The organism is Mesorhizobium sp. ZC-5, assembly GCF_025753855.1.
GTDB lineage: Bacteria > Pseudomonadota > Alphaproteobacteria > Rhizobiales > Rhizobiaceae > Neomesorhizobium.
In genome coordinates this window covers 171913-224842 of sequence record NZ_JAOWPT010000009.1, presented here as the reverse complement: position 1 = coordinate 224842, position 52930 = coordinate 171913, and the positions used below count along the sequence as shown (strand labels likewise).

The 52930-nt window shown below is 62.8% G+C and carries 51 protein-coding genes; 34 read left to right on the top strand and 17 right to left on the bottom strand.

Translation table 11 applies throughout. The features are described 5' to 3' along the window. Positions 1-170 precede the first annotated feature (170 nt). The 3 genes from OHD58_RS21960 to OHD58_RS21950 are packed head-to-tail and all read left to right on the top strand — an operon-like array spanning position 171 to position 2514. Entirely contained in the window at positions 171-986 is an 816-nt protein-coding gene (locus tag OHD58_RS21960; RefSeq protein WP_412177269.1) for an ABC transporter ATP-binding protein, read from the top strand. Positions 987-1000: 14 nt separating this feature from the next. Next, positions 1001-1861 carry an ABC transporter permease gene (locus OHD58_RS21955; protein ID WP_263805618.1) on the top strand — a complete coding sequence of 287 codons (861 nt, stop codon included), beginning with the start codon at positions 1001-1003 and terminating at the stop codon, positions 1859-1861. Then, positions 1861-2514, top strand: a complete 654-nt coding sequence (locus OHD58_RS21950; protein ID WP_263805603.1) for a hypothetical protein — start codon at positions 1861-1863, stop codon at positions 2512-2514. Before OHD58_RS21955 ends, OHD58_RS21950 begins: the two co-directional genes overlap by 1 nt. Before the next feature lie 41 nt (positions 2515-2555). On the opposite strand, the gene OHD58_RS21945 is transcribed toward OHD58_RS21950, so the two are convergent. Beyond that, positions 2556-3524: a LysR family transcriptional regulator gene (locus OHD58_RS21945; protein ID WP_263805602.1), complete on the bottom strand. Its 969-nt coding sequence runs from the start codon at positions 3522-3524 to the stop codon at positions 2556-2558. Positions 3525-3649: 125 nt separating this feature from the next. Between OHD58_RS21945 and OHD58_RS21940 the strand changes: the two genes are divergently transcribed. The 10 genes from OHD58_RS21940 to gph all read left to right on the top strand — a co-directional run bounded on the left by OHD58_RS21940 (position 3650) and on the right by gph (position 13910). After that, positions 3650-4696: a class 1 fructose-bisphosphatase gene (locus tag OHD58_RS21940; RefSeq protein WP_263805601.1), complete on the top strand. Its 1047-nt coding sequence runs from the start codon at positions 3650-3652 to the stop codon at positions 4694-4696. 32 nt (positions 4697-4728) lie between these two features. Next, positions 4729-5601, top strand: a complete 873-nt coding sequence (locus OHD58_RS21935; RefSeq protein ID WP_263805600.1) for a phosphoribulokinase — start codon at positions 4729-4731, stop codon at positions 5599-5601. A gap of 208 nt (positions 5602-5809) precedes the next feature. Beyond that, a complete protein-coding gene (gene tkt / locus OHD58_RS21930; protein WP_263805599.1) occupies positions 5810-7816 on the top strand; it encodes a transketolase in 2007 nt (668 codons plus the stop codon). Positions 7817-7828: 12 nt separating this feature from the next. Next, positions 7829-8908 (top strand): class II fructose-bisphosphate aldolase, encoded by a 1080-nt coding sequence (gene fba / locus OHD58_RS21925; RefSeq protein ID WP_263805598.1) that lies wholly within the window; start codon positions 7829-7831, stop codon positions 8906-8908. A gap of 30 nt (positions 8909-8938) precedes the next feature. After that, entirely contained in the window at positions 8939-10423 is a 1485-nt protein-coding gene (locus tag OHD58_RS21920) for a ribulose-bisphosphate carboxylase large subunit (RefSeq protein WP_263805617.1), read from the top strand. A gap of 14 nt (positions 10424-10437) precedes the next feature. Then, positions 10438-10872 (top strand): ribulose bisphosphate carboxylase small subunit, encoded by a 435-nt coding sequence (locus tag OHD58_RS21915; protein ID WP_008836341.1) that lies wholly within the window; start codon positions 10438-10440, stop codon positions 10870-10872. A 69-nt stretch (positions 10873-10941) separates the two neighbouring features. After that, a complete protein-coding gene (gene cbbX / locus OHD58_RS21910; protein ID WP_263805596.1) occupies positions 10942-11883 on the top strand; it encodes a CbbX protein in 942 nt (313 codons plus the stop codon). Positions 11884-11946: 63 nt separating this feature from the next. After that, positions 11947-12633, top strand: coding sequence for a ribulose-phosphate 3-epimerase (gene rpe / locus OHD58_RS21905; protein ID WP_263805594.1), 687 nt, complete (start codon positions 11947-11949; stop codon positions 12631-12633). A gap of 21 nt (positions 12634-12654) precedes the next feature. After that, positions 12655-13212 carry a thioredoxin family protein gene (locus OHD58_RS21900; protein ID WP_263805593.1) on the top strand — a complete coding sequence of 186 codons (558 nt, stop codon included), beginning with the start codon at positions 12655-12657 and terminating at the stop codon, positions 13210-13212. Further along, positions 13209-13910: a phosphoglycolate phosphatase gene (gph, locus tag OHD58_RS21895; RefSeq protein ID WP_263805592.1), complete on the top strand. Its 702-nt coding sequence runs from the start codon at positions 13209-13211 to the stop codon at positions 13908-13910. The genes OHD58_RS21900 and gph overlap by 4 nt, the downstream gene beginning before the upstream one ends. Positions 13911-13970: 60 nt before the next feature. Here the strand turns inward: gph and OHD58_RS21890 are convergent, their stop codons facing one another. Beyond that, on the bottom strand, positions 13971-14348 hold the full coding sequence (locus OHD58_RS21890; protein WP_263805591.1) for a c-type cytochrome: 378 nt from the start codon (positions 14346-14348) through the stop codon (positions 13971-13973). A 350-nt stretch (positions 14349-14698) separates the two neighbouring features. Here OHD58_RS21890 and OHD58_RS21885 point away from each other — a divergent pair, with 350 nt between their 5' ends. From OHD58_RS21885 to OHD58_RS21860, 6 genes are all read left to right on the top strand, one after another. Beyond that, positions 14699-14908, top strand: coding sequence for a hypothetical protein (locus tag OHD58_RS21885; RefSeq protein ID WP_263805589.1), 210 nt, complete (start codon positions 14699-14701; stop codon positions 14906-14908). A 45-nt stretch (positions 14909-14953) separates the two neighbouring features. Then, entirely contained in the window at positions 14954-15949 is a 996-nt protein-coding gene (locus OHD58_RS21880; protein ID WP_263805588.1) for an ABC transporter substrate-binding protein, read from the top strand. Further along, entirely contained in the window at positions 15946-16755 is an 810-nt protein-coding gene (locus OHD58_RS21875) for an ABC transporter permease (protein WP_263805587.1), read from the top strand. The genes OHD58_RS21880 and OHD58_RS21875 overlap by 4 nt, the downstream gene beginning before the upstream one ends. Further along, positions 16724-17464 carry an ABC transporter ATP-binding protein gene (locus OHD58_RS21870; RefSeq protein WP_263805615.1) on the top strand — a complete coding sequence of 247 codons (741 nt, stop codon included), beginning with the start codon at positions 16724-16726 and terminating at the stop codon, positions 17462-17464. The genes OHD58_RS21875 and OHD58_RS21870 overlap by 32 nt, the downstream gene beginning before the upstream one ends. Positions 17465-17477: 13 nt before the next feature. Beyond that, positions 17478-18449 carry a quinoprotein relay system zinc metallohydrolase 2 gene (locus OHD58_RS21865; protein WP_263805585.1) on the top strand — a complete coding sequence of 324 codons (972 nt, stop codon included), beginning with the start codon at positions 17478-17480 and terminating at the stop codon, positions 18447-18449. 102 nt (positions 18450-18551) lie between these two features. Then, positions 18552-19412, top strand: a complete 861-nt coding sequence (locus OHD58_RS21860) for a quinoprotein dehydrogenase-associated SoxYZ-like carrier (RefSeq protein WP_263805583.1) — start codon at positions 18552-18554, stop codon at positions 19410-19412. A 142-nt stretch (positions 19413-19554) separates the two neighbouring features. On the opposite strand, the gene OHD58_RS21855 is transcribed toward OHD58_RS21860, so the two are convergent. Continuing rightward, positions 19555-19902: a hypothetical protein gene (locus OHD58_RS21855; protein ID WP_263805582.1), complete on the bottom strand. Its 348-nt coding sequence runs from the start codon at positions 19900-19902 to the stop codon at positions 19555-19557. A 781-nt stretch (positions 19903-20683) separates the two neighbouring features. Here OHD58_RS21855 and OHD58_RS21850 point away from each other — a divergent pair. The 10 genes from OHD58_RS21850 to OHD58_RS21805 all read left to right on the top strand — a co-directional run bounded on the left by OHD58_RS21850 (position 20684) and on the right by OHD58_RS21805 (position 29044). Then, entirely contained in the window at positions 20684-22459 is a 1776-nt protein-coding gene (locus OHD58_RS21850) for a methanol/ethanol family PQQ-dependent dehydrogenase (RefSeq protein ID WP_412177273.1), read from the top strand. Positions 22460-22639: 180 nt separating this feature from the next. After that, positions 22640-23167, top strand: a complete 528-nt coding sequence (locus OHD58_RS21845) for a c-type cytochrome, methanol metabolism-related (protein ID WP_263805580.1) — start codon at positions 22640-22642, stop codon at positions 23165-23167. A gap of 3 nt (positions 23168-23170) precedes the next feature. Further along, entirely contained in the window at positions 23171-24034 is an 864-nt protein-coding gene (locus tag OHD58_RS21840) for a substrate-binding domain-containing protein (protein WP_412177268.1), read from the top strand. A 55-nt stretch (positions 24035-24089) separates the two neighbouring features. Further along, positions 24090-24659, top strand: a complete 570-nt coding sequence (locus OHD58_RS21835) for a PQQ-dependent catabolism-associated CXXCW motif protein (protein WP_263805579.1) — start codon at positions 24090-24092, stop codon at positions 24657-24659. Beyond that, positions 24656-24865 (top strand): hypothetical protein, encoded by a 210-nt coding sequence (locus OHD58_RS21830; protein ID WP_263805578.1) that lies wholly within the window; start codon positions 24656-24658, stop codon positions 24863-24865. The genes OHD58_RS21835 and OHD58_RS21830 overlap by 4 nt, the downstream gene beginning before the upstream one ends. Positions 24866-25025: 160 nt before the next feature. Next, complete coding sequence (gene pqqB, locus OHD58_RS21825) at positions 25026-25961, top strand: pyrroloquinoline quinone biosynthesis protein PqqB (protein WP_263805612.1); 936 nt, start codon at positions 25026-25028, stop codon at positions 25959-25961. Beyond that, positions 25958-26719, top strand: a complete 762-nt coding sequence (gene pqqC, locus OHD58_RS21820; protein ID WP_263805577.1) for a pyrroloquinoline-quinone synthase PqqC — start codon at positions 25958-25960, stop codon at positions 26717-26719. Before pqqB ends, pqqC begins: the two co-directional genes overlap by 4 nt. Next, a complete protein-coding gene (gene pqqD / locus OHD58_RS21815; protein WP_263805576.1) occupies positions 26716-27012 on the top strand; it encodes a pyrroloquinoline quinone biosynthesis peptide chaperone PqqD in 297 nt (98 codons plus the stop codon). Before pqqC ends, pqqD begins: the two co-directional genes overlap by 4 nt. Further along, positions 27009-28145: a pyrroloquinoline quinone biosynthesis protein PqqE gene (gene pqqE / locus OHD58_RS21810; RefSeq protein WP_263805575.1), complete on the top strand. Its 1137-nt coding sequence runs from the start codon at positions 27009-27011 to the stop codon at positions 28143-28145. Before pqqD ends, pqqE begins: the two co-directional genes overlap by 4 nt. 23 nt (positions 28146-28168) lie before the next feature. Continuing rightward, entirely contained in the window at positions 28169-29044 is an 876-nt protein-coding gene (locus tag OHD58_RS21805; protein WP_263805574.1) for an aldose 1-epimerase family protein, read from the top strand. Here OHD58_RS21805 and mtnA read toward each other — a convergent pair. After that, on the bottom strand, positions 29041-30150 hold the full coding sequence (gene mtnA / locus OHD58_RS21800; RefSeq protein WP_263805573.1) for an S-methyl-5-thioribose-1-phosphate isomerase: 1110 nt from the start codon (positions 30148-30150) through the stop codon (positions 29041-29043). The genes OHD58_RS21805 and mtnA overlap by 4 nt on opposite strands. Further along, positions 30147-31475, bottom strand: coding sequence for an S-methyl-5-thioribose kinase (gene mtnK / locus OHD58_RS21795; protein ID WP_263805572.1), 1329 nt, complete (start codon positions 31473-31475; stop codon positions 30147-30149). Before mtnK ends, mtnA begins: the two co-directional genes overlap by 4 nt. Before the next feature lie 198 nt (positions 31476-31673). On the opposite strand from mtnK, the gene OHD58_RS21790 reads away from it, so the two are divergent. The 3 genes from OHD58_RS21790 (at position 31674) to OHD58_RS21780 (ending at position 35501) form a co-directional block, all read left to right on the top strand. Beyond that, the gene (locus tag OHD58_RS21790; protein ID WP_263805571.1) at positions 31674-33185 is read left to right on the top strand and encodes a sugar ABC transporter ATP-binding protein; all 1512 of its coding nucleotides are present in this window, start codon (positions 31674-31676) and stop codon (positions 33183-33185) included. A 232-nt stretch (positions 33186-33417) separates the two neighbouring features. Beyond that, entirely contained in the window at positions 33418-34413 is a 996-nt protein-coding gene (locus OHD58_RS21785) for an ABC transporter permease (RefSeq protein ID WP_263805570.1), read from the top strand. 35 nt (positions 34414-34448) lie between these two features. Next, a complete protein-coding gene (locus OHD58_RS21780; protein WP_263805569.1) occupies positions 34449-35501 on the top strand; it encodes a substrate-binding domain-containing protein in 1053 nt (350 codons plus the stop codon). A gap of 67 nt (positions 35502-35568) precedes the next feature. On the opposite strand, the gene OHD58_RS21775 is transcribed toward OHD58_RS21780, so the two are convergent. From OHD58_RS21775 to OHD58_RS21745, 7 genes are all read right to left on the bottom strand, one after another. After that, entirely contained in the window at positions 35569-36360 is a 792-nt protein-coding gene (locus OHD58_RS21775; protein WP_263805568.1) for a phytanoyl-CoA dioxygenase family protein, read from the bottom strand. Between the two features lie 173 nt (positions 36361-36533). Further along, positions 36534-38591: a bifunctional aldolase/short-chain dehydrogenase gene (locus tag OHD58_RS21770; protein WP_263805567.1), complete on the bottom strand. Its 2058-nt coding sequence runs from the start codon at positions 38589-38591 to the stop codon at positions 36534-36536. A 93-nt stretch (positions 38592-38684) separates the two neighbouring features. After that, the gene (locus OHD58_RS21765) at positions 38685-39653 is read right to left on the bottom strand and encodes a sugar-binding transcriptional regulator (protein ID WP_263805566.1); all 969 of its coding nucleotides are present in this window, start codon (positions 39651-39653) and stop codon (positions 38685-38687) included. A gap of 126 nt (positions 39654-39779) precedes the next feature. Beyond that, complete coding sequence (locus tag OHD58_RS21760; protein WP_263805565.1) at positions 39780-40664, bottom strand: NAD-dependent epimerase/dehydratase family protein; 885 nt, start codon at positions 40662-40664, stop codon at positions 39780-39782. A 45-nt stretch (positions 40665-40709) separates the two neighbouring features. Further along, positions 40710-41786 (bottom strand): tartrate dehydrogenase, encoded by a 1077-nt coding sequence (locus OHD58_RS21755; RefSeq protein WP_263805563.1) that lies wholly within the window; start codon positions 41784-41786, stop codon positions 40710-40712. 75 nt (positions 41787-41861) lie between these two features. Next, positions 41862-42575 (bottom strand): FadR/GntR family transcriptional regulator, encoded by a 714-nt coding sequence (locus OHD58_RS21750; RefSeq protein ID WP_263805610.1) that lies wholly within the window; start codon positions 42573-42575, stop codon positions 41862-41864. A 140-nt stretch (positions 42576-42715) separates the two neighbouring features. Beyond that, positions 42716-43711 (bottom strand): substrate-binding domain-containing protein, encoded by a 996-nt coding sequence (locus OHD58_RS21745; protein WP_263805562.1) that lies wholly within the window; start codon positions 43709-43711, stop codon positions 42716-42718. A gap of 410 nt (positions 43712-44121) precedes the next feature. Here OHD58_RS21745 and OHD58_RS21740 point away from each other — a divergent pair, with 410 nt between their 5' ends. Next, entirely contained in the window at positions 44122-44904 is a 783-nt protein-coding gene (locus OHD58_RS21740) for an ATP-binding cassette domain-containing protein (RefSeq protein WP_263805609.1), read from the top strand. A gap of 20 nt (positions 44905-44924) precedes the next feature. Then, positions 44925-45923 (top strand): ABC transporter permease, encoded by a 999-nt coding sequence (locus OHD58_RS21735; RefSeq protein WP_263805559.1) that lies wholly within the window; start codon positions 44925-44927, stop codon positions 45921-45923. 39 nt (positions 45924-45962) lie between these two features. On the opposite strand, the gene OHD58_RS21730 is transcribed toward OHD58_RS21735, so the two are convergent. The 5 genes from OHD58_RS21730 to OHD58_RS21710 form a co-directional block, all read right to left on the bottom strand. Beyond that, entirely contained in the window at positions 45963-49121 is a 3159-nt protein-coding gene (locus OHD58_RS21730; RefSeq protein ID WP_263805557.1) for an efflux RND transporter permease subunit, read from the bottom strand. 69 nt (positions 49122-49190) lie between these two features. Beyond that, on the bottom strand, positions 49191-50402 hold the full coding sequence (locus OHD58_RS21725; protein ID WP_263805556.1) for an efflux RND transporter periplasmic adaptor subunit: 1212 nt from the start codon (positions 50400-50402) through the stop codon (positions 49191-49193). 66 nt (positions 50403-50468) lie between these two features. After that, complete coding sequence (locus OHD58_RS21720; protein WP_263805554.1) at positions 50469-50726, bottom strand: hypothetical protein; 258 nt, start codon at positions 50724-50726, stop codon at positions 50469-50471. A 135-nt stretch (positions 50727-50861) separates the two neighbouring features. Next, positions 50862-51227 carry a hypothetical protein gene (locus OHD58_RS21715; protein WP_263805553.1) on the bottom strand — a complete coding sequence of 122 codons (366 nt, stop codon included), beginning with the start codon at positions 51225-51227 and terminating at the stop codon, positions 50862-50864. A 115-nt stretch (positions 51228-51342) separates the two neighbouring features. Further along, complete coding sequence (locus tag OHD58_RS21710) at positions 51343-52491, bottom strand: porin (protein WP_263805552.1); 1149 nt, start codon at positions 52489-52491, stop codon at positions 51343-51345. Positions 52492-52930: the final 439 nt, after the last annotated feature.

The window sequence follows — 52930 nt, the reverse complement described above, 5'->3', positions numbered from 1 at the left end:
CTCGAATTCGACGCCGACGGCACCATCCAGGTGCAGTTCACAACAATCCGACCAGGCATCTACACATGGTCCGTCCCAGACCTCGCCGACAAAGGCATGAAAGGTACAATCACAATCAAATAGGTGCCTGAAAGTAGAACCTGCAGGACAGAGCCTGGTGCGCTAGATTGATGATCGAATCCGGGAGCCAAGCCACAGTGCAGCATGTGAGAACAGGCGATGGAGCAAATGGCGTGGCGGCGCTCGACGTCTCCACGGTGAGCCATTCCTACGGAGCAAGGCGCGCGCTGAACGACGTGTCGTTCCAGATCGCACCGGCAAGCTTCACCGTATTGCTCGGCCTGAACGGCGCCGGCAAGACGACGCTGTTTTCCCTGATCAGCCATCTCTACGACACGCGGCACGGATCGATCCGCATTTTCGGGCACGACATCCGCCGCGCGCCGGGCGAAGCGCTCAGGCGTCTCGGCATCGTTTTCCAGGCCCGCACGCTCGACCTCGATCTCAGCGTCTACCAGAACCTGTCCTACCATGCCTCCCTGCATGGCATCGGCCGTGCGGAAGCCAGACGGCGCATCGACGCGGTGATGGAAACCGTCGAGATGAGCGGAAAGCTGCACGACAAGGCCCGCAGCCTTTCGGGCGGCCAGATGCGGCGTGTCGAGATCGCCCGCGCGCTGCTGCACCAGCCGCACCTGCTTCTGCTCGACGAGGCGACCGTCGGCCTGGATGTCCAGTCCCGCGCCGGCATTCTCGCCAACATCAGGAGGCTGGTGGCGACCGAAGGCATCAGCGTCTTCTGGGCGACGCACCTGATCGACGAAGTCGGCGATGGCGATCACGTCGTCGTACTGTCGAACGGCAACCTTGTCGCCAAAGGGTACGTCGCGGAAGTGGTTGCGGCGACGGGCGCCAAAACGATTGGCGAGGCCTTTGCCAAATTGAGCGGCAAGACGCCGGCAGCCGGCGAGGAGCCGTTGCCATGACGATGCCGCTGCCGATGGAAACGAACGGAAGCGGCACCCTGCCGCTCAAGGCGCCGGCCTTCGGGCTTGCCAACTATCTGATTTGTCTGAAGGGCGTCCTTGTTCGCGAAGGATTGCGCTTCCTGCACCAGCGCGAGCGCTTCATCTCCTCGCTGGTGCGGCCGCTGCTGTGGTTGTTCATTTTCGCCGCCGGCTTCCGCCAGGTGCTCGGCGTGTCGATCATCCCGCCCTACAAGACCTACGTGCTCTACGAAGTCTACATCACGCCCGGCCTGTGCGGCATGATCCTTTTGTTTTCCGGCATGCAATCGTCGCTGTCGATGGTCTACGACCGCGAGATGGGCAACATGCGCACCCTGCTGATCAGCCCCTTCCCGCGTTGGTTCCTGCTTGTCTCGAAACTGCTGGCCGGCGTCACCGTTTCGATCGCCCAGGTCTATGTGTTCCTCGCGGTGGCCTGGTTCTGGGGCGTCAAGGCGCCGCCGCTCGGCTACCTGATGGTGTTGCCGGCGCTGTTCCTCGGCGGCCTCATGTTGTGTTCGCTGGGCCTGCTCCTGTCGTCGATGATCCGGCAGCTGGAGAATTTCGCGGGCGTCATGAACTTCGTGATCTTCCCGATGTATTTCGCCTCGCCGGCGCTCTATCCGCTGTGGCGTATCCAGGAATCGAGCCCGCTGCTCCACAAGATCTGCTTGGCAAATCCGTTCACCTACGTCGTCGAACTGATCCGCTTCGCCTTCTACGGCCAGATCGACTGGATGTCGCTCGGGGTCGTCGCCGGCTTCACGGTGCTGTTTCTTGGCGGCGCCATCATCGCCTACGATCCATCGCGCGGATTGATGACCCGCAAACAGGACACGGGAGGAAACGCCTGATGAAGTATCCAGTGCTCAGGTCATTCAGGAAGACCCCCAGACTTGCGCTGCTCCTTATCGGATCGGCTTTCATTTGCCAGCTCGCCGATGCTGCGCAGAGCCACGATCCGGACTGGCCCTGTATCCAGCGCAAGGTGCCGGAACTGTCGCTCGGCCAGATCTGGAACGGACCGGAATTGCCGGAAGCGGCCAAGGACTGGCAGAAGGACCCGGATATTTCCGGCCTCGTCACCGAACTTGCGGCGCGGCGTGTGCCAATTGCCGACGCGCAGAAGGAAATCCACGATTTCGCCGCGACCTTGACCGGCGACAAGCCCGACGAGCAATTGACGAAGCTCGTCCAGGGACTGTTCGACCATATGAACGCCGAGCGTTCTCAGGTAATCTCCGGCATCGCCCGCTATGCGCACAATCAGGTCGAACTGGCGAAGCGGCTGCGCAAGGAAGCCTCCGAACTCGACGCGTTGCGGGCAAAGGCGGATGCGAGCGCCACCGAGATCACTGATCGCACCGACAAGCTCAACTGGGAAACCCGGATATTCGATGAGCGCGTGCAGTCGCTGACCTATGTCTGCGAAGTGCCGACGCTGATCGAGCAGCGGCTCTATGCGCTGGCCAAGACGGTGGCTGAAGTGATGAAAAAGGGGCAGTAGGCAGTCGGCAGTCGAAATGCCGTGCGCCAAGCGCGTCCAAACTATTTCCCGAGTGCCGACTGCCGACTGCCGACTGCCCCTTTTTCCGGATAGAGCTTTCCGAACAGCGGCAGATACATCGCACCCTTGCGCATCAGGAAATCGTGGAAGGTCGCCATCGCCGGCGAGATCGCCCGGTCGGTGCGCATGACGGCGAACCATTGGCGGCGGATCGGCATGCCGACCACGTCGAGGATGACTAGGCGGCCGGATTCGACCTCGGAGGCGATGGTGTGGGCCGAGATGAACGCGATGCCGAGCCCGGCCATCACCGCCTGCTTGATGGTTTCGTTGGAACCCATCTCGACACCGGGGTCGTCGAGGCGACCCGGCAATTCGCTCAAGAAAATCTCCAGCGAGATGCGGGTGCCGGAGCCGGGTTCGCGGATGAGGAAATTTTCCTCGGCGATGCGTTCCTTGGAAATATCGCGCAGCCTGGCCAGCGGGTGGTCGGGCGGCGCGATGATGACCAGCGGATGGTCGCCGAAAGCCGTGGCACGCACCGGCACATCCTTAGCCGGCCGCCCCATCAGAGCTATATCGAGATCGTGGTTCTTCAGGTTGGCGATGGTTTCGGCGCGGTTGCCGACGATCAGCCGCATGTCGATGTCGGGATATTCCTTCATGAATGCCGCCATCAGGCTCGGCGCGAAATATTTCGCGGTCGAGACAACGCCGAGCCTGAGGCTACCGGTGCGCACACCCTTGATGGCATCCATCTGGTCTTGGAGCAGGCGCAACCGCTCGTCGATCGCTTGCGCTGCGTCGACGAAGGCCAAGCCTGCGGCAGTGGGACGCATGCCGTCGGCGGTACGGTCGAAGAGCGCCAGGCCGATCTCTTCCTCGACCTGCCGCAACTGGATTGTCACAGCTGGAGGAGAAAGGCCTAACACTTTGGCAGCGTTGACGATTTTGCCGTGATCGATGATCGCCTGCACGGCCTTGAATTGCTTGAAAGTGACGTTACGCATCCAACATAATAAGAATTTTTTACTTCGGTCGTAAAGTTATTAAAATTTACTTATGCAAGATCGCTTGTTCAGATGATCCCGAGCCGGTCAGCCCGTGAGGAGGCGCCCCGGCTCGGGAGGACAAGATGGCAGCGGCGACACTCGATGCGTTCCTGAATTCATATATCGGCGGAGAAGACACTCTGCGCTCCGCCGTGGCCGCGACGATCCATCAGCTCGCCGAAGCCGCGGTCAAGGTCCGCCACACGATCAACCAGGGCGCGCTGGGCGCGGCATTCGCCGGCACTCGCGGCGCCAACAGCGACGGCGACGTGCAGAAGGATCTCGACGTCTACGCCGACGATATCTTCCTCGACGCCATGCGCCATGCGCCGGTCGCCTTCTACGCCTCCGAGGAACTGGAGCAGCCGGTGCTGCTGAACCGCGACGCACCGCTGGCGATCGCTATCGATCCGCTCGACGGATCCTCCAACATCGACACCAATGTTTCGATCGGCACGATTTTCTCCCTCCTCCCTGCAACTGGCGCGCCGGGCGCAAATCCGGCCGCCGTTTTTTTGCAGGCGGGATCGAACCAGCTCGGCGCCGGCTTCTTCATCTACGGCCCGCAACTGGCGTTGGTGCTGTCGCTGGGCAGCGGCACCCATGTCTTCGTGCTCTCCAACCGGCTCGGCGCCTTCGTCCAGGCCTATGAGAGCCGCATCATCCCGGCGCGTGCGCATGAATTCGCCATCAACGCCGCCAATTACCGCCATTGGGACGAGGCGGTCAGGCTCTATGTCGACGATTGCCTGAAGGGCACCGACGGGCCACGCGAGCGCGATTTCAACATGCGCTGGATCGCCTCGCTGGTCGCCGACTGCTACCGCATCCTGATCCGCGGCGGCGTGTTCCTCTACCCCGGCGACCAGCGCAAGGGCTATCACCAGGGCCGGCTGCGGCTGGTCTACGAGGCTAATCCGATCGCCTATCTCGTCGAGCAGGCGGGCGGCGCTGCCACCGACACGGTTTCCCGGATCCTCGACATCGAACCCGAGGGCCTGCACCAGCGAACGCCCGTGGTGTTCGGCTCGTCGCGGGAAGTCCACCGCATCACCCGTTACCACACCGACCCGTCGAGCATCGGCGAGCGGGCGCCGCTATTTTCCAATCGCGGCCTGTTTCGCGCCTGAAGCCCTCATTCTGATCTGAGATCGAGCCCGCCATGTCAGCCAAGCACCCCATCATTTCGATCACCGGCTCATCGGGGGCGGGAACCACTTCGGTGAAACGCATCTTCGAGCTGATCTTCCGCCGCGAAAACATCGAGGCCGCCTTCATCGAGGGCGACGCCTTCCATCGCTACGATCGCGCCGCCATGCGGAAGAAGGTTGCCGAGGAAGAGAAGAACGGCAATCCGAACTTCACCCATTTCAACGTGGCGGCGAACGAACTCGAGACCCTGCAGGAGGTCTTCGAGCAATACGGCCGCAAGGGCACGGGAAAGACCCGCACCTACGTCCACGATGAGGAAGAAGAAAAGCTCTACAAAACGCCGCCCGGCGCCTTCACCGAATGGCGGGATTTCGAGCCGAGCGACCTTTTGTTCTACGAAGGCCTGCATGGCTGCGCCGTGACCGACAAGGTCGACCTCGCCAAGCACGCCGACCTCAAGATCGGCGTCGTGCCGGTGATCAATCTCGAATGGATCCAGAAGATCCACCGCGACCGCACGACGCGCGGCTACTCCACCGAGGCGGTTATGGATGTGATCCTGCGCCGCATGCCCGACTACACGCGCTATATCGTCCCGCAGTTCTCGCTGACCAACATCAACTTCCAGCGCGTGCCGATCGTCGACACTTCGAATCCGTTCATCGCTCGCTGGATCCCCACACCGGACGAATCGATGCTGGTCATCCGCTTCGCCAACCCGCGCGGCATCGATTTTCCCTACCTGCTGTCGATGATCCATGACTCGTTCATGTCGCGGGCGAATTCCATCGTGGTGCCGGGCAACAAGCTGGATCTCGCCATGCAGCTGATCCTGACCCCGCTGATCCTCAATCTGGTCGAACGTAAGCGCCGCGTGTCTTGAAGGAGATGACTATGGTCAACCGTCAAACGCCCCCTCGCCTGGCCTCCGCTTCGAGGAGACCCTCAACAATATCGGTTCGCGTTCAGCGCGCCCTTGAGGTGCTGGCGGAGAGGCTAGCGAACCTCCTCCCCCCGCCGAGTGAGAAGGTGGTGCCGATACGAATCCGGAATGCATCCGCTCATCGCGCGCCCAAGTGGAGGAATTTCTCATGAGCCAGGTCGCCATCAAATCCGCGCCCGAAACCGCCGTTTCCGAACGCGACATGGCCAACGCCATCCGCGCGCTCGCCATGGATTCGGTGCAGAAGGCGAATTCCGGCCATCCCGGCATGCCGATGGGCATGGCCGACGTCGCCACCGTGCTTTTCAACCGCTTCATCGACCTCGACCCGTCGACGCCCGACTGGCCGGACCGCGACCGCTTCGTCCTGTCGGCCGGTCACGGCTCGATGCTGCAGTATGCGTTGCATTACCTGCTCGGCTACGCCGACATGCCGATCGAGGAATTGCAGCGTTTCCGCCAGCTCGGCAGCCGCACGGCCGGGCACCCGGAATATGGCCACGCGCTCGGCATCGAAACGACCACAGGGCCGCTCGGCCAGGGCATCTCGACCGCCGTCGGCATGGCGCTGGCCGAAAGCATGCTGGCCGCGCGGCACGGCGCCGATCTCGTCGATCATTTCACTTACGTGATCGCCGGCGACGGTTGCCTTCAGGAAGGCATTTCGCACGAGGCGATCGACCTTGCCGGACACCTGGGCCTCAGCAAGCTGATCGTCTTCTGGGACGACAATTCGATATCCATCGATGGCCCGACCTCGCTGTCGACCTCGATGGACCAGCCTGCCCGTTTCAAGGCGGCGGGATGGCATGTGCAGTCGGTGGACGGCCATGACATGGAGCAAGTCACCAACGCCATCGAGGCCGCGCATCAATCCGACCGTCCCTCGCTGATCGCCTGCAGGACGGTGATCGGCAAGGGCGCGCCCAACCTCGGCGGCTCGGAGAAGACGCATGGGGCGCCGCTCGGCGACGCCGAGATCGCGGCGACCCGCGACAACATCGGCTGGCCGCACGCACCGTTCGAGGTGCCGGATGAAATCCTCGCGGCCTGGCGCGAAGTGGCGGACCGCGGAAGCGTTGCACGTCACGCATGGGAGCAGCGGTTGGCCGACTCGCCGCAACGCCAGGCTTTTGTGCGAGCGATCGCCGGCAAGTTGCCGGAAGCGGTGTTCGAGGCGCTGGCCGACTTCCGCAAGGAGCATGTGGAGAAGGCCACCAAGGTCGCCACCCGCAAGGCATCCGAAATGGCGCTCGGCGTCATCAACGGCGCCACCGACCTCACCGTCGGCGGCTCCGCCGACCTGACGCACTCGAACCTGACCATCACCAAGGGCATGAACCGCGTCGCGCCTTCCGATTTTGCCGGCAGCTATGTCCACTATGGCATCCGCGAGCACGGGATGGCGGCGGCGATGAACGGCATCGCGCTGCATGGCGGCTTCGTGCCCTACGGCGGCACCTTCCTCTGCTTCGCCGACTATGCGCGCGGCGCCATGCGGCTGTCGGCGCTGATGGGCCAGCGCGTCATCTACGTGATGACCCACGATTCCATCGGCCTCGGCGAAGACGGCCCGACCCATCAGCCGGTCGAGCACCTGGCGATGCTCAGGGCAACGCCCAACCTCAATCTGTTCCGTCCCGCCGACATCATCGAGACGGCGGAATGCTGGGAACTAGCGCTGAAGACCGAGGGCCGGCCGAGCGTGCTGGTGCTGTCACGCCAGAACCTGCCGATGCTGCGGCAGGCACATGTGGACGAAAACCTTTCGTCGCGCGGCGGCTATGTGCTGCGCGAGCCGACCGGACATCGCGCGGTAACGCTGTTGGCCACCGGCTCCGAGGTCGAGATCGCGGTCGCCGCGGCGGAAAGACTGGAGGCCGACCACGCCATCGCCGCAGCCGTCGTCTCGATGCCGTGCTGGGAACTGTTCGAGGAACAGGACGCCGATTACCGCAAGGCCGTCCTCGGCTCGGCACCGCGCGTCGCGGTCGAAGCCGCGGCGCGCCTGGGCTGGGACCGTTGGATCGGCGACAACGGCGCCTTCATCGGCATGACCGGCTTCGGCGCCAGCGCCCCTGCCCCCGACCTTTACCGCCATTTCAACATCACGCCCGAAGCGGTCGCCGATGCGGCCCGCCGGCTGATCATCTGAGAGGACAAGGCCATGGCCCGCATCACACTTCGCCAACTGCTCGACCACGCCGCCGAGCATGGCTACGGCGTGCCGGCGTTCAACATCAACAACATGGAACAGGGCCTCGCCATCATGGAGGCGGCCAAGGCCTGCGACGCGCCGGTGATCATCCAGGCCTCGCGCGGCGCCCGCTCCTACGCCAACGACATCATGCTGGCGAAAATGATCGACGCGCTGGCCGAGATATACCCGCAGATCCCGGTCTGCATGCACCAGGACCACGGCAACAACGAAGCGACCTGCCTGACCGCGATCCGCCACGGCTTCACCTCGGTGATGATGGACGGCTCGCTCGAAGCAGACGCCAAGACGCCGGCGAGCTACGACTACAACGTCGAGATCACCGAACGCGTGGCGTGCATGGCCCACTGGGTCGGTGCGTCGGTGGAAGGCGAACTCGGGGTGCTCGGCTCGCTCGAAAGCGGCCATGGCGAGGCCGAGGACGGCCACGGCGCCGAGGGCGTGCTGTCGCACGACCAGCTTTTGACCGACCCCGACCAGGCTGTCGACTTCGTCGCCCGCACCAGGGTCGACGCATTGGCGATCGCCTGCGGCACCTCGCACGGCGCCTACAAATTTACCCGCAAGCCCGATGGCGACATTCTTGCCATGCGGGTGATCGAGGAGATCAACCGCAAGCTGCCGAACACGCATCTGGTCATGCACGGCTCCTCCTCGGTGCCGCAGGAGTTGCAGGACGTCATCAACAAGTTCGGCGGCGAGATGCCCCAGACCTACGGCGTGCCGGTGGAGGAGATCGAGCGCGGCATCCGCCACGGCGTGCGCAAGGTCAACATCGACACCGACTGCCGCATGGCGATGACCGGCCAGTTCCGCCGCATCGCCACCGAACATCCGAATGAGTTCGACCCGCGCAAATTCCTGAAACCGGCGATGGACGCCATGCGCGACCTCTGCCGCGACAGGCTGGAACGCTTCGGTACCGCCGGCAACGCCTCGAAGATCAAGGTCATCGCGATGGACGAGATGGCCAAACGTTATGCCGCGGGAAAACTCGACCCGCAGATTGCAACCGCAAGGGCCGCCTGAACAACCAGCAGGAGATTTGTCATGAACAAGATGGACACACATACGACCGGAACCCTCAAGGAAGGCAAGGAGCGCTATCGCTCCGGTGTCATCCCTTACAAGCAGATGGGTTACTGGGAGCCGGACTACCGGCCGAAGGACACGGACCTGATAGCGATGTTCCGCATCACGCCGCAGCCTGGTGTCGACCATGAGGAGGCGGCCGCTGCGATCGCAGGCGAAAGCTCAACGGCGACCTGGACCGTGGTGTGGACCGACCGGCTGACCGCCTGTGAACTCTACCGGGCAAAGGCCTATCGTTCCGAACCGGTGCCGAACACCGGGCCCGGCACGAAGACCGAGCAGCAATATTTCGCCTACATCGCCTACGACCTCGACCTGTTCGAGCCCGGCTCGATCGCCAACCTCACGGCATCGATCATCGGCAACGTCTTCGGCTTCAAGGCGGTCAAGGCCTTGCGTCTGGAAGACATGCGCATCCCCGTCGCTTATCTCAAAACCTTCCAGGGCCCGGCGACCGGCATCGTGGTCGAGCGCGAGCGGCTGGACAAGTTCGGCCGGCCGCTGCTCGGCGCCACGACCAAGCCCAAGCTCGGCCTCTCCGGCCGCAACTATGGCCGCGTCGTCTATGAGGCGCTCAAGGGCGGGCTCGATTTCGTCAAGGACGACGAGAACATCAACTCGCAGCCCTTCATGCATTGGCGCGACCGCTTCCTCTACTGCATGGAGGCGGTGAACAAGGCGTCGGCCGCGACCGGCGAGGTCAAGGGCCACTATCTCAACGTCACCGCCGGCACCATGGAGGAGATGTACGAGCGCGCCGAATTCGCCAAGCAGCTCGGCTCGGCGATCATCATGATCGACCTCGTCATCGGCTACACGGCGATCCAGTCGATGGCGAAGTGGGCACGCAGGAACGACATGATCCTGCACCTGCACCGCGCCGGAAACTCGACCTATTCGCGCCAGAAGAACCACGGCATGAATTTCCGCGTCATCTGCAAGTGGATGCGCATGGCCGGCGTCGACCATATCCATGCCGGCACCGTCGTCGGCAAGCTCGAGGGCGACCCGCTGATGATCAAGGGCTTCTACGACACCCTGCGTGAGGAACGCACGGCGAAGAATCTCGAGACCGGGCTGTTCTTCGACCAGGAATGGGCTTCCCTCAACAAGGTGATGCCGGTGGCCTCCGGCGGCATCCATGCCGGGCAGATGCATCAGCTCATCCACTACCTCGGCGAAGACGTGGTGCTGCAGTTCGGTGGCGGCACCATCGGCCATCCGGACGGCATCCAGGCCGGCGCGACGGCCAATCGCGTCGCGCTGGAAGCGATGATTCTCGCTCGCAACGAGGGCCGCGACTATCTGCGCGAAGGGCCGCAGATCCTCGAAGACGCGGCAAAATGGTGCTCGCCGCTGAAGGCTGCGCTGACGACCTGGAAGGACGTGACCTTCAACTACGAATCGACGGACACCGCCGATTTCGTGCCGACCGCCACCCCGAGCTTCTAAGAAGGACCACAGCCATGATGACCAATCCCGGAAACAAGGTCACCCAGGGGCAATTCTCGTTTCTGCCCGACCTGACCGATACGCAGATCTCTGCGCAGATCAAATACGCGCTGAAGAACAACTGGGCCGTGAGCGTCGAATATTCCGACGATCCGCATCCCCGTAATACCTATTGGGAGATGTACGGCAATCCGATGTTCGATCTGAAGGATCCCGCCGGAATCCTGATGGAGGTCAATGCCTGCCGTAAGGCGTTGCCCAATATGTACATCCGCGTCACCGCATTCGATTCCAGCAAGGGCTGGGAAGCGCCGCGCATGTCGTTCATCGTCAACCGGCCGCCGAACGAACCGGGCTTCCGCCTGCTGCGTCAGGAGCGCGACGGCCGCAGTCAGGGTTACACCATCGTTCCCTACGCGACCGATCGGCCGGAAGGCGAGCGATCGTAGCAGCCGTTTGCAACGCTGCTCCAATTGGAGCAGCGTTGCCGGACGGTTCCCAGCAAACAGGAGGGCGCCATGCTGAACAGCCTGGATAAGGCGGCCGTCGGCGACGGTGAAACGGTCGATCTGCAGGAGGAGTTCGAGGCAGCGAGCATCGATGACGTGTTCGACAAGCTGGACCGCGAGCTTGTCGGGCTGAAACCCGTCAAGACACGCATCCGCGAAATCGCAGCACTTCTGCTCGTCGACCGCTTGCGCCGCAAGTTCGGCATTTCCGCCGAAACGCCAACCTTGCACATGAATTTCACCGGCAATCCCGGCACCGGCAAGACCACGGTGGCGCTGCGGATGGCGGAGATCCTGCACCGGCTGGGCTATGTGCGCGAAGGACACCTGGTTTCGGTCACCCGCGACGATCTTGTCGGGCAATATGTCGGCCACACCGCGCCCAAGACGCGTGAAGTGATCAAGCGCGCGATGGGAGGCGTTTTGTTCATCGACGAGGCCTATTATCTCTACAAGCCCGAAAACGAGCGGGACTACGGCCAGGAATCGATCGAGATCCTGTTGCAGTGCATGGAAAACAACCGCGACGATCTCGTCGTCATCCTTGCCGGCTACAAGAACAAGATGGACCGCTTCTTCGAGAGCAATCCGGGCATGCGTTCGCGCATTGCTCACCATCTTGATTTCCCCGACTACAGTCCTCCTGAACTCAAATCGATCGCCGACATAATGCTGGCCGGCCAGAATTACCGGCTGAGCGAAGGTGCGGCGGCAGCACTGGAGGAATATATCCCTCTCAGAATGAAGCTGCCGCACTTCTCCAATGCCCGCTCGATCCGCAACGCGCTCGACCGGGCACGCCTCCGGCAGGCCAATCGCCTGTTCGCCGCGCGGGGCGAAAAGTTGACCAAACTCGACCTGATCACCATAGAGGAGCCGGATATTCGCGGCAGTCGGGTTTTCGTGGAAGGGAAGCTCGACGGCGATCCGGTTGACGGCGCGGTCACTTGAGACGTCGCAATCGGTAAGGCAATGTGACTGGCGAACGCCGTGCAAATAAGGTGAGAACGAGACATGACCTCCCGCAGCATCATCGCGCCCTCAGTCCTGTCGTCGGATTTTTCGCGGCTTGGCGAAGAAGTCGAGGCAGTCGTCGCCGCAGGCGCCGACTGGATCCATCTCGACGTGATGGACGGCCATTTCGTGCCCAACATCACCTTCGGGCCGCAGATCATCAAGTCGATCCGCAACCGTACCGACAAGACCTTCGACTGCCATCTGATGATTACCCCGGCTGATCCGTATCTTGCCGCGTTCGCCGATGCGGGCTGCGACATCATCACGGTGCATGCCGAAGCCGGACCGCATCTCGACCGCTCGCTGCAGGCGATCAGGAATCTCGGCAAGAAGGCCGGCGTCTCGCTCAACCCTTCGACACCCGAAAGCGTCATCGAATATGTACTCGACCGGCTCGATCTCGTGCTGCTGATGACCGTCAATCCGGGTTTCGGCGGCCAGGCCTTCATTCCAGCCGTCATCGAGAAGGTGAAGCGGGTCAAGGCGCTGATCGGCAGCCGGCCGATCGATATCGAGATCGACGGCGGCGTCACGCCTGAAACAGCACCGCTGGTCACCGCCGCCGGCGCCAACGTGCTGGTCGCCGGCTCGGCGGTGTTCAAGGGCGGCGGCACCGAGGCTTACCGCGCCAACATTTCCGCCATCCGCAGCGCCGCCGACGGCGCCATCCGCAAGGCGGCGTAAGGTCCGTTTCAGGAGACGACAATGGCTTCAAACCCACCCGTCTGCGATTTCGGCTGGCCGGCGGTCGACGCCACCTTGCCCGGCGTCGATGGCAAGCAGCATTCCATCCTCGGGCAGGCCGGACCGAACGGCCTGGTCGTGGCCTTCATCTGCAACCACTGCCCCTATGTGAAAGCGGTGATCGCCCGCATCGCGCGCGACGCCGCTGACCTGAAGAAGGAAGGCATCGGCTTCGTCGCCATAAGTTCCAATGACGCCGGCAGCTATCCGGAGGATTCCTTCGACAACATGAAGCTGTTCGCCGCCTCCCACGGGTTTTCCTTCCCCTACCTCTACGACGAGGACCAGAAGGTTGCCGCAGCCTACAAGGCCGCCTGCACGCCGGATTTCTTCGGCTTCAACAGCGACCTGACTTTGCAATATCGCGGCCGGCTCGACGCCTCCCGCAAGGAGGCGGGCGCTGAAAACCTCCGCCGCGACCTCTTCGAGGCGATGAAGCAGGTCGCCCGCACCGGCAACGGACCGCAAGACCAGATCGCCTCCATCGGCTGTTCGATCAAATGGAAGGAACCCGCATGAGCAACGGTGCCGCGACCACATTGCGGATGCCCAAGGCGATCCTGTTCGATCTCGACGGGACGCTCGTCGATTCGGCAGCCGACATCGCCGCCGCCGTCAACGAACTGCTCGCCGGGCGAGGCTTGCCGTCCCTGACGGTTGCGCAGGTCACCGCGATGATCGGCAACGGCGTCGAAAAGCTCCTCGAACGCGCCTTTGCCGCTGTCGGCACGCCCCTTTCGGCGGCCGAGTTCGAGCAGGCCAATCGCGAGATGGCGCCGATCTACCGGCGCCACACGACGCGGCTGACGCGGCTGATGCCGGGCGCGGCGGAAGCACTGGCGCAGTTGCATGTCGCTGGTGTCCGCATGGGCGTGGTGACCAACAAGCCGCAGCTTGCAACCCGCGAGGTGCTGCTGCATTTCGGGATCGCCGAACGGCTTGGCGCTATCGTCGGCGGCGATGCGGTGACGCGCAAGAAGCCGGCCCCGGATGCCTTGCTGCTGGCTCTCGATAGGTTGAAGGTCGAGCCGCAGGATGCGCTGATGGTCGGCGACAGCGTCACCGACGTGGAGGCTGCGCGTGCCGCGAACATGCCAGTGATCATCATCCGGGGCGGTTATACCCAACAGCCGGCTGAACTGCTGGGCGCTGATCTCGTCTGCAACAGCCTGTTGGACCTGCAGGCGGCACTGAACGGGCTGCGCAGCGCCGCATAAGTTTTGTCATGGAGATCTTTGCCCGGGCCGACTGGCCCGGTGCGCGGATCGCGACTGCGATCAAGGGAACTGCTTGAGATAGGCTTCCAGATTGACGATGTCGGTATCGTCCTTGAGCCCGGCAAAAGCCATCTTGGTGCCCTTCACCATGGCCTTCGGGCTGTGCAGGTATTCCTTGAGTTTTGCCTCGTCCCATACCAGGCCGGCTGCGCCGGCATCGATCATCGCCTTGGAATATTTGAAGCCAGGATGCGTGCCCGCAGTCCGGCCGAACAGACCTTTCAGGGACGGCCCGATCTTGTTCTTGTCGTCTTCAACGACATGGCAGGCCTTGCATTTGGCAAAGACTTTTTCCCCGGCCGCCGCGTCCTGGGCCAACGACTGCCCGGCCGACAGGCCCGCTATGGATAAGGCAGCAAAAAATGCGATTACGCGCATGACGTTTCCTCTCGATCGTCTGGGTGCCCTGACGATTTTTTACGCACGCCGATGCATCGACCCGCCGGAATGCGCTTTTGTGCGGGCAAGCGGGCTGTCCGTCATGTGGGTTGCCGGACCGCGGCGCCTGCATGCCGTGTGAAGCTAGACTGGGACCACAGGAAGTCAACGGTACGAAGGGTCACACCGCCCATCGCGCCGTTATTGTTGACGACCTCTGGCGGAAACATTAGCTTTCCCTTGCGGTTTCTCATCGGGCACCTTGAGCTAAACCAGCCACTATCGATCTTATCCTGGGCGAGTCGCGCCGAGGTTGGGATAATCGCCTCAAGGCGTCGAAAGGTGCTGTCATGGACATGGTCGATCTCGTGCTGACGGTTTGCCTGATCGCAAATCCAAGCAGTTGCCGGGACGAACATCTCTATTTCGAAAGCCGCGGCTCGCTGAACCAATGCATGTTCCTCGCGCCTGCGGAGATCGCGAAATGGATTGGCGAACATCCCGGCCGCAAGGTAGTGCGCTGGAAATGCGCCCTTCCGGACCATGGGCGTGATATCTGACCGGCAAACTGGCCCCTGACCCGTCTTTGGGAGGAGACGCGAAAAATGACCATATCCAGACGCGACACGCTCGCAATGATGGCCGCCGGCACGGCCGCTGCCGTTTTTGCACGCGGCTGCCGCGCCTATGCCTCAGCCGGCAAGGCACGCATCGGCGCACTGAAGTTCGGCACGGTGAGCTGGGAACTCGATGCGCTGAAACACCACCGGTTCGACGCGGCGAACGGCTTCGACCTGGAGGTCGTCAATTTCGCCGGCGAGGACGCCACCAATGTCGCCATGCTGGCCGGCGAGATCGACATCATCGTGTCCGACTGGCTGTGGGTTTCGCGCCAGCGCACCGAGGGCAGCGATGTGACGCTGATCCCCTACTCGACCGCCGTCGGCGCCATCATGGTCAAGCAGGAATCGCCGATCAAGTCGGTTCCCGACCTGAAAGCAAGGAAGATCGGTGTTACCGGTGGGCCGCTCGACAAGAGCTGGTTGCTGATTCAAGCCCTGACCAAACGCGACCATGGCTTTGATATCGTTGTAGAAAACGAAATCGTGTTCGGCGCGCCGCCGCTGATTTCCGAAAAGGCCATGCAGGGCGAACTCGATGCCGTCCTGAATTTCTGGCATTTCTGCGCGCGGCTCGAAGCCAACGGGTTTCGCCGGGTGATCAGCGCCAATGATGCCGCCCGGGCGCTTGGCGCTACGGGCGACGTTTCCGCTTTGGGTTATGTCTTTCACGACAAATGGGCGGCCGAAAACCACGAGACGGCATTGGGGTTCGCCAAGGCTTCGGCGGCGGCCAAGGACTTACTGGCCAAATCCGACGAGGAATGGCTGCGCCTCGCGCCGCTGATGAAGGCAGAAGGCAAGGAACTCGAAGTGCTGCGCGACCGCTATCGCGAAGGCATTCCGAGGCGTGGGGCAGCCGAAGAGCAGGCCGATGCCGCAAAGCTCTATGGCATCCTGGCTGAGATCGGCGGCGAGAAGCTCGTCGGTTCCGCCACCGAAATGGCGCCTGGCACGTTCTGGCCGGATCTGGCGAAATGAACCAGCCAGACGGCACCGGGACGCCGGCGCATCGCCCGACGTCGAGCCTTGCTCCTGCCCTGCCCGCGCTGACGGTGATCGCGTCGCTGCTCGGCTTGCTTGTCCTTTGGAGCCTCGCCGCCACGCTGTGGCCGAGCCGTGCCTTTCCGCCGCCGCAAGCCGTGTGGCAGGTGCTGGTGCAGGATGGCGCCAGCGGTGAGCTCCCCTACCATCTCGGCGTGACGCTGGCCCGCGTTGCCGCGTCCTTCGTCGTCGCCATGGTGCTCGGATCGGTGATCGGCGTGCTGCTCGGCAGCTACCGCCGCGCGGATCGCTTCTTCAATCCCTGGGTGATCCTGTTTCTCAACATTCCGGCGCTGGTCATCATCGTTCTGGCCTATATCTGGTTCGGGCTGAACGAGGCGGCGGCAATCGGCGCGGTCGCCGTCAACAAGATCCCCAATGTCGTCGTTACCATGCGCGAAGGCGCCCGCGCCTTCGATCCGCGCTATGCCGAAATGGCGACGATCTACCGCTTCAGCCCGCTCGACCGGCTGCGCCATGTCATCCTGCCCCAGTTGCAGCCTTACATCGCCGCGGCTTCCCGCTCCGGCATCGCGCTGATCTGGAAGATCGTTCTGGTGGTGGAACTGCTCGGCCGCTCCAACGGCGTCGGCTTCCAGATCTATCTCTATTTCCAGCTTTTCGACGTTGCCGCTATCCTTGCCTACACACTGGCCTTCGTCGCCGTGATGCTGGTTATCGAACTCCTTCTGGTGCAGCCCCTTGAACGACATGCAACCCGTTGGCGCCGGCGTCCCGCTTAGGGTCGACATCGCCGAGAAGACTTTCAAATCCGCTGAAGGCGTCTCGGTGACGGCGCTGAAAGAGCTGTCCTTCGAGGTGCGGCAAGGCGAATTCGCCTGCTTGCTCGGACCGTCGGGTTGCGGCAAGTCGACGACACTGCGCATCCTTCTCGGCCTCGATCGCGATTTTCAAGGTTCTTTCCAGATGCCGGTCGGCGGCGGAAACCGCACCGCCGTGGTGTTCCAGGAACCGACGCTGCTGCCTTGGCGTACTGTCGAGCAGAACGTGCGGCTGGCTTTGCCAAAAGACATGCGTGGCGTCGACCTCGACAGGCTGTTCAAGACGCTCGGCCTTTCCGACATGCGCACGCTGTTCCCGTCCGAACTGTCACTCGGGCTGGCGCGCCGGGCAGCACTTGCCCGGGCGTTCGCCACCGAACCGGCGGTGCTTTTCCTCGACGAGCCATTCGTCTCGCTCGACGAGCAGACGGCCGAACGGCTGCGCCACCTGCTGCTCAGCGTATGGTCGGCGCGGCCGACGACGGCACTGATGGTCACCCACAATCTGCGCGAGGCTATGATGCTGTCGGACCGCATCATCGTTCTGTCGCCGCGACCGGCGCATGTGATCGGCTATTTCGACGTCAGGCTGCCCAGGCACTATCGCAATCCACAGGTGATGAGCGATCTTCTGCGCTCATTTCACCAGAAGTTCCCCGGCGCGGTTTGAGGCGGAGCGAGCGATGCCCACCGATCTTTTCCGCCGCAGACTGATCAAGGGTTTCGCCTGCATCGGGGCCGGCGCCGCCGTGCTTCCCTGCTGCCTCAGTCATGCGTCGTATGCGGCCGGTACGGGAGCAAAATTCGCCCTTAAAGAAGTAGCCGACGGCGTCTACGCCTTCGGCGGGGTCAATGAGCTGATGACCGACGCCAACCAGGGCGCCATCTGCAATGTCGGGCTGGTGGTCGGCGATGAAGCGGCGGCGGCCGTCGACAGCGGCGGCAGCATGGTCGAGGCACGCGCCTTCCTCGCGGCGATAAAGGAGGTCACCGACAAACCGGTCCGATATCTCGTCAACACCCACATGCATCCCGACCACATCTTCGGCAACGCAGCGTTTCGCGACATCGGCGCCACCATCGTCGGCCACCGCAATTTGCCGCGCGCACTGGCGGCCCGCGGCGATTTCTACCTGCAAAGTTATCACCGCCAGATCGGCGACGCGTTGATGCAAGGCATCGAGATCGTGCCACCAACGCAGACGGTCGACGATCGGCTGGAACTCGATCTCGGCGGTCGCAAACTGGAACTGCGCGCCTGGAAGGCCGCGCACACCGACAACGATCTCACCGCCTACGACCCGGCAACACGGACGTTTTTTGCCGGCGACCTCGTGTTCATGGGCCATCTGCCGACGCTTGACGGCTCGCTGCTCGGCTGGATGCGACAGCTCGACGAACTAGCGGCTATCGACGCCGCCGTCACCGTGCCCGGCCACGGACCGGTGCCATCGGCATGGCCGCAGGCACTGGAGGACGAGAGGCGGTATTTCGAGGTGCTGGCAGGCGACCTCCGCAAGGCGATCGCCGACGGTGTTCCGCTCGACAAGGCGGTGCAGACCGCCGGGCTTGGCGAACGCGGCAACTGGGCGCTGTTTGACGACTACAATGGGCGCAACGCCACCGCCGCCTATGCCGAGCTGGAGTGGGAGTAGCAGGGAGCGGGTTCACGAGAGCGTAATTTGCCAACCTTCGCGCGAAGGATTATGGGTAATCCAGCCTGGGCACCACCTTTCACATCGGTGGAGGCAATGAACATGAAGAGCCAAGCTCTCACGAACCGGCGCTGGTTCTCGCCGATATCCTATTCTTTGGCCATCGCTGCCGTCGCCTTCGCGCTGCTCGGTGGATCGACGGATATCGCCGGCGCCCAACAGACCATGGCCTCCTCGGACAAGATCTGGGCCAGTTTCAAGGGCGACGTTTTCGGCGAGCGGCAGATCATATCGGACACCGGCCTGGTCAGGATCGAAGCGCCCAAGCGCGCGCAGGACGCCGCACTTGTTCCCGTCGACATCTACATTGACCCCGCCAAGGCGCCGGACGGCGTAAAGGCGGTGACGCTGATCATCGACGTCAACCCGGCGCCGCTGGCGGCGACCTTCACGCTCGGCAAGGATGCGGGCGTCACCCATATTTCGACGCGCGTACGCGTCAATGACTATTCATGGCTGCGTGCCATTGCCGAAACCGGCAGCGGCCAGCTCCACATGACGCAGACCTTCGTCAAGGCGTCGGGAGGCTGTTCGGCTCCGGCGGTCAAGAACACCGACGAAGCAATGGCGTCGATGGGCAAGATGAAGCTCAGGCAATTTCCCGAGCCGGCGATGAGCCAGGTGCAGGAACTGCAGTTGATGATCCGGCACCCCAACAATTCGGGATTTCAGCGCGACCCTATCACCCAGTACTTCATCCCGGCGCATTTCGTCCAGAAACTGTCTATTTCGCAGGATGACAAGCTGATCCTCGCCATGGAGGGCGGCATCTCGATCTCCGAGGATCCCAACTTCCGCTTCGACTTCAAGGCCAATGGCCCCGGCGAGATCAAGGTCGAGGCGACCGACACCGACGGAAAGGTGTTCCAGGATCAATGGCCGCTGGAAGCCGCGGGGCTCTGATTGGTGCGTCCTTCGAGGCTCGCCGTCAGTCTTACAGCAAATCTTCGAGGGCGAGCTTGCACCTCAGCATGAGGGCCGTTGGTGCCACCGCCAACCCTGCGATGTCGGCGACTATTGATACGTTGCTGAAGGACACACGATATTAGAAGCAGCGTATCTCGGCTTCCGCCTGGGCGCGCTTCAGCTCGCTGCCGGCGGCCTTGGCGGGCGCGCTCTCGCGGAACAGCCCGCTCTTTTCACCCGTCGTCTGCGACATGCGCTTGAACGTCTCGGCGGTGACGTAGTGGTCGTACGGGATGATCGACGCGATGACGTCGATCGAGCACGAACAACGCTCCAGCATGTCGCGTGTCTGGCCGTTGGAGCGCATGCAGCCGAGCACGTATTCGGCGAGCGTCGCTGTAGGGTAGTGCGCGGCCGCCTGGGCGGCGGCATTCTGTGGGGCGGCGAGCGCAAGGCTCAGAATCGCGCCGGCAATCGATCCTCTCATGATCAAACCTCCATTTCGGCCCAGTTGGCGACAAACAAACGGGACAGTCAACTTGCCATATAGGACCAAAGGAGGATGATGGAGCGAGGCTTCCGAAACGCGATTTGGCCACCTCGTTCCGCCTTTTTTTCCGCGCAGTTGCACCACCGAAAACCTGCATGGCGCAGACGTCGTTCCGTATCGTCATGTCGTAATCGGGGGGAACGCAAACCGCCAGAGCTGTGTTGAATCAAACAATAATAATAAGCCTTTAGATTCGAGAATAAATACATGCCTGACTTGCTTTCAAGTTTCCGCAGCCATTTCACGAGACTTCATCACCAAGCAAGCATGCCGTTTTTTGAGGGATTATTTGTATTATTTTGCGGCGCACTATTTGTTTGCTGCAACGCACAAAGAAAGGGGCGTTTTTGCTTGCACCCCGGTTTTTAATGACATAGCCTTTCCCTGTTTCCGGCTTCAAAGGGCGTCACCGTCATAGGGAGCGGCGACTGTCTTTCGTAGGCCAAGTGGGTGGGCAGTAATGGTGCCCTCTGCTCATCTGGCTTAGGTCGTGACACGCTGCCGGAAATACTTCCCACCACATGAATCGCTTGGGCAAGCCCTTGTGGGCTCAACGGTCGATTCCTGATTGTGAACCCCGGGAGGATATCGAATGCGTGTACTCAAAAATACCATCTACAGCCTATCGACCGCGGCGTTGCTCACATGCGCCACGGCTTACGGAGTATCGGCCAACGACGATCTGCAGAAACTTGCTTCCGACCCCAAGAACTGGGCAATGCCGACGGGCGATTATGCCAACACCCGTTATTCGAACCTTGATCAGATCACCAAGGACAATGTGAAGGATCTGCAGGTCAAGTGGACGTTCTCCACTGGCGTGCTGCGCGGCCATGAAGGCGGCCCGCTTGTGATCGGCGACGTGATGTATGTGCACACGCCGTTCCCCAATATCGTCTATGCGCTCGATCTCAACAATGACGGCAAGATCCTCTGGAAATACGAACCGAAGCAGGATCCGAACGTTATTCCGATCATGTGCTGCGACACGGTCAATCGCGGCGTTGCCTATGGCGACGGCAAGATCATCCTCAACCAGGCCGATACGATGGTCACGGCGCTCGACGCCAAGACCGGCAAGGTCGTCTGGTCGATCAAGAACGGCGAACAGACCGACGGCGGCAAGGGCGAATCCGGAACTCATGCTCCGATCGTCGTCAAGGACAAGGTCATCGTCGGCATCTCGGGCGGTGAATTCGGCGTTCGTGGCTGGGTCGCGGCCTACAACCTGAAGGACGGCTCGCTGGCCTGGAAGGGCTATTCGATGGGTCCCGACGCCGACACGCTGATGGACCCCGAGAAGACCACCCATCTCGGCAAGCCGGTCGGCAAGGACTCCGGCATCGGCACCTGGGAAGGCGATCAGTGGAAAACCGGCGGCGGCGCGACCTGGGGCTGGTATGCCTACGATCCGAAGTCGAACCTGGTGTTCTACGGCAGCGGCAATCCATCGACCTGGAACCCTGTTCAGCGCCCGGGTGACAACCGCTGGTCGATGACCATATTCGCACGCGATGCGGATACCGGCATGACCAAGTGGGTCTATCAGATGACCCCGCACGACGAATGGGACTATGACGGCGTCAACGAGATGATCCTCGTCGACGGCATGGACGTCAACGGTGCCAAGCACGACGTGCTCGTCCACTTCGACCGCAACGGCTTCGCCTATACGATGGACCGTAATTCGGGCGAACTTCTCGTCGCCAAGAAATACGACCCGACGGTGAACTGGGCGACCGAAGTCAACATGGACAAGGACAGCGACCAGTATGGCCGTCCGCAGGTCGTGGCCCAGTATTCGACCCAGCAGAACGGCGAAGACGTCAACTCGACCGGCATCTGCCCGGCCGCGTTGGGAACCAAGGACCAGCAGCCGGCAGCTTACTCGCCGAAAACCGGTCTGTTCTATGTGCCGACGAACCACGTCTGCATGGACTATGAGCCATACAAGGTAAGCTATACGGCCGGCCAGCCTTACGTCGGCGCGACCGTGTCGATGTATCCCACACCGAACAGCCATGGCGGCATGGGCAACTTCATCGCCTGGGACGCCGCCAAGGGTGAAATCGTCTGGTCGGTGCCGGAGCAGTTCTCCGTATGGTCCGGCGCGTTGGCGACAGCCGGCGACGTCGTGTTCTACGGAACGCTGGAAGGCTACATCAAGGCGGTCGGCCCTGACGGCAAGGAACTCTACAAGTTCAAGACCCCGTCCGGCATCATCGGCAACATCAACACGTACGAACATGGCGGCAAGCAATACATCGCCGTCCTGTCGGGTGTTGGCGGCTGGGCCGGCATCGGTCTCGCCGGCGGGTTGCTTGCGCCTGAGAACGCTGCGGCCTGGCAGACTGCGGTGGCCGGCGAACGGGCCCCGGGCGAAGAGGCGGCTTCCGTCTCGACGGCCGGCCTCGGAGCGGTCGGTGGCTACGCGGCACTCGCCGACTACACGACGTTGGGCGGACAGCTCACCGTCTTTGCGCTCCCGGAATAAACCCGGGAACCATAACTGCGCCGAGGTCTTGTAAAAGACGGCAGGCTTGAGAGAAACGAGAGCCCGGACACCCGGCACACCCGACCCGGGCTCTCGATTTCGCCGCGCAATCACAACGCACTGTCAACGCCGCATCGCGACAGCAACGCTGGGTCCGTGGCGAATGGAAAGAGGTTACGCATGTCCCTTCGGAAAACAGTTTCGGTTCTTGCCCTGGTTTGTCTCCCGCTGACAGGCGCCGGTTTGGCCTATGCGCAAGACACCAAGGAAAAGGCCGCCGCAGTAACGGAAGAGGACGGCAAGTGGTTCGATGCGGACGGAAATCCGACGTTTAAGATCGAGGCTGACGGCACGGTCGACTGGTACACGTTCAGCGGCTACCGCCGTTATCATTCGGACTGCCATGTCTGCCACGGCCCCGATGGTGTCGGTTCGAGCTACGCCCCCGCCTTGGCAAAATCGATGAAGAACATGGACTACGCCACCTTCCTTTCAGTCGTTGCCGAGGGCCGCAAGAATGTCGGCGGCGGCAAGGAAAGCGTCATGCCTGCCTTCGGCGACAACAAGAACGTTTATTGCTACATGGACGATCTCTACGTCTATCTGCGGGCACGCGCCGTCGAAGCCGCGCCAAGGGGCCGCCCGCCCAAGAAGGCCGACAAGCCACAAGCCGCCAAGGATGCCGAAGCATCCTGCATGGGAGGATGATCGATGCCGGCTCGCAAACGCCGCCGTTTTGACCATATCGCGCCGCTGACGCTGATGCTGGCGCTAGTCCCGGCATCCGCGTTTTCGCAGGGCGCCGGTCTCGGCGCCGCTGGCGAACTGGTCGATCCGGATGTGCTGCGCGTCTGCGCGGACCCTTCCAACATGCCGTTCAGCGACGAAAACGGCAAAGGTTTCGAAAGCAAGCTGGCCGAACTGGTCGCCGAAAAGACCGGCCGCAAGTCGGTCGCCTATACCTGGTTCCCGATGGTCACCGGATTTGTCCGCAACACGCTGGGGGCAAATCGCTGCGATATCATCATGGGTTATGCCCAGGGTGACGAGCTGGTGCAGAACACCAATGCCTATTACCGCTCGACCTACGTGCTGGTCTACAAGAAGGGCGGCAGCCTCGACGGCGTCGAGACGATCGAGGATCCGAAACTCGCCGGCAAGCGCGTCGGCATCGTGCAGAGCACGCCACCCGCCTCGAACATGGCCAAGGCCGACCTGATGAAGACGGCGAAGGTCTATCCGCTGATGGTCGACACGCGCTTTGCCCCGTCGATGGCCGAGGTCATGCTCAAGGATCTGCAGAGCGATTACATCGACGCCGCGATCCTGTGGGGACCGATGGCGGGGTACTACATCAAGGAATCGGGCACCAACCTGACAGCCATTCCGTTGCTGAAGGAAAAGACCGGATCGCGCATGAGCTACCGCATCACCATGGGCGTGCGCCCCTCCGACCAGGAATGGAAGCGCCTCCTCAACAAGGTGATCAAGGAGAACCAGGCCGAGATCAACAGGATCCTGCTCGACTACAATGTGCCGCTGGTCGACGAACAGGATCGGCCGATCACGCAATGATAGCCACCCCGGGCCGGATCGAACCGGCCGGAGGAAACGAGAAACGCCGACGGTAATGAGAGGAAAGGTCACGGTTTTGTTTCTGGCTGCGAGCCTCTTGAGCGCAGTGAAACCTATATGGGCCGGCGAAGTCGCCGAGCCTGCCGGCTACCGCATGGACGAGTATCGTTCGCCGGTACCGAATACTCTGCAGGGCGCCAGGGTGGTGACCACCGAGGAGGCACAGGCGCTGTGGCGGGACAAGAGCGCGGTGTTCTTCGACGTCATGCCGAACGTGCCGAAGCCGGCCAACCTGCCGGCCGGAACGATCTGGCGCGACAAGGTGAGGATCGGCATCGCCGGCAGCGTCTGGCTGCCGAATGTCGGTTACGGCGCGATTACCGAAGAGACCGCGAATTATTTCCGCAACGGCCTCGCGGCGCATGCCAAGACCAAGGCGCAGACGGTGCTGTTCTATTGCATGACCAACTGCTGGATGTCGTGGAACGCCGCCAAGCGGGCGATCGAGTGGGGCTATACCTCCGTCATCTGGTATCCGGCCGGCGCCGATGGGTGGGAGAAGGCCGGCCTGCCGGTCGTCGAGAGCAAACCATACGATGAGGCCACGCAGAAATTGCTACAGTGACTTTGATTTCCCTATTTTCAGTACGTTCTGTTTCATTTGTCCATTTGGACGGGCCGTTGCACAAGGTGCCAAGCAGCGGCCAGGAAAAGGAAAAGATCGGCCTCCGGGCCGGTACAACAGGAGGAATGAATGAAGAAAAGCTGGAAAAAGCCGACCATGTGCCAGGTAGCAGCGGGCATGGAGATTTCACGGTATCTGCCTGCTGAAATTACTCCCAAGAAGTAGGCCGTAAGGCGCGTGCCCCTGGCAACAGGGGCACGCGCTAGCCTGCCCTCATAGATCATGACGAGCCACTTCGCAGGGCACGGGATTCTTTCGGCCGCCGTCGCCATCAGCGAGCCGGAATTTCGCAAGACGGACAATGCCATGCGCGTGAAGATCGTCGGATCAGCGGCCGGCGGCGGATTTCCGCAGTGGAACTGCAATTACCGGCTGAGCCGGGCTGCGCGCGCCGGCGCGGCGGGAGTTCATTCGCGCACACAATCCAGCCTTGCCGCCTCGGCGGATGGAAAGGCCTGGGTGCTGTTCAACGCCTCCCCCGATATCCGCCAGCAAATAGCCGAGACGCCGGAACTTCAGCCTTCCGCCGACGCGCCTTTGCGCTCCAGCCCGATCAAGGCCGTGGTGCTCACCAACGCCGATGTCGACCACATCGCCGGACTGCTCAGCCTGCGCGAGCGCCAGCCTTTTGCGATCTACGCGACGGCGCAGGTGCTGGCAGTACTTGCCGCCAATCCGATTTTCAGCGTGCTGGACCCGGCGATCGTGCCGAGGCGGCAGTTGCGGGACGGTGAATTCGAGATCTCCGATGCCGACGGCACGAAAACCGGCGTTCGCATCGAGGCTTTCGCGGTGCCGGGAAAGGTCGCTCTCTTTCTCGAAGACGCCAGCAAACCCGACGCCAACTACGGGTCGGAAAAAGGCGATACGATCGCCGTCCGCCTCGCCGGCGGTCCCGGGCGCGCATCGCTGTTCTACGTGCCTGGTTGCGCACGGGTCGACGATGAATTGAGACAGCGGCTGGCCGGTGCCGCATGCCTGCTCTTCGATGGGACGGTCTTCACCGACGACGAGATGATGACCGCCGGTGTCGGCCAGAAAACCGGGCAGCGGATGGGGCATCTGGCGATGTCGGGTGAGGCCGGTTCGATCGCCGCGCTTGCCGGTCTCGAGATCGGCCGCCGCATCTTAGTCCACATCAACAACACCAACCCCGTTCTCGACGAGAATTCGCCCGAGCATGCTGCGGTCCGGGCTGCCGGCTGGGAAGTGGCCAATGACGGCATGGAGATCGAACTGTGAGTGATTTCCACGATGCCGCGAAGAATGGCCTCTCGCCCGTGGAATTGGAGGCGGTGCTGCGCCAGGTCGGCGCCGAACGCTACCACAACCGCCACCCCTATCACCATCGGATGACCAGCGGCGACCTGACCAAAGGCGAGATGCAGGCGTGGGCGCTCAACCGCTACTGCTACCAGGCCGTCATTCCGCGCAAGGATGCAACGGTCCTCGCACGAGCCGAGGATCCGGCTTTCCGAGCCGAGTGGCGCAAGCGCATCGAAGACCACGACGGAGACGACGGCTGGAGCGGCGGCATCGCCCGCTGGCTCCACCTCGCCACGTCGCTCGGTCTCGATGCCGACATGGTCAAGAGCGAGCGCCAGGCATTGCCGGCGACACGCTTCGCGGTCGGCGCCTATGTCTCGTTCTGCGCCAATCGTTCGCTGCTCGAAGCCGTCGCCTCGTCGCTGACGGAATTGTTCTCGCCGGTGATCATCGGCGAACGGGTGCCGGCAATGCTGGCAAAATACGATTACATCACCGAAGACACGCTGGCCTATTTCACGAAACGCCCCGACCAGGCGTCACGCGATTCCGACTTCGCGCTGGCTTACGTCAGGCAACATGCCGATACGCCGGAACGGCAGCAGCAGGTAATCAACGCGCTGGTGTTCAAATGTGATATCCTCTGGGCCATGCTTGATGCGCTCCAGCATGCCTATGGCGAAGGCGAGAAAAACGTCCCGCCGGGCGCTTTCCGGCCGGAGGATGCGCGATGATCGCCCTGCGCGAACGCGCCCTGATATCGCTCGACTCGACGCCGTCGCTGCCGAACCATGTCCGCATCCAGTTCGATCCCGTGAGGCAGGCCTATGCGGTGCTGTCGCCGGAACGCGTCTTCTGGCCGAACGAGGTCAGCCTTGCCATCCTCAACCGCTGCGACGGCCGCTCGCCGGTCAGCGCGATCATCTCTTCGCTCGCCACCGAATACGACGCGCCGGAAGATGAAATGACGGGAGACGTGACCGCGTTCCTGCAGGAATGGGCCAACAAACTACTGGTGAGGCCATGAGCGAACCGCTGCTTCCTCCCATCGGCATGCTGGCGGAACTGACCCACCGCTGCCCGCTGCAATGCCCGTACTGTTCGAACCCGACCGAGCTGATGAAGGCCAACCGCGAACTCGACACGGAAACCTGGCTGTATCTGTTCCGCCAGGCCGCCGACCTCGGCGTTCTGCAGGTCCACCTTTCCGGCGGTGAGCCGACCTTGCGCCGCGATCTCGAACAGCTGGTCGCCGGGCTCTCATCGCGCGGCGTCTATACCAACCTCATCACGGCGGGCGTCGGCATCGCCGAAGGCCGCATGCAAGCGCTGGCCGAAGCCGGGCTGGACCACGTGCAATTGAGCTTCCAGGGCGCGCATGCCGAAACGACCGAGCGCATCGGCAACCATCGCGGCGGCCACCAGAAGAAGCTGGAGACGGCGCGGCGCGTGCGCGCAGCCGGCCTCCCGCTCACCATCAACGCGCCGATCCACCGCCACAACATCGAGGAAGTGCCGGATTTCATCGAACTGGCGCTGTCGCTCGGCGCCGAGCGGCTGGAGATCGCCAATGTGCAGTATTCCGGCTGGGCGCTGGTCAACCGCGACGCGCTGATGCCCGACCGCGCCGCCGTGGAGCGCCAAGTGGCGATCGTCGAGGAAGCCCAGGAGCGGCTCACCGGCATCCTCAACATCGACTTCGTCACGCCGGACTATTTCGCCATCTATCCGAAGCCCTGCATGGGCGGCTGGGCGCGTGACGCCTTCATGGTGGCGCCGGACGGCACCGTCCTGCCCTGCCACGCGGCCCACACCATCCGCACGCTGACCTTCGAACGGTTCGGCGATCGCTCGCTGGCAGAAATCTGGACGGACTCGCCGGCCTTCAACGCCTTCCGTGGCACCGACTGGATGCAGGAGCCGTGCCGTGGCTGCGAGCGGCGCGAACTCGACTGGGGCGGCTGCCGCTGCCAGGCGATGGCGATCGCCGGCGACCCGGCGGCGACCGACCCTGCCTGCGTGAAATCGCCGGTGCATGCACGCATGGGCATGCTGATCGAGGATGCGCTGGCCAGCGCCCGCGCCGACCGGGAAAACGGCGGCAGGCCGGAAGAAAGCTTCATCTATCGCCGCATCGCCGCTACAACCCAGCTGGCTTGATTCTCTCAAGCCTCGGAGGTCCTGTGGGCGATACGATTCGTCTTGCCGCCGGCGACACCGCGGCAACCATCGCCGCGCATGGCGCCGAGCCCGTCGCCTGGTCGGTTGGCGGGCGTGATTTGCTATGGCAGGCGGATGCTGCCTGGTGGGATCGCACCAGCCCGATCCTGTTTCCGATCGTCGGCCGAGCACGCAACGGAGAAATCCGCGTCGATGGAGAAAACTATCCGATCGGCGTTCATGGTTTTGCTGCTTCGAGCGATTTTCGGCTCGCGCGCAGGACAGACAATTCCGCGACATTGATCCTTAGCGACGACGAAAATTCGCGAAAAAGCTTCCCTTTTTCGTTCGAACTCGAGGTTGTCTACGAGGTTATCGAGGGCAGTCTGTCGGCGGCATTCACCGTCAGGAATCCGGGCGCGGAACCCCTGCCCTATGCACTCGGCGTGCATCCCGGTTTCCGCTGGCCATTCTCCGGTGCGGGACGCGAGGGCTACCGGGTCGAATTCGAGAAGGAAGAGGAACCGGAAGTGCCGGTGATCACGAGGGATGGGCTGTTCTCGGAGAACAAGCGCGCGGTTCCGCTGGATGGGCGCGTCCTGCCGCTATCCGACGAATTGCTGTCCCGGGAAGCGCTGTGTTTCCTCAACGCAAACAGCCGCTTGCTGCGCTTTGTTGCACCGGACGGCGCCGCCATTTCGATGACCGTCGAGGACTTCCCGCACTTCGCCATATGGAGCAAACGAGGCGCGCCGTTCGTTTCGCTCGAAGCCTGGACCGGCCATGGCGATCCAGACGGTTTCGACGGCGACATTTCGGAAAAGCCGTCGATGCGGCTGCTGGCGCCGGGCGCGGAAGCCCGGCACGCCGTTCGCTTGGGCTACGACAAGGCGGCTTAGGCGCGCGCCTTCTGCCGTCGCTCCGGGAACAGTGCCATCAGCCCTTCCGGGGAAGCCTCGGCGATACCGCGCTCGGTGATCAGGCCGGTAACCAGCCTGGCCGGGGTCACGTCGAAGGCAGGGTTGCCGGCGGGCGTCGCTTCCGGAGAAATGCGCACCTGCGCGATCTCGCCTGCCCTGGTCTTTCCCCAGACGTAGGAAACCTCGTCGCCTGAGCGCTCCTCGATCGGGATTTCCTTCAGCCCATCATGCACGATCCAGTCGATGGTCGGCGACGGCAGGCCGACATAGAACGGCACGCCGTTGTCGTGGGCGGCCAGCGCCTTCAGGTAGGTTCCGATCTTGTTGCAGACATCGCCGTCGGCGGTGGTGCGGTCGGTACCGACGATCACCATGTCGACCTGCCCACGCTGCATCAGATGGCCGCCGGCATTGTCGACGATCAGCGTATGCGGCACGCCATGGCCGGCCATTTCCCAGGCCGTCAGCTGGGCGCCCTGGTTGCGCGGCCGCGTCTCGTCTACATAGACGTGAACCGGAATTCCGGCCTCTACCGCCAGGTAGATAGGCGCGGTGGCGGTGCCGTAGTCGACGGTTGCCAGCCAGCCGGCATTGCAATGGGTCAGGATGTTGACCGGTTCGCCTGACTTTTTCGTGGCGGCGATCTTTTTGATGATTTCGAGGCCGTGCCTGCCGATCGAGCGGTTGAGTTCGATATCCTCGTCGGCGATCTCGGCGGCCTTCCTGTAGGCGGCCTTTCTACGCTCGGCAGCCGGCAGCGGCTTCAGCACCCGCATCATCTCGTCGAGCGCCCAGCGCAGATTGATCGCGGTGGGCCGCGTTTCGTGCAGTTTCTCCCATGCCGCCTGCAAGGCGGCGTCGCTCGGGTCATCGAGCGTCTGGATCGCCATGCCGTAAGCGGCGGTGACGCCGATCAGCGGCGCGCCGCGCACCCACATGTCGCGGATCGCGGTTGCAATGCCATCGACGCTGCCGACCGTCTCTACGCGAAAATCGTGCGGCAGCCAGCGCTGGTCGATCAATTCGACCGAGCGCCCGTCGCCCGCGGGCCAGATCGTGCGGTAATGGCGGTCTCCGACATTCACGACACTGTTTCCCTTTCGATCAGTTCGGCCAAGGCGTTGACCTCGTCAAGGCTGTGGATGGCGTGGCGGTTGACGGCGAGATGGCGGCCGAACTTCAGCGCCTTTGACTCGCATTTAGCGCGCAAATCTTCGTTTTCGATGGTCTCGAAGTCGGCGTTGTGCGCGAGCCCGAGGATGCGGCGATGAATCTCCACGCCGGCGAAGCCCAGCAGGTCGACCCAGATCGAGTGCAGGAAGCGATCGAGCGCCTGTTCGCTGCCGAAAATGTCGCCCTGATCCTCGAACAGGCTGCGGTGGTACAGCATGCCGGTACGCTCGGTGCGCCACAGATGCGAGAACTCGGTGCGGAACACCGCCCACGTCTCGACGACGACACCGAGCAGGTAACTGCGCATCGTATCGCGGCTGCCTGCATTCTCGTGGCCGCGCTGCGAGAAGAAGGACATCCAGAAATTGGCGAGCGCCATGCCGACATCGAAGGCGATCGGCCCGTAGACGGCGAATTCCGGGTCGATGACCCGGGTCTCGGTGTCGGTGACCATGATCGAGCCGGTGTGCAGGTCGCCATGCAGCAGCGTCTCGGCATTGGCGGCGAACAGATGCTTGAGCCGCTGCGCCTCGACCTTGAGGTCGCGGTCGGCGCGCAGCTCGGCCGCCAGGCGATCGAGCTGCGGCGAGGTGTGGCGGTTCATCGGGGCCGCGAAATACGGATCGGTGAAGACCAGGTTCTCGGTGATGTCGCAGAGCTCGGCGTTGTCGGCGAACAGCGCCAGATCTTCCTTGCGGTCGCGCGCCTTCATATGAAGGTCGGAACCGCGGAACAAGGTGCGCGCCATGAACAGCCCGAGATCTCTGGCGATGTTCGGCAGCCGCCGCCCGTCGATCAGCGCCTTGCGCAGAATGATGTGCGGCGAGAGATATTCCATGACGATGAGCGCCTGCTCTTCGTCAAAATGATAGATCTCGGGAACGATCGCGCCCGCGCTAACGCTTTGTTTCCCCGCAATCCCAGACGGAAAACCGGTGACCACTTTTCCTGCTCTAGCCTTCTGGCGGGTCAGTGCGTGATATTCGAAGAAAGAGCGTTTCAGCGGCAGCGGCCAGCTGTCGCCGACGAGCCGGACATAAGGCAGCGCCTGCTTGACGACGGCCGCACCTTCGGCACCCTCGACTATGAAGACCAGGTTGAGATTGCCGTCGCCGACTTCGCGAACTTTCCAGGCGGCCGTGTCCTGGCCGATACGCTCTGTGAGCGCGCGCGTGCCAGCAAGGCGGCCCGGCAGACTTTCGGCCGACAGCGCTTCGAATGACAGCGTTTTTGTCATCTTTCTCCTCCCTGTCTTCCAACTATGCTGCACGCCGCGTCCGGAGCAAGGCAACAAGTTTCCAGCCTCGACCCGGCTGTGTGAAAACTGGCTGCAAGCCTTGCAATATGTTTAGGCGTAACCAGCACTCTGTCAAATGTCAATCGAGTTGACATTTGACGATGTGCTCCATAGCATCCTGTCCGACGGGAGGAACAGATGGGCGAGGAAGCCGTGTTCCGCATAGCGGACCTGAGGAAATCCTTTGGTTCGATTCAGGTGCTTGGCGGTGTCGGCCTCGAGCTGCATTCCGGCGAGGTCACCGTATTGATGGGCGCCAACGGTGCCGGCAAGTCGACGCTGGTCAAGGTCGTCAGTGGCGTCTACAGCCTCGACGCGGGAACGATGATGCTCGACGGCCAATCCTTCAATCCGCAGACGCCCGCCGAAGCGATCCGCGCCGGTGTCGTGACCGTCCACCAGAACATCAATGACGGCGTTGTCGCCGCGCTCGACGTTGCCACCAACCTGACGCTCGACCGTCTGAACGGAGCCGGTGCCTCATTGCTCTTTAATCCGCGCCGGATTCGCCGCGAAGCCAAGCAGGTCGCCGACCGCATGGGACTGACCGTCGACCTCGGGGCACAGATCCCAGACCTTTCGCTGGCCGACCGGCAGATGGTGGCGATCGCCCGCGCCATGGCGCACGAGCCGAAGGTGCTGATCCTCGACGAGCCGACCTCCTCGCTGTCGAGCGCCGAGGCCAACCGCCTGTTCGCGCTGATCGACCGGCTGAAACAGCGCGGCGTCGCCATTCTCTACATCACCCACCGCATGTCCGATATCCGCCGGCTGGCAGACCGCATCGTCTCGCTGCGCGACGGCGTCATCGCCGGCACGTTCGAAGCAAAGCCTCTCGACTACGAAGGGGCCGTCAACGCCATGCTGGGCCGCAAGGTAGGTCTGGGTCAGGTGGCGGTGCGCGATGGCGGCGAGACGGTCTTTTTCGCCGACGGGCTGCGCATCGCCGAGGCGGCACGGCCGTTCTCGCTGGCGCTCGGCGCGGGCGAAGTGGTTGCCATCACCGGGCTGGTCGGCGTCGGCAAGACGGCTTTGGCCGAAACCCTGTTCGGTGTCCGCGCGCCGCTTGCCGGAACGATGGCGCTCGACCGGAAGCCTTACGCGCCGGCCTCGCCGCGGCAGGCGATCGACGCCGGCGTTTTTCTCGTCGCCAAGGACCGCGCCGAAAACGGCATCGTCCCCGACTTCAACATCTACGAGAACATGAACCTGCCCTTCCTGCGCCGCATCTCCCGCTTCGGCGTTGCACAGCGCCGCAACGAGCGCGCCATCGCACGCCGCCAGATCGGTGACCTCGGCATTGTCTGCCGCACCGAAAGGGATGACATGGCCACGCTTTCCGGCGGCAACCAGCAGAAGGTGATGGTGGCGCGCTGGATGTCGGAACAGGCAAGGCTGTTCATGCTCGACGAACCGTTCCAGGGTGTGGACATTGCCGCCAGACGCGACATTGCCGCGAAACTGCGCGCAAGCGCCGATGGGCGGGCGACATTGATCTTCGTCACCGAACTCGACGAGGCGCTGGAAACCGCCGACCGCATCCTAGTGATGTCGGAGCACACGATCGTCGGCGAACACCGGAATGCGGGACTGAACATGGAGCGCCTTCTGGGCGAGATCGCCGGGCAGCATCTCAAAGGAGCGGCATGATGTTTTGCAACCCTGAAAGGAAGCAGACGTTTGCTTGGCCCAATACCCCCACCCCTAACCCCTCCCCTCAAGGGGGAAGGAGATGTGACGGCGTCAGCGCCTCGCACCAAACCTTAACGACTTTGGCCGCACCGGAGACGGCGAAATCCCCCTCCCCCTTGAGGGGAGGGGTTAGGGGTGGGGGTAACTCCATAGGGCGCAGCCCAAGCAGCACCGAAGGCTACCTTCCATCATGAGCATGCGCGAACTTGCCGTGCGTTACGGGTTCCTGGTGTTGCTAGTGGCGCTCGTCGCCTATTTCGCCATCGCTGCCGACGGTTTCGCCTCGCCGCAAAGCGCCGTCTTCATCTTCCAGTCGGTCGCCATAACCGGCGTGCTGGCGCTTGGCGTCACCGCGACGCTGGTGGTCGGCGGCTTCGACCTGTCGATCGGCTCGGTCGCCACGACGGCGATGATGGCGGCCGCCTATGTGATGGTCATTCTCGAACAGAATGCCTTCGTCGCGGTCATCGCCTGCCTGCTGATCGGCATCATCGTCGGTCTGATCAACGGTTTCCTGATCGTCTACATGCGCGTGCCGGACCTCCTGGCGACGCTCGGCATGATGTTCCTGCTGGTCGGCCTGCAGCGCATCCCGACCGAAGGCCGCTCGATCGCCACCGGCATGACCATGCCCGACGGTTCGGTCGCCGAAGGCACGTTCAGCGCCGCTTTCCTGGCGCTCGGCCGCCACCGCTTCGACTTCTTCATTCAAAACCTGATCCCCGTTTCCGTGGTCGTGCTTCTGGTGCTCGCCGTGGCCATCTGGTTCTTCCTCGAATACACGCGCTTCGGCCGCATGATGTATGCCGTCGGCTCGAACGAGCGGGCGGCGCAACTCGCCGGCGCGCCTGTCAAGGCATACAAGATCTGGGCCTACGTCATTTCCGGCATATTCGCCTCAATCGGCGGCATTTTGCTCGCCGCCCGGCTTGGACGCGGCGACATCGCATCGGGTAACAATCTGCTCCTGGATTCCGTCGCGGCGGCACTGATCGGCTTTGCCGTTCTGGGCGCCGCCAAACCAAACGCTTTCGGCACGGCAGTGGGGGCGCTTTTCGTCGGCATCCTGCTGCAGGGCCTGACCATGATGAACGCGCCCTATTACACGCAGGATTTCGTCAAGGGCATCGTTCTCGTCGTCGCGCTGGTGTTCACCTTTGCGCTGTCGAACGCCGGCCGTCGCTAGATTTTGATGTTGGAGAAGGTGGAGGAAAGACTGACATGATCAACCGCAGAACTCTCGGAAAACTGGTCCTGGGCCTTATCGGCGCGACCGCGCTGATGCAGGCTCCGGCATTCGCGCAGACGGCACCCGCGCCGTTCGACAATCCCGGCAACGTCAAGATCGCGCTGGTGCGCTATCTGTCGACCGGCGACTTCTTCCAGGCCTATCTTTCGGGCGTGGAAAGCCAGGCCAAGGCGCTCGGCGTCGACCTGCGCGTGCTCGACAGCCGCCAGGACGCGGCACTCCAGGCCGATATGGTTGACCAGGCGATCGCGCTCGGCGTCAACGGCATCATCATCCAGCACGGCCTGACGGAATCCATGAAGGAAGCCGCCCAGCGCGCCGTCGATGCCGGCATCAAGGTCGTCGCCTTCGACGTCAACGTCGAGAACGACAAGATCCCGCAGGTCGAGCAGTCGGACCGCGACCTGGCCCGTCTGGCGCTCGAACAGGCGATCAAGGACAATGGCGAAAGCTGGAAGGCCGGCTACGTCTATGTCGCCGGCATCGCGCCGCTCGACCGCCGCAACGAGACCTGGGTCGAGTTCAAGAAGAAGTATCCGGGCATCGAGGAAAAGGCGATGTTCGGCACGCTGGACAACCCGATCGCCAATTCGGTCGCCAACCAGGCGCGCTCGGTGGTTACGGCCAATCCCGACATCACCGTGATGTTCGCCCCCTACGACGAATTCGCCAAGGGCGTGAAGATCGCCGTCGACGAGGCCGGCCTGTCGTCGAGCGTGAAGATTTACTCCGCCGACATCTCGACCTCCGACATCGCCGCGATGCGCGAACCGGGCAGCGCCTGGGCGGCAACCGCCGCCACCAACCCGGCCGTCGTCGGCCAGGTGTCGGTGCGGGCGTTGGCCCAGCTGATCGCCGGCGAAGATCCCGGCAAGCAGGTCATCGTGCCGCCAACGCTGATCACGCAGAAGGATTTGAACGACAACGACATCAAGAACATGGAAGACCTGTCGGCCAAGCTGCCGCAGTTTGCCCATGCCGATGTCGCGATGCCGGCCTGGATGCCGAACCCGAACAAGAAATAGGCCGAGCTCCGATGGAATGAGAAAGGGCGGCCCAAGAGGCCGCCCTTTCTGCTTATAGCGCTTGCCTTCAGAATTCCAGGCCGCACGCCTTCCTGATCGCGATCTGGACCGGCGAAGGCGGCAATGCCGGATCGAATTCCCCTCGCGGCAGCAAGGGCGGCTGGGCCATGAAGCGCGGCTCCTTGCCCCTGTGCGGCTGCGCGGCATGCACGAGGAAGGGATGGCACAGATAGACAGTGCCCTGGGCTCCCGTCGCCAGCACCTCGTCGCAGCTTTCGGTATCCCCGAAATTGCCGGCCGCGAGTTCGCCGAGCGTCATGCCCTGTTCGCCATAGGGCAGCAATTGGCGGGCAATCGCCTTGTGCGAACCGACCCGTATCCTTGTCGGCGCATCGTCCGGACCGACGTCGGAAAACAGGAAAAGCATCAGCAGGGCGCGTCCACGGCTTTTGACGTTCGCGCGCCATTGCATGAAGTCCGGATTATCGGTTCCGAAGCTCACGTCGACATGCCAGCCGGCGTCTCCGGGGTCCTGCTCCGAAGGGAAACGGACGGGAAACGTTCCGAGCCCATTCGGGGCGATCCACCGCCCCTTTCCGGCGAGTGCGTCATAGGCGTCGTGAAGCCGCGGCGTGTTCGCCGCTTCGACGAACGGCGGCTGGGTCATGAAGCCGAGGCGCACGACCGGCTGCCTCCACTCTTCCGGACGATCCGGTGAAAGACCCATCGCGGACCAGAGCTCCGCGAGGCATAGCCGGGCGACATCCGTGCCGAAGGCATGATCCAGCCTGACGAAGCCATCTTCGATGAATTGTTCCACCTCAGCCATGCTGAGGCTCGGCTGTGTTGTGTTGGGCATTGTTCAATAATCTCCACTTCGGCAGCCGCTCCCGCGGCACCGTCAAAACCTGTTTGCGCTTACGCGCCCCGAATACGATTTCGGGTCAGGTCAGTGGAAAGAAGGAAGACATGAACATAGCGGGCGAGACATAAGCCAGCCCCGCCCGCCAGACAAGACGTACCGAACGATTTCTACCGTAGCGCCGCCGCGATGTTGCCGCCGTCGACGGTGGTGACGTCGGCGGTGGTGCGTTCGGCGAGCGCCTGGTGCAGGAAGGCCTGCGCGACGTCCTCGGCCGTAACCTCCTGGCCGAGCAGGTTGCCGGACATGTAATCCTTTTCCGAAAGCCCGCGCGCCGTCGAGCGGCTGGCGATCATCGCGTCGGTTAGAAGACCGGAACGGATGCGGTCGGCGTTGACGGCGTTGGAGCGGATGCCTTCCGCGCCATATTCCAGCGCGTATTGCCGCGACAGGAACAGCGTCGCCGCCTTGGGCAGGCCATAGGCGCCGAATTTGGCGCCCGGATTGACCGCCTGCTTCGACGCGTTGAACAGGAGCACGCCGCCGGTACCCTGCTGGCGGAAGATGCGCACGGCGTTCTGCGCCACGCTCTGATGGGCGAAGAAGTTGAGCTCGAAACTCTTGCGCAGCAACGCGTCGTCGATGTCGGCGATGGCGCCTTCCCACGCCGCACCCGCATTGGACACCACGATGTCGACGCCGCCATAGGCAGCGACCGCCGCATCGAAAGCGGCGCGCACGTCCGCCGGCTTGGTGATGTCGCCGCCGACGCCGATCGAATTGTTGCCGGCCTGCTTCGCTGCCTCGGCTGCCTTGGCTGCGTCGAGGTCGACGACCACGACGTGCGCGCCCTCGCGCGCAAAGACCTTCGCCGTTGCCGCGCCGATGGCGCCGGCCCCGCCGGTGACCAGCACGATCTGGCCGGTCAGCGGCTTCGGCTTGTTGGCGGCAAGCTTTGCCTGCTCCAGCGACCAGTATTCGAGCGGGAAGAGATCGGATTTGGCGAGCGGCCGGAAGGTGCCGATTGCCGCGGCACCCCGCACCGCCTCCATCCACATCTCGCCGACATCGGAGGCGATCTTCGCATCCTTCAGCGTGCGGCCGTGGCCGAACATGCCGAGACCCGGCACCAATGACAGCCGCGGCATCGGGTCGAGCATGGTGCGCTTCACATCGTCGAGCGCGTCGTTGGCCTTGAAATAATCGGCGTATTCGGCGGCATATTCGGCGATCGCCTTGCTGATCTCGGCCTTGTAGTCGCCGAGCCTGGCGCCGTCCGGCGCCGGCAGCACCATCGGGCCGGTCTTGATGCGGATCGACAGATCCGGCGTCGACACTCCGGCAGCCGCATAGTCGGCCAACGCCGCGGAATTGACGAATTCGAGGATTTTGTCCGAGGTGCGGAAGTCGCTGACCATGCGGTCGAACCGGCCCTCGCCCTTCGCCACCGCGACCGCGCCACGCAGCATCGGTGCGATGTCGCCGGGAACCACCGGTGTCGCGGTCAACTTCACCGGCGCCAGCGGGTTCTTGCCGTGTTTGGCGACATATTCCTCGGCTACCGTGACGTAATAAATCATCCGGTCGTAGGCCTGTCTTGCATCGTCGCCGAAGGTGAAGATGCCGTGCTTGTCCAGGATGAGGCCTTCGACGGAAGGATCGGCGTCGTAAATATCCGCCGCCGCCTTGGCGAGGTCGAAGCCCGGCTTGATGTAGGGCACGAAGCCCATCTTGGCGCCGAACACCTTGCGGGACAGTTCTTCGCTGTCTTCGCCCTGGTCGACGATGGCGAGGATCGCGGTCGAATGCGTGTGGTCGACGAATTTGTGCGGCAGGAAGGCATGCAGCAGCGTCTCCACCGAGGGATTGGGCGATGACGGGTCGATGAGGTTGGCGCGCTGCAGCGCCACCATGTCCTCGTCGGAAAGCGCCTCCAGCGCGCGCGCCTTGAGCAGCGGCGCCAGCTTCACCGCCGGCAGGCCCTGCGGCTCGATCACCGCCATGTCCCAGCCCGAGCCCTTGACGCAAAGCACCTGCCACTCGTCGCCGACGAGATCGGTGACCTTCGTCTTGCAGGAGGTGTTGCCGCCGCCATGCAGGACGAGACGCGGCTCGCCGCCAAGGAGCCGGGTCGTATAGACGCGCAGCGCCAGTTCGCGTTCGACGCCCTTCGCGGCATAAGCGGTCACCATCGCTTCGGCGTCGGCGTCGTTCCAAAGATTTTTCATTCGATCGTCCACATCGTCGTTGTTCGAGTTCATTGATTTCGCGCCGCCCGAGACCGGCAGAAATGTCGTCCTGTATAGGCCCTGCCTGTCTTGCTATTGCGACAAGGGTTGGGGATTGGCCTTGCGGTGGTCGAGCAGCCGCCTCGCCATGGTCGCGGTCACCACCAGATGCGAGCACAAGCCGCCGGCAAGTGCCGCCAGCAACGGGTTCAGCTTGCTGTCTTCCTGCACCACGACCATGCGTTTCGGAATGGACCTGATCGACGCAGGGTCGGTCGAGATGACCCGGCGATTGTAGCCGCAGTCGAGCAGTTCGCCGGTCGCGTCGATCATCTGGCCGGCGAGGACCCCCGCCGCGCCGGCGTCGCGCAGCGCATAGACTTCCGCCGGGCTGAGCGCGCCGCACTTCACGATGTGGCTGTCTTCGTCGACCGTGCCGATGGAAAACAGCGCAAGGTCGCAATCGGCGACGCTTGCCAGTTGCTCGCGAATGACCGGTTCGGCGCGTAATTCCTGCGCCAGCCGCTCGCTGGTCAGCACCAGCGGCGCGTAAAAGTTCAGGCCTTTCGCGTTCAGCCGCCGGGCGATCTCCATGGTGCACTGGTCGGGGCGGTAGGAATAAGGCGCGCCGAGATTGCCGCAGAGCTGCACCACCGTGACATCCTGGAGGTCGGCGAACGACATCACGTCGGCCATCGCATAGACGGTGCGGCCCCAGGCGACGCCGATGCGGTCGCCACGATTGACGAGTTCGAGGAAGACACTGGCCGCAACTGCCGGAATTTCCGCTGTCGGATCGAGCGCGTGGCGCTCCTGCGGCACCACCCACACCGCAGTCAGCCCGAACGCATCTTCCAACTGCCGCGCCAGCACGTCTTCGGTGAACAGCTGCGTGGAGGTCGAGATGTTGACGATGCCGGTATCGCGGGCCTTGCGAAGATACATGGCAACCGAGGCGCGCGAGATGTTAAGCTGCTTCGCGACCTCGTCCTGACGGAGTCCGTGCGTGTAATAAAGCCATGCCGCCTTGTGAATGATCTGTTCCGAGGCCCGGATCGCCATAAAGCCGCTCTCTCCCGTCCTCGACATTATTCACCGACGCTGACAAAAGTCAATTCGGGGAATGATGGGACGAAAGAGAGCCCGTGAACCTGTCTCGTTTGGACACCTGCGATCCGCGGGACGGAATTACTTCCGCCAGCCGTGCTTTGGCCGGAAGCCCAGCATCTCGCGCGCCTTGCGGTTGGACAAAAGCGTCTCGTATTCGCCGAATTCGCCCTTTACCGGCACGCCCGGATAATAGCGCTCGATCAGTTCGCGGCTCGGCAGGCCGGACGACGTGTCGTCGTTGACCGCGTTGAAGACCTGATAGCCGAGGCCATCCTTCCCGACCGCGAGATCGGTGATCTGGCCGAGGTCGCGCGCGTCGACATAGCTCCAGGCGATACGCTTGCGGAAGGCCGGATTGTCGATCCACTTGGGGACGAACTGCTCGTATTCATGCGGCTCGATCACATTGCCGATGCGCAGCGCATAGATGTCGAAGCCGCTGCGCAACGCGAAGGCACGCGCCGTCTTCTCGTTGACGACCTTCGACAGCGCATAGGAATCCATCGGGTCGACATCATAGTCCTCGTCGAGCGGGAAGTAGACGGGATCGCGGGGCTCGTTTGCGAACACCAGGCCATAGGTCGTCTCGCTGGAAGCGACGACGATCTTGCGGATGCCGAGCTTCACCGCCGCCTCGATCACATTGTAGGTGCCGAGCGCATTGATGCGGAACACCTCGTTGTCAGGCGTGATCATGATGCGCGGGATGGCCGCGAAATGAACGACGGCGTCGACCGGTTGCGCGCGCAGCGACGGATCGAATTCGTGCAACCCCATGTAGCTCGACAGCGCGTTGAACACCTGGCCGCTGTCGGTGATGTCGGTGATCAGCGTGCGCACCTTGGGATTGTCGAGCGGCTTGCTGTCGATGTTCAGCACCTGGTGGCCCTGGTCGACGAGGTACTGCACGACATGGCGTCCGGCCTTGCCGCTGCCGCCGGTGAACATGATTCTTTTTGTCATTGTCTGTCTCCAATCCATTGGACGAACATGGTTTTTGATCGTCAGCTAGATATTCTCGCCATTGATGGCGGCAATCACCGCGTCGGTGACACTGCGCGTCGTGGCCTGCCCGCCGAGGTCCGGCGTATGGAAGGACGCGTCGCGCGTCACCCGCTCGACCGCGCGCATCAGGCGTGCCGCCGCGTCATCCTGGCCGAGATGGCCGAGCATCAGGCTCGCCGTCCAGAACGTCGCGACGGGATTTGCGATACCCTTGCCGGTGATGTCGAAAGCGGAGCCATGAATCGGCTCGAACATCGAGGGAAACTTCCGCTCCGGATTGAGATTGGCGGTCGGCGCGATGCCGATCGAACCGGCAAGCGCCGCCGCAAGATCGGAAAGGATGTCGGCGTGGAGGTTCGTCGCCACGATGGTGTCGAGCGACTGCGGCTGCAGCGTCATGCGCACGGTCATGGCATCGACCAGCATCTTGTCCCAGGTCACGTCCGGAAATTCCGTGGCAACCTCCGCGGCGATTTCGTCCCATAAAACCATACCGTGGCGCTGCGCGTTGGATTTGGTCACCACGGTCAGGAATTTGCGCGGCCGCGAACGCGCGGTTTCGAATGCAAACCGCATGATGCGCTCGACCCCGGACCGCGTGAAGATCGACACCTCCGTGGCGATCTCGTCAGGCAGCCCGCGATGCGTGCGCCCGCCCTGCCCGGCATATTCGCCTTCCGAATTCTCGCGCACGATCACCCAGTCGAGTTCGCCGCCGCCGACGCCGCGCAACGGGCTGGTGATGCCCGGCAGCACCCGCGTCGGCCTGACATTGGCGTACTGGTCGAAGGACTGGCAGATCGCCAGCCTGAGTCCCCACAGGGTGACGTGATCGGGTACATCGGGAGCACCGACGGCGCCGAACAGGATGGCGTCATGGCTGCTGATCTGGCCGAGCCCGTCGGCGGGCATCATGCTGCCATGCCTTTTGTAATGGTCGGAGCCCCAGTCGAAAAAATCGAAGGCCATGGCAAAGCGCCCGTCGCGCCGGGCGACAGCATCGAGGACCTCGGCACCGGCAGCGACAACCTCCTTGCCGATGCCGTCGCCCGGAATCGTCGCGATGCGAAAGGTCTGCATTGTCAAAACCCGTTTCGTTGATGTGCCGCGCCGGGCGGCGAGATTTGGAGACCAGCCGGCACCAATCACATACCGCTAGGAGCCGATGATCCTATCGGTATTGGCCAGCAGCTTCCGCACCGCCGCGCGCGCGGCTTCGGGCCGTTGCAACCGGATATTCTTCTCGATGTTCTCATGCATCTTCTGCGCGTTGTGCAGGTCGCCGAGCTCCCGGCTGGTAAAGCTGAACAGATGATCGAGCGCGGATTCGATCAGCACGCCGAGCGGCACCAGAAGGTCGTTGCCGGAAGCGCGCAGGATGGCAAGATGAAAACGCGTGTCGGCCCGCGTGCGCTCGATGAGCGAAGTCGCATGGCCCATCTCGAAACAGTTCTGGCTGATTTCGGCCATCTGTTCATCGGTGCGCCGCAGCGCGGCAAATGCGGTCGCCTCGGGTTCGATGATATGACGGAACTCCTGCACCGTCCTGAGAAAGGCTCCACGATCCGGCGACATCGCATACCAGGCCAGCACGTCGCGATCGAGCAGGTTCCAGCGTTCCCTGGGCTCGACCCAACTGCCGATCTTGGGACGCGATGCCAGAAGGCTCTTCGCCATCAGCATTTTTATCGCTTCGCGCACCGCCGAGCGGCTGACATCGAAGGTTTCGGACCATTTCGCCTCGTTCGGCAGGATCGTTCCCGGCGGATAATCGCCGCGGACGATTCTCAGCCCGATTTCATTGGCCAGCGAAGCATGCACGCTGGTTCCGGTGGCGCGGAAAGTGTTCAAGTCCTTGCTGCGCTCCACGACCTGCGCCGCTTCTTTTAGCGCCAGAGGTGTCTTCACGTTCCGCCCCGCTTGATCCGGTCCGTCATGTCACGTTCGGGCAATCCGGCTTTCATCGGCGGATGGGCGCGCGTCATGCACGCGCGCCCATCGTTGTTGGATTACTTCTGGATGCAGGTATCGACCGTATCCTTGGTGCATTCGTCGAGGCCGGTGAACACCGGGTCGGCGACTTCCTTGCCGGTAATCAGATCGATCATCACCGACGGAGCCTTGTAGCCCATCTCGAACGGCCGCTGTCCGACCAGCGCCGTGACGAGGCCTTCCTTGGCGATCGCAACTTCATCGCCGATGGTGTCGGCGGCGCCAATGACGAACTCGTTGCTGGCGATCTTGTCGGCCAAAGGCTTGAACAGGTCGCGGTAGGGCTGCGGCGCGCCGAACAGCGGCCAGCCGCCCATGATGCCAAAGCCGGCCAGATCGGGATTGGCCGCGAGGATGTCGGTCATCGCCTGGACGCCCTTGGCGCCGTCGTCATTGGTGAAGACCGGGCAGCCGGCGACTTCGGTCCAGCCGCCCTCGCCCTTGAGCTCTTTCAGCCCTTCCTGTCCCGACAGCGAATCACGCCAGCCCTGGGCGCGACGCAGGATGTTGTCGGCGCCGGGATTGCCCTGGATCGAGCAGACCTTGCCGCCCTTCGGGTTCGCCTCCTTCATGTAGTCGCCGATGCGCTTGCCCATCAGGTAGTTGTCGGTGCCGAGATAGGTCTTGCGCAGTGCGGCATCCTCGACGGTCAAGTCGGCATCGAGGGTCATGATCGGGATGGTCGGCGCGGCGGTCTTGATCGTCTGCGCGATCAGCTTGGCGTTGGACGGCGAAATCGCCATCGCGACGGTCGACGGCTTGCCGAGCATGTCCTGCACGATCTGCGCTTCGCCGGCCTCGTCCGAAGTTGAAGCAGGACCGGTGTAGAAGCATTCATATTCCGAGCTTGCATTCTCGGAATTCCATTTCTGGCAACCCTGGTTGATCGCCTCGAAGAAGGGATTGTCGAGACCCTTCACGACGATGACCAACTGCTTCTTCTCCTGCGACAGCGCCTGGCTCGCGCCGAGCGCCATCGCGGCGGTTGCCGCAAGCAATAGAAGTTTCCTCATTTCAGTCCTCCCGTTGAACAGGCGGGCACGGCGTGTCCGCCACCAGATCGACCCGGACATCACGTAAGCCGATTTTGCTCTCGCTTACATTCAACGCCAGGTCGATAAGCTTTCAAATCGCAGTCACGGGCCGGAAAGACACGGCCCGAAAAGGTCATGAACTGTGGACGGCCGGAATTCCCTAATCAGCATGTCGCGCTGATCGCGATGACCAAGACGCCCTTCTCCGCCGCTAACTAATATCGCCCGGCTTTGCCCGTCAACGGTATTTGTCCTACAAAACTGATTTTAACCGATGTTTCCGGCCGGCGCTGATTGACGCTCGCGCACGGGTTTGCATAAATGCGCCGACGTTTCCCGGGGAGGTTGGGAAACAGATCTCCGCGATGCCCGTATCAAAACGACGATAAATCCGGGCCGTTGCGCCCTTGCTGGGAGGCAGAATACCGGTGGCAGTTCTCGAACTTACCAACGTCTCCAGACATTTCGGCGCCATCCAGGCCGTCAATGACGTGTCGTTCTCCATCGAACCCGGCGAAGTGGTCGGGCTGATGGGCGACAACGGCGCGGGCAAGTCGACGTTGGTGAAGATGATCGCCGGCAACTTCCGCCCGAGCGAAGGCTCGATGAAGATGGACGGTGCCGAACTGGTGCTGCACAAGCCGGTCGACGCTCGCCGCCACGGCATCGAGATCGTCCATCAGGATCTCGCGCTCTGCAACAATCTGACCGCGGCGGCAAACGTCTTCCTCGGCCGCGAACTGCGCAAGGGCGTCGGACCGTTCAGCGTGCTCGACTATGCGACCATGTACCGGCGCGCCGGCGAAATCTTCAAGGAACTGAAATCCGAGACGCGGCCCCGCGATCTCGTCAAGCAGATGTCCGGCGGCCAGCGCCAGGCGGTGGCGATCGCCCGTACCATGCTGTCCGAAGCCAGGATCGTGCTGATGGACGAGCCGACCGCGGCGATCTCGGTGCGTCAGGTCGCCGAAGTGCTGAACCTCATCCGCGAGCTGCGCGGCAAGGGCATTGCCGTCGTGCTGATCAGCCACCGCATGCCAGACGTGTTCGACGTAGCCGATCGCGTCATCGTGATGCGGCGCGGGCGCAAGGTCGCCGACAAGCAGATCGCCAGAAGTTCACCCGAGGAAGTCACCGGGCTGATCACCGGCGCCATCGAGCAAGTGGCTTAGTCCAGAGGATTCGCGTCGAAATGGCTACCACCCTCGAACAGACCATCGCACACAAGCAGCAGAGCTGGCTGAGCCGCATCGTGGGCACACAGACCTTCTGGGTGCTCTGCGCGGTCCTGCTGGCCTGCATCTACCTGTCCTTCGCCACGGACTCCTTCGCGACGACGAAAAACCTCTACAACATCACCCGCAACGTCACCTTCGTTGCCATCATCGCGCTTGGCATGACGCTGGTGATCATAACGGGAGGCATCGACCTGTCGGTGGGCTCGGTGCTGTGCCTGTGCAGTATGGTTCTCGGTGTGACGATGCATGCGGGCTACGGCATCGAAGTCGGCATCGCCGCGGCGATCGCCACCGCATTGATCGTCGGCGCCTTCAACGGCGTGCTGATCGCCTACCTCGGGTTCCCGCCATTCGTGGTGACGCTCGGCATGCTGTCGATCGCCCGCAGCCTAGCGATGGTCGCCTCCGGCAACACCGTGGTTTTCGAGTTTGGCCCAGACCACAACCTGCTGCTTTCCCTCGGCGGCGGCGCCTGGTTTTTCGGTATTGCCAATCCAGTGATGTACATGATCGTCCTGGCGCTGCTCACCGGCTTCGTGCTGCGCTGGACGAGGTTCGGCCGCCACGTCTACGCCATCGGCGGCAACGAACATGCCGCGACGCTGACCGGCGTTCCCGTGAAACCCATCAAGGTTGCCGTCTACATGATCTCGGCGCTCTCGGCCGGCATCGCCGGCATCATCCAGACCGGCTGGCTCGGCGCCATCACCACCAATATCGGCGCCGGCCTGGAGTTGCAGGTGATCGCGGCGGCCGTCATCGGCGGCGCCAACCTCGCCGGCGGCGTCGGCACGGCCTTCGGCGCGCTGGTCGGCTCGGCGCTGATCGAGGTCATCCGCAACAGCCTCGGCCTGCTCGGCATCAACGCATTCTGGCAGGGCACCTTCATCGGCGGCGCAATCATCCTCGCGGTGCTGTTCGACCGCATCCGCAACTTCCGCCAGAGCGAATAGGCCGGACCAACCAGCCTATCCAATGGTCATTTTCGCAGCCTACTCGGCAGGCGCATGCGCTCTCTCCGCAGCCGGCGTCTTGTGCACCAGCTTGCGCAGGGCGACGTAGAAAACCGGTGTCAGGAACAGGCCGAACAGGGTCACGCCAAGCATGCCGGCGAACACGGTGATGCCGGTGACGGCGCGCACCTCGGCGCCGGCGCCGTGGCCGATGAGCAGCGGAACGGTGCCGGCGATGAAGGCGATCGACGTCATGACGATCGGGCGCAGCCGCAGCCGGCAGGCCTCGAGTGCTGCCTCGACGATGCCCTTGCCCTCAATCTCCAGCTCGCGGGCAAATTCGACAATCAGGATCGCGTTCTTGCACGCCAGTCCTATCAGGACGACAAGGCCGACCTGGACGAAGACGTTGTTGTCGCCGCCCGTCAGCCAGACACCGACCAGCGCGGAAAGAATGCACATCGGCACGATGAGCACGACCGCCAGCGGCAGCGTCCAGCTTTCATAGAGAGCCGCAAGCACCAGGAATGCCAGCATCACCGACAGCGGGAAGATGAACAGAGCGGTATTGCCCTGGGTCGATTGCTGGAAGCTCAAATCCGTCCATTCGGTGACCATGCCGTTGGGCAGCACCTGGGCCGCCAGCTGGCTCACCTTCGCCATCGCCTCGGCGGACGACAGCACTCGCGGGTCCGCGTCGCCGATCACGTCGACCGCGGGGTAGCCATTGTAGCGCATCACCGGGTCGGGACCATAGGTCTGCGTGACCTCGACCATCGAGCCGATCGGCACCATCTCGCCGCGATCGTTGCGGGTGCGCAATTTGGCGATGTCCTCGACCGTGTCGCGAAATTGCCCGTCGGCCTGTGCGTAGACTCTGAAGGTGCGCCCGAACCGGCTGAAATCATTGACGTAGGTCGAACCGAGATAGGTCTGCACGGTTTCAAACAGGTCGGTCAGCGCCACGCCTTGAGCCTTGGCCTTGACGCGGTCGACGTTAAGGTCGAGCTGCGGCACGTTGGACTGGTACGTGCTGATCGGGAACGTCATGCCGGGCGTTTGCATGACCGTGCCCTGCAGCGTCCCCAGCGCGGTCTGCAAAGCCCCGTAACCGAGTTCGGCGCGATCCTCGATATAGAGCGAGTAACCGGAACCGCTGCCCAATCCGAACATCGCTGGCGGCAGGAAGGAAAAGGCAAAGCCTTCCTTGATGCCGGCTATCTTCTGGTTGATCTCGGCGTTGATTTCGGCAGCACTCCGATGGCGCTCGCCGAACGGCTTGAGGATGATGAAGGACACGCCGGTGTTGGGCGTGTTGGTGAACTGCAGCGCATTGAGGCCGGGGAAGGAGACCGCGCTGTCGACGCCCTCGACCCCAAGCGCAGTTTCGGTGATCCGCTGCAGCACTTCATCGGTGCGCGACAGCGAGGCGCCCTCCGGCAATTTGGTGCCGCTGATAAGGAAGCCTTTGTCCTGGCTCGGGATGAAGCCGCCCGGCACTGTCTGAAACATGAAACCGGCCGCCGCGAGCAGCAGCACATACACCGCGAACACCGCGCCGCGCCGGCCAAGCGTGCGCGACACCGCCCCCTGATAACCCTTCGAGCTCATGTTGAAGAAGCGGTTGAACGGGCGGAACAGCCAGCCGAACAATCGGTCGATCAGCCGTGACGGCATGTCCTTCGGAGCATCGTGCGGCTTGAGCAGCAATGCCGCCAGGGCCGGCGACAGAGTGAGCGAATTGATCGCCGAGATCACCGTCGAAATGGCAATCGTCACCGCGAACTGTTTGTAGAACTGCCCGACGACCCCATCGAGAAAGGCCATCGGTACGAACACCGCACAGAGAACGAGCGCGATCGCCACGATCGGCCCGGACACTTCCTTCATGGCCTGGTGCGCCGCCGCCAGCGGGGTCAGCCCCTCCTCGATATTGCGTTCGACATTCTCAACGACAACGATGGCGTCGTCGACCACGATGCCGATCGCCAGAACAAGACCGAACAGGCTCAACGTGTTGATGGAAAAGCCGAGCAGGTACAGCACCGCGAAGGTTCCGACGATCGACACCGGCACGGCGATCAGCGGGATAATCGATGCGCGCCATGTCTGCAGGAAGAGGATGACCACCAGCACGACCAGAACAACCGCCTCCAGCAGCGTGGAGACAACGGCGTTGATCGAGTCACGCACGAAGACCGTCGTGTTGTAGACCGACGTCCATTCGATGCCGGGCGGAAAACGCGTCGCCAGCTCATCCATCTTGGCGCGCACGGCATCGGCGATTTCGAGCGCGTTGGCTCCGGGCGTCTGGAAAATGCCGATGGCCACAGATTCCTCGTTATTGAGCTGCGCGCGCAAGGTGTAGTCGCTGGCGCCGAGTTCGATCCGCGCAACATCGCCCAGCCGGACAACCTCGCCGGTGCTGCCGGCCTTGACGACAACATCGCTGAATTCCTGTTCCGTCTGCAGCCGGCCCTTCGCGTTGATCGAGATCAGGAAATCACCGTTCTGGGGCAGCGGCTCGGCCCCAAGCTGACCCGCCGAGACCTGAAGGTTCTGCTCGCGGATTGCCCGCAACACATCACCCGCCGTCAATCCGCGCGAGGCAACCTTGTCCGGATCGAGCCAGATGCGCATGGCATAATCGCCGGAACCCCAGATCAGGGCCTGGCCGACACCCGGCAGGCGCGCCATCTCGTCCTTGATCTTCAGGTTGGCGTAGTTGCGCAGATAGAGCGAGTCATAGCTTTCATTGGGTGAAAACAGATTGATGACCATGGTGAAGTTGGGCGACTGCTTCTGCGTCGTCACGCCCTGCCGCACCACTGCTTCCGGCAACCGCGACTGCGCCTGGCTGACACGGTTCTGCACGCTGACCTGTGCTGCGTCCGGGTCGGTGCCCGGACGGAAGGTGACGGTGACGAGCAGCACGCCATCGGAGCCCGCGACCGACTTCATGTACATCATGTTCTCGACGCCGTTGATCGCCTCCTCCAGAGGCGTCGCGACGGTGTCGGAGATCTCTTTTGGATTGGCGCCTGGGTAGACCGCGCGGACCTGGACGGTCGGCGGCACAACATCGGGATACTCCGATATCGGCAGCAGCGGCAGCGCGATCAGGCCCGCCGCGAAGATGATGATCGACAGGACGGCGGCAAAGATCGGCCGGTCGATAAAAAACCTGGAGAAGTCCATGGGAACATCCTCGTTCGGACGAAGCCGATCATTGGCAAGCAAGCGTTCGGCGGATCGCCGAACCTCGAATTATTCCGCCGCGGCCACAGGCTCCGGCTTCAGCTCCGCTGGAGCGTCCTCGCCGATGGTCTGCGGGTTGACGGGCATTCCGGGCATGAACACCTTCTGCACGCCATCGACGATGACGCGATCCTGCTCGGTCAGCCCGGCGGTCACGATGCGCAGGCCGTCCGCCATGCGACCGAGTTCGACATCCTTCCGCTGCGCTGTGCTGTCAGGGCCGACCACATAGACATATTTGCGGTCCTGATCGGTCAGCACCGCCTTGTCGTCGACCAGAAGGGCAACCGATTCGCGCGCGCCCTCCAGTTGCACGCGGGCGAATAGGCCGGGTGTGAACCGGCGCTCGGCATTGTCGAGAATGGCGCGGATGCGGATTGTGCCGGTGCTCGGATCGACCTGCGGATCGGTGAAGTCGACCGTGCCTTCATGCGGATAGCCCTGCTCATCGGCGAGGCCGACGCGCACCGCGTTGCTGGACGCGCTGCGCTCGCCACGGCGGGCGAGTGCCACGTAGCGCAGATAGGTGCGCTCGTCGCTGTCGAAATAGACATAGACCGGATCCTGCGACACCAGCGTGGTCAGCAGGGTGGAATCGGCCTGCACGAGGTTGCCGACCGTTACCAGCGCCCGACCTGCCCTACCGGAAATCGGCGCGCGCACCTTGGTGAATTCGAGATTGAGCGCGGCCTCCGCCAACGCGGCCTCAGCCGCGTCCACGACGGCGTTGCTCTGGGTGACGGATGCCTTGCGGGTGTCGGCCTGGTCGCGCGACACGGCATTGCTGGCCAGCAGGGTCTGTGCGCGACTGTCCTGGACCTGCGCCAGCTGGGCGGCGCTGCGCGCGCGTTCCAGTTCGGCCTGCGCGCTTTCGAGCTGGGTGCGGTAGCGGCGCTCGTCGATGACGAACAGCAGGTCGCCCTTGTTGATCTCCTGGCCTTCCTTGTACGCAACGCGTTCCACATAGCCGCTGACACGGGCACGCAGTTCGACCGCCTCCACCGCCGCAATGCGGCCGGTGAATTCGTCCCACTGGCGCACCGGCTTCGACACCACCTTGGCCACACCGACGTCCGGCGGCGGTGGCGCGGTCCCTCCTACGGCCTCCGGAGTGCAAGCACTGACGATTGCGGCACCCAGCACGCCGAAAAGCAGCGCGACGAGCTTCCTGCCGATCCTTGTCCCGCGCGGCAGGACATGCTTTCGATCAAGCTTGTTCATGATCTTTGTCTCTTCCTGATTTCTGCGATCGCCGGTCCGGCAGCGCCACATCGCAATCGCGGCAAACTATTCCCGGTCGCGCCTGTGATAATCGGTCACCGGCACCTTGATTTCATTGCCGAGCGACGAGGTCGTGTTCATGTCCGGCATCACCAGGCCGTGCAGTGAGAGGCCGGCAAGCAAGGCGACATAGACCGCCAGCGCAGCGACCAGCCGGATGATCTCCCGACGCCCTCCCTTCGGCGCGCAGCCGAAATGACGGTCCCAGATCACCTGCTCCGACGGATGAGGGGTCTCATCGCCCGTATGTCTGAAGTCCGTCATTTCATCGACCGTCATCGTTTTAGGCACTGCGGATGGATGTTACTCGTGGGTAACATTCCGGATTGTTACTAGCTGGTAACATCGATGTCAAGCAGCGGCGCCAACCTGGCGCGATATCCAGACGTGGCAGCGGCGCTATTGCCGCGAGAATGCCGCGATCGTCGCCTTGCAGATTCGGTTGAGCTTTCGGCACGCGTCCCTGGAGTGACCGTCGCCCCGAATCCCCTCGACCAGCAGCATCAGCGTGTCCGCCAGAGTATCCGCCTGGTCGATGCCGGTGCTCCGGCACAGTTCGGCCAGCCGCCCCTCATGATTTTCCTCCGCCGCCGGAACACGGGGCGAAACCGGTGCCGACGCCGAATCGCGGGCAAACTCATGGTGAGTCGTCATGCGGTCGACCCAGGCAGTCAGCCGTTCGACCGGATCGGCGAAATTCTCGTCCAGATACCGCCAGACATCAGCATCGCCTTCCGCCGGGTTTCCGTGTTTGTCCGAAGACATCTGCTTCCAGCTACCATCTTGTGGGCGGTAAAACGTCGATAGCGGCCCTCCGGATGGCGGGCCGCTATCAAAGGGTGGAACCGGGCCCAAGCCCGGTTCCAAGAGCCGGCGAGGCTTAGAAGTTCCGCTGGAAACGGATGAAGCCGCCGAATTCGCCATCGTCGAAGGCGCTGCCGATGCCGTCGTCGAAATTCTCGGCATAAGCGATTTCCGGCGTGACGACGAAGCCCGGAACCAGCTCGTACGAAACGTTGGCGACAGCCGAGAAGGTCTCGAAGTCGTCATAGGCGAGCTGGACGTTGATCGCAGCCTTCGGCGAAACGACGTAACGGCCGCCGCCCCAGACTGCCCAGGTGCCGCCCCAGTTGCCGTAGTAGTTCGGGCCGGCATCGTCGACGCCGCCGATGTCTTCAGCAGACTTGTAACCGGCCATGACGAAGAGAAGGAGCGAGTCCGTCGCCTTCACGTCCAGTTTCGCCTTGACCGCGAACTCTTCCCAGACGGCATCGTAGGCGCCAACCACGTGGACGCCGCCCCAGCCGCCGGCATAGCCGACGCCGGCCACGACGTGCGGCACATAGTCGTCGAGCGTGTAGTCGATGCCTTCACCCTCTTCCACCGCGACAGCGGCGGTGAAGCCGTTACCGGCGTTGAAGGTGTAGGAGATCTGGTGCGTGTCATACGGGCCGAACGGCACGGCGAAGTCGTCGTTGATGATCGTGCCGGCATAGTCGGTGAACGTGGTGAACAACGAATCGGTCTTGCCGACCCGGAAGCCGCCGAGTTCGATATAGGCCTGGTTCAGGATGAACTCGTTGGCGGTGTCGACGACGGGGCCGTCGGCGGTGCCGTCACCGTCCAGGTCCACGGCGCTCTGGTTCGTATCCCACTGGAAGCGCAGCGCCGCATAGGCACGCAACGTGCCGAGTTCCGTCTCGGTACGCGCATCGAGATTCAGCTGCAGACGTGCACGCTTGTAGTAGGTGTCGTTCTCGTTGTAGTCGCCGTTGTCGGCCCAGTCCTTCTTGTCGAAGGACGTGAGGCCGAAAAGCTCGCCAACGCCGACGTCGTAGCGCATGTAGCCGCCGATCTTCAGGCAGGTCTCGGTGCCCGGGATGTAGTAGTAGCCAGCGCCGTACACGTCGCAGACGCGGACGTATTCGACTGGTTCCGGATCGGCGATGACCACGGCATCAGCCGCCTGCGCCCCGGTCGCGGCAAACAGCGCGGCGGCCGAGCCGAATAAAAATTTCCTTATCGACATATCAATCTCCAGTTGGTGGAAGCGGCATGAATCCCCGCTTCACAAGGCCTATCGCCGAGCGCCTGACAGGGTCAAAGGACAAAACTGGAGGTATCTGAAGCAGCTCTTAGTGAGGCAATTCTGCAACGAAACGCGCCTTGAAGCCTGAGAAGGCGGCCGCTGGCTCGATGCCGGATCCACACATATCCGCCTGATTTTGAACAAAAACGGACACTTCATAGAATACGGCCGCGGCAAACCGGACGGCAGGGTCCTTCCACCATTCGGGAACCGCTTGCCCATTTTGGAAAACAAATCCGGAAACCATCAACGTGCTAGCAAGCGATTTTAAGAAAGCCGAGTCCGTTTCCAAAAAATAGAACCAGATATGTCCTTTGACAGGGATTTTGTGAGTTGGCAGTGTGAGGGTGCTTTTTCTGATCAGTGTAGAAGGACTGCT

Coding starts and splice junctions, on each gene's coding strand:
- OHD58_RS21960 (WP_412177269.1), top strand. CDS start 171: ATGATCGAATCCGGGAGCCAAGCCACAGTGCAGCATGTGAGAACAGGC.
- OHD58_RS21955 (WP_263805618.1), top strand. CDS start 1,001: ATGGAAACGAACGGAAGCGGCACCCTGCCGCTCAAGGCGCCGGCCTTC.
- OHD58_RS21950 (WP_263805603.1), top strand. CDS start 1,861: ATGAAGTATCCAGTGCTCAGGTCATTCAGGAAGACCCCCAGACTTGCG.
- OHD58_RS21945 (WP_263805602.1), bottom strand. CDS start 3,524: ATGCGTAACGTCACTTTCAAGCAATTCAAGGCCGTGCAGGCGATCATC.
- OHD58_RS21940 (WP_263805601.1), top strand. CDS start 3,650: ATGGCAGCGGCGACACTCGATGCGTTCCTGAATTCATATATCGGCGGA.
- OHD58_RS21935 (WP_263805600.1), top strand. CDS start 4,729: ATGTCAGCCAAGCACCCCATCATTTCGATCACCGGCTCATCGGGGGCG.
- tkt (WP_263805599.1), top strand. CDS start 5,810: ATGAGCCAGGTCGCCATCAAATCCGCGCCCGAAACCGCCGTTTCCGAA.
- fba (WP_263805598.1), top strand. CDS start 7,829: ATGGCCCGCATCACACTTCGCCAACTGCTCGACCACGCCGCCGAGCAT.
- OHD58_RS21920 (WP_263805617.1), top strand. CDS start 8,939: ATGGACACACATACGACCGGAACCCTCAAGGAAGGCAAGGAGCGCTAT.
- OHD58_RS21915 (WP_008836341.1), top strand. CDS start 10,438: ATGATGACCAATCCCGGAAACAAGGTCACCCAGGGGCAATTCTCGTTT.
- cbbX (WP_263805596.1), top strand. CDS start 10,942: ATGCTGAACAGCCTGGATAAGGCGGCCGTCGGCGACGGTGAAACGGTC.
- rpe (WP_263805594.1), top strand. CDS start 11,947: ATGACCTCCCGCAGCATCATCGCGCCCTCAGTCCTGTCGTCGGATTTT.
- OHD58_RS21900 (WP_263805593.1), top strand. CDS start 12,655: ATGGCTTCAAACCCACCCGTCTGCGATTTCGGCTGGCCGGCGGTCGAC.
- gph (WP_263805592.1), top strand. CDS start 13,209: ATGAGCAACGGTGCCGCGACCACATTGCGGATGCCCAAGGCGATCCTG.
- OHD58_RS21890 (WP_263805591.1), bottom strand. CDS start 14,348: ATGCGCGTAATCGCATTTTTTGCTGCCTTATCCATAGCGGGCCTGTCG.
- OHD58_RS21885 (WP_263805589.1), top strand. CDS start 14,699: ATGGACATGGTCGATCTCGTGCTGACGGTTTGCCTGATCGCAAATCCA.
- OHD58_RS21880 (WP_263805588.1), top strand. CDS start 14,954: ATGACCATATCCAGACGCGACACGCTCGCAATGATGGCCGCCGGCACG.
- OHD58_RS21875 (WP_263805587.1), top strand. CDS start 15,946: ATGAACCAGCCAGACGGCACCGGGACGCCGGCGCATCGCCCGACGTCG.
- OHD58_RS21870 (WP_263805615.1), top strand. CDS start 16,724: ATGCAACCCGTTGGCGCCGGCGTCCCGCTTAGGGTCGACATCGCCGAG.
- OHD58_RS21865 (WP_263805585.1), top strand. CDS start 17,478: ATGCCCACCGATCTTTTCCGCCGCAGACTGATCAAGGGTTTCGCCTGC.
- OHD58_RS21860 (WP_263805583.1), top strand. CDS start 18,552: ATGAAGAGCCAAGCTCTCACGAACCGGCGCTGGTTCTCGCCGATATCC.
- OHD58_RS21855 (WP_263805582.1), bottom strand. CDS start 19,902: ATGAGAGGATCGATTGCCGGCGCGATTCTGAGCCTTGCGCTCGCCGCC.
- OHD58_RS21850 (WP_412177273.1), top strand. CDS start 20,684: ATGCCGACGGGCGATTATGCCAACACCCGTTATTCGAACCTTGATCAG.
- OHD58_RS21845 (WP_263805580.1), top strand. CDS start 22,640: ATGTCCCTTCGGAAAACAGTTTCGGTTCTTGCCCTGGTTTGTCTCCCG.
- OHD58_RS21840 (WP_412177268.1), top strand. CDS start 23,171: ATGCCGGCTCGCAAACGCCGCCGTTTTGACCATATCGCGCCGCTGACG.
- OHD58_RS21835 (WP_263805579.1), top strand. CDS start 24,090: ATGAGAGGAAAGGTCACGGTTTTGTTTCTGGCTGCGAGCCTCTTGAGC.
- pqqB (WP_263805612.1), top strand. CDS start 25,026: ATGCGCGTGAAGATCGTCGGATCAGCGGCCGGCGGCGGATTTCCGCAG.
- pqqD (WP_263805576.1), top strand. CDS start 26,716: ATGATCGCCCTGCGCGAACGCGCCCTGATATCGCTCGACTCGACGCCG.
- pqqE (WP_263805575.1), top strand. CDS start 27,009: ATGAGCGAACCGCTGCTTCCTCCCATCGGCATGCTGGCGGAACTGACC.
- mtnK (WP_263805572.1), bottom strand. CDS start 31,475: ATGACAAAAACGCTGTCATTCGAAGCGCTGTCGGCCGAAAGTCTGCCG.
- OHD58_RS21790 (WP_263805571.1), top strand. CDS start 31,674: ATGGGCGAGGAAGCCGTGTTCCGCATAGCGGACCTGAGGAAATCCTTT.
- OHD58_RS21785 (WP_263805570.1), top strand. CDS start 33,418: ATGAGCATGCGCGAACTTGCCGTGCGTTACGGGTTCCTGGTGTTGCTA.
- OHD58_RS21780 (WP_263805569.1), top strand. CDS start 34,449: ATGATCAACCGCAGAACTCTCGGAAAACTGGTCCTGGGCCTTATCGGC.
- OHD58_RS21775 (WP_263805568.1), bottom strand. CDS start 36,360: ATGCCCAACACAACACAGCCGAGCCTCAGCATGGCTGAGGTGGAACAA.
- OHD58_RS21770 (WP_263805567.1), bottom strand. CDS start 38,591: ATGAAAAATCTTTGGAACGACGCCGACGCCGAAGCGATGGTGACCGCT.
- OHD58_RS21765 (WP_263805566.1), bottom strand. CDS start 39,653: ATGGCGATCCGGGCCTCGGAACAGATCATTCACAAGGCGGCATGGCTT.
- OHD58_RS21760 (WP_263805565.1), bottom strand. CDS start 40,664: ATGACAAAAAGAATCATGTTCACCGGCGGCAGCGGCAAGGCCGGACGC.
- OHD58_RS21755 (WP_263805563.1), bottom strand. CDS start 41,786: ATGCAGACCTTTCGCATCGCGACGATTCCGGGCGACGGCATCGGCAAG.
- OHD58_RS21745 (WP_263805562.1), bottom strand. CDS start 43,711: ATGAGGAAACTTCTATTGCTTGCGGCAACCGCCGCGATGGCGCTCGGC.
- OHD58_RS21735 (WP_263805559.1), top strand. CDS start 44,925: ATGGCTACCACCCTCGAACAGACCATCGCACACAAGCAGCAGAGCTGG.
- OHD58_RS21730 (WP_263805557.1), bottom strand. CDS start 49,121: ATGGACTTCTCCAGGTTTTTTATCGACCGGCCGATCTTTGCCGCCGTC.
- OHD58_RS21725 (WP_263805556.1), bottom strand. CDS start 50,402: ATGAACAAGCTTGATCGAAAGCATGTCCTGCCGCGCGGGACAAGGATC.
- OHD58_RS21720 (WP_263805554.1), bottom strand. CDS start 50,726: ATGACGGACTTCAGACATACGGGCGATGAGACCCCTCATCCGTCGGAG.
- OHD58_RS21715 (WP_263805553.1), bottom strand. CDS start 51,227: ATGTCTTCGGACAAACACGGAAACCCGGCGGAAGGCGATGCTGATGTC.
- OHD58_RS21710 (WP_263805552.1), bottom strand. CDS start 52,491: ATGTCGATAAGGAAATTTTTATTCGGCTCGGCCGCCGCGCTGTTTGCC.